Raw genomic sequence first — 57,671 nt, forward strand, 5'->3', positions numbered from 1 at the left:
GTGATATGTCAAAACTGGCCGATCGTGTCGTCGCCTCAAACAGTAACTTTCTTTTTTGGGGTCGCTTTGCCTTAGCAAATTTAGTTCGTACTAAATATGTTGCTTTTTTTGATGATGATATCTTGCCGCAACCACGTTGGTTTGAAAACTGTTTGGCTACCATAGCGTCCGGTCATGATGGGATTTTAGGTGGTTCTGGTGTTTTATTACCCATAGAAGGTGGTTACTCAAGTAAACATAAAGCCGGCTGGAACGGCAATCATTACAATAGCCCAGTGCAAGTTGACTTAGTAGGTCATGCCTGGTTTATGAATAAAGCCCATGTACAATATATGTGGCGCGAAGAGCCGGTATCCTGGGATAACGGCGAAGATATCCACTTAAGTTATATGGCGCTTAAATACGGCGGCATTAAAACGATAGTTCCGCCACATCCTGAAAACGATCAATCTCTTTGGAGCTGTCGCCCAGATTTTGGCAAGATTGTCGGTCGGCTAAATGTAGCCACTTACAAAACCAAAGATCATAAAAACACCCGCAGTGAAATTGTTAATAGTCATACGAAAGATGGTTGGCAGGTTGTTAAAAAGCATAGTGACTATTCTTTACCTAAAGAGAAAAATTTCACTGAATAATTACAGATATTTAATCATAAACTGCAAAATAATGAAAATTTTTCCCTAGTACGTTTTGGTGATGGCGAAATGGAAGTCATCAATGGTAAAGCCATTGATCTCTCTGAAAAGTGTAATGGTGAGCACAAGTACAATCCTAACAACGAAGAAGATGAGTGTTACCGGAAAATATTAGAGCAATCCTTATTGCATAAAAGCGATTCATACTTTGTTGGTTTACCTTGTCGCTGCTGCGTCGGCGATGCTCACTGTAATAATTTGCGCTCGCAATCAAATCAAAGTGACAGCCAACTTACCTGGGCCAACCTCTTCGTTAATGCAAATGACCCGGAATTCCTAGCAAGTACGGTTGCTATTTTAAAGGGCAAAACAATCAACATGGTTTGCCATGAAAAAGCTGACTTAGCGGGGCTACCTTTTGCAGTTAACGATAGTTTTAGAGTTGGAGCAAACGCATGGAGCCAAAACTACGATGCCATGCTCGCTGAAATGACTGTCTACATTGGAAACAATAACGCTGAAAACCAGGTGTTTATATTTTGCGCTGGTGTACTTAGTAATATGCTTATATTCCAGTTAAACAAGGCTTATCCACATAATACTTACCTTGATGTTGGCTCAGTGTTTGATGACCTGATGGGGTTAGGTCAAACAAGAAAGTACTTAAAAGGTAGTAAAAATCGCTTAAAACAAGTGTGTGTTTGGTAAGTAATATAACTAACAGCTCTAGGTTAGACAGCATTACCATAGCTTTAAATAAGGATATAACATGCTGGCTATTGACACTCCTAAGCCAAATGCGCTATTAATAGTACCTTGAATAGTTTTAACTTAAAAAGAATATTTATTAGCTTTTTGTGAATTTTTACACAAACACCAATAACGAAACCAAAATGACTAAATTGATTAAGCACATTAAGACTAACCTCCTGCTCGCACTCACCATGCGCGGCTAGGTTTTGTTGCTTCTTCAACAGTTTAAATATTAGAAACTAAGTAGAATTCATTAAAACCCGCGCTAACAATCGCGGGTTTTTTTATGTCCGCAGTTAATAGTGAAAATATTACCATAGACATCAGATTTTAAAGGACAAAAAACATGAGCAGCCCACAAGTTAACAATGATCAAGTCATTATTTTTGACACCACTTTACGTGATGGTGAACAAGCATTAAATGCTAGCCTATCCGTACATGAGAAATTACAAATTGCCTTAGCTATCGAACGTTTAGGTGTCGATATTATGGAAGTGGGCTTTCCCGTTTCATCCCCTGGTGATTTTGAATCGGTTCAGCAAATCGCCCGTGTGATAAAAAATGCTCGCGTTTGTGGTTTAGCGCGCGCCGTTGAAGCCGATATTGATGCCTGTGGTGAAGCATTAAAAGTTGCCGACCAATTTCGTATCCATACCTTTATTTCCACCTCTGATGTCCATGTAAAACAAAAATTACGCAAAGAGTTCGCCGATGTAGAAGCCATGGCGGTACATGCGATTAAACATGCAAGAAAATACACCGACGATGTCGAGTTTTCTTGTGAAGATGCTGGTCGTACACCTATTGATAATTTATGCCGCATGGTAGAGAGTGCCATCAAGGCAGGTGCGACCACAATAAATATTCCCGATACCGTTGGTTATACCCTACCCTTTGAATTCCAAGGCATTATCACTGACTTATTTAATCGGGTACCCAATATTGATCAAGCGATAATTTCTGTACATTGCCATAACGATCTAGGTTTAGCCGTTGCTAACTCAATGGCAGCGGTGCAAGCCGGTGCTAGACAAATCGAATGTACCATTAATGGTATTGGCGAGCGTGCCGGTAACTGCTCTTTAGAAGAAGTGGCGATGATCATGAAAACTCGCCAAGCTTTACTAGGTGTACACACCAATATCAATCATCAAGAAATTGCCCGCGTATCGAAGTTAGTCAGTACAGTATGTAATATGCCGGTGCAATTAAATAAAGCTATTGTTGGCGGTAATGCTTTTAGCCATTCCTCAGGTATTCATCAAGATGGCATGTTAAAAGCCAGTAATACTTACGAAATCATGACACCAGAAAGTGTCGGCATTGCTAAAACCAAATTGAACCTTACCTCTCGCAGCGGTCGTCATGTCATTAAACACCGTATGGCAAGCTTAGGTTACCAAGAGTCTGATTATGATATTGAGGAACTTTACCGTGACTTTATCGCGCTAGCGGATAAAAAAGGCCAAGTATTTGACGATGACTTAGAAGCGTTAGTCTTTAAGTTGCAGCAAAAAGATTTACAAGACTTTTACCAATTAGACACCATTAATGTGCAATGTGGTGACGGAGAATTTGCTACTGCCAGCATTAAACTTATCTCTGGCAGCAAGGAAGAAGGCGATGGCGGTAACAGCAAAGTACACTCAGCAACAGGTAATGGACCCGTTGATGCGCTTTATCAAGCCATTAAACAGAGTGTCGATATCGAATTTGAAGTCAGCGATTACAAAATATCAAACAAAGGCTCAGGTGAAGACGGCTTAGGCCAAGCCGATTTAGTCATTACCTGGCAAGGGAGAAATTTCCATGGTTACGGTTTAGAAACCGATGTTATTCAAGCCTCGGGACAAGCATTGATTCATGCACTAAACAGTATCCACCGAGCGATGACCATTGCCGAGTTAAAATCGGCAAAATAAACATTAAACAAGCGCGATTAAAATCCCGCCTACCGGTGAACACCTATGTAGGCGGGAATTTATTCGCGCTAAAACAAAATTACAATTTAAAAGGTTATAAACATGTCCAACATAGCAATTTTAGCCGGTGATGGTATCGGCCCAGAAGTCATGGTTGAAGCTAAAAAAGTACTAGCGGCTGTGGCAAGTAAGTTTGATTTTGAAATCCAAACTAAAGATTATGATATTGGTGGTGCCGCCATAGATAATCACGGTAATGCTCTACCAGATTCAACCATGGCAGGTTGTGAAGCGAGCGATGCCATATTATTCGGCAGTGTTGGCGGCCCTAAATGGGCAAACTTGCCACCAACTGAGCAACCTGAACGTTGTGCTTTATTAGGTTTACGTGGTCATTTCGATTTATTTTGTAATATGCGCCCAGCAACCTTACAGCCGTCACTATCATCGCTTTCAACATTACGCGCTGATATATCTTCGCAAGGTTTTGACATATTAGTTATTCGTGAACTAACCGGCGATATTTACTTTGCCGAGCCAAAAGGTCGTCGAGGCGAAGGTGAAGAAGAAACCGGTTTTGATTCTATGTTTTATTCACGCCGTGAAGTAAAACGCATTGCTCACCTTGCTTTTCAAGCAGCACAAAAGCGCAACAATAAAGTAACGTCCGTTGATAAAGCCAACGTATTAGCGACCAGTCAATTATGGCGCCAAGTGGTTGAAGAGGTTGCCGTAGATTATCCAGAAGTAGAGCTAGAGCACCTTTATGTTGATAACGCGGCCATGCAACTGGTACGTGATCCTAAGCAATTTGATGTCTTGCTCTGCCCTAATCTATTTGGTGATATTTTATCGGATATTTGCGCCATGATCACCGGCTCTATGGGTTTGTTACCCTCAGCCAGCTTAAATAGCAAAGGTTTTGGTATGTATGAACCTGCAGGCGGCAGTGCTCCTGATATTGCCGGTCTAGGCGTAGCAAACCCAATTGCGCAAATTCTCTCTGCGGCTTTAATGCTGCGTTATAGCTTAAATCAAGAGGCAGCAGCAAAAGCGATTGAAGCGGCAGTATCGAGTGCCCTAGATAATGGCATATTAACCGCTGACTTATTATCTACCGCTGACAAAGCCAAGGCAAAATCCACCAGTGAAGTGGGTGATTATATCTGCCAACAAATTATTTCCCAGAAAAAAGAGAGCGCATAAAATGACCATAACTAATCCACAAACCATGTATGAAAAATTATGGCAAAACCATTTAGTTGAAGACGCTAAAGGGCAAACACCCTTATTATATGTTGACCGTCATTTAATTCATGAGGTGACCTCACCACAAGCTTTTGCCAGTTTACGCTTGCATAATCGCCCTGTACGTCACCCTGAACGTACCATTGCTACTATGGATCATAATATTTCGACGCGATCCATTAAAATAGATGCTGCCGGTGAAGGCGCGGCCAACCAATTACGCGCGTTAGCAATAAACTGTAAAGACTTTGGTATCGAGCTGTTTGATATGGGTCACAAAAACCAAGGTATCGCCCACGTTATTGGGCCTGAGTTAGGTTTGACCTTACCCGGTACTATTATTGTTTGTGGTGATTCACATACCGCCACCCATGGTGCATTTGGTGCCCTTGCTTTTGGTATTGGCACTTCAGAAGTAGAACATGTTTTTGCTACGCAGACCTTACGTCAAAACAAAGCCAAAACCATGAAAATAGAAGTTAAAGGTCATGTCGGAGCCGGCATTAGTGCCAAAGATATTATCTTAGCCATTATCGGCAAAACCGGTAGTGCTGGCGCAACAGGTTATGTGGTTGAATACTGTGGAGAAGCTATCGAAGCGCTAAGTATGGAAGAGCGCATGACGGTGTGTAATATGAGCATAGAATTTGGCGCAAAAGCCGGTTTAATTGCCCCGGATCAAACCACGTTTGATTATGTAGAAGGTAAAGAATACGCGCCAAAAGGTGAGGTATTTAGCCAAGCAGTAGCAGATTGGAAAAACTTAAAATCAGATGCTGATGCAACATTCGATACGGTAATAACACTTACAGCAAAAGACATTAAAGCCCAAGTTACTTGGGGCACAAATCCAGGACAAGTTGTTAGTGTCGACGGTATTGTGCCTTCGCCGGACGATTTCAGCGATCCAACTGAAAAAGAGTCTTGCATCAAAGCGCTTAAGTATATGGACTTAACCCCTGGTACCAAGATGACAGATATACACGTGAACAAGGTCTTTATCGGCTCTTGTACTAACTCACGTATTGAAGATTTACGCGCCGCCGCCGGTGTTGTTCAGCAATATCAAGGTCAACAAGTGATAGAGGGCGTTGACGCCATTATAGTTCCTGGCTCTTACCGAGTGAAAGAACAAGCAGAAAGTGAAGGTTTAGATAAAATATTCACAGCTGCCGGCTTTGAATGGCGCTTACCCGGTTGCTCTATGTGTTTAGGTATGAACGATGACGTGCTAGAAGAAGGCGATCGTTGTGCCTCAACCAGTAATCGTAACTTTGAAGGTCGTCAAGGACGGGGTAGTCGTACTCATTTAGTCAGTCCTGAAATGGCCGCTGCGGCCGCAATTACTGGTCACTTTGTTGATCTAAATAGCCAGTAGTTTTGAGCAATAGTTAATAGTCATCTTCAAATTATCTGATCGAAGAGTCTCTTGTTTTTAAGATAAAAAACAATGGATTATCGATTAAAAGATCACGGAAATGACACTCAGTATTTGGCAGCTTGCTAACAATAGTAAGCTCTGCCTCAAAGAGGAATAGAAAATGGAAAAATTTAACACTCATACTGGTTTGGTTGTGCCATTAGATATCGCCAATGTCGATACCGATCAAATCATCCCAAAGCAATTTTTACAAAAAACTGAACGCGTAGGTTTTGGCGTGCATTTATTTCACGATAGCCGTTACCTTGATCATGCCGGCACGCAAGTTAACCCTGACTTTATTCTTAACAAAGTCGAATATAAAGGTGCTAGTATTTTATTAGCCCGTGAAAATTTCGGTTGTGGTTCAAGCCGAGAGCATGCACCTTGGGCACTGCAAGAATTTGGTTTTAAAGTAATTATCGCGCCAAGCTTTGCTGATATTTTTTACAGCAATTGTATCAACGTAGGCCTTTTACCGATTAAATTAAACGAAGCAGAAATTGAGCAGTTATTTCAACTGTCTACGGATGCTCAGCTAACTTTAAAAATAGATTTACCCAATAATGTGGTTACTTGTGGCGAACTGTCTTTTAAATTTAGCTTGAATGAATTTCAGCAATACAGTTTAGAAAATGGTGTCGATAGTGTCGGTTGGACTTTAGATAAACTTAATACCATCAAAGCCTTCGAAGCGAAAATGCCTGCTTGGCAGTAGCGTTAATCGCGACTTGATGAAATAACGACACTTAGTCGATATAAAAAGCCCAGTTAAGTAGCCCCTTAGCTGGGCTTTTTGAGCTTTACTACTCAACGATAAAGAGTAACAAGCTACCAGTTGGTTAACGCCGGTAAGCTAAATGTTTCACCTTGGAAAGAGAGAATAACCTGTTGTGGTAGTATTTTTTCAACCACTACGTTATCGCCAATATAGTCGCCTTCATAACGATCTTGACCATTCACCTTTACCCAACCATTGCCATCTGAGACATATATATGTTGTTCAAATGTCATGCTCGGTAAGGAATTTTTTAAGCTTTTTGGCATTTGAGCAAGCGATCTAACAGCAGCCCTTGAGTTATCACTGCTTTCAGCTAACTCAAAGGCATTACGCTTAGCTAATGAGCCGCTTACTGACTTATTATTTGCTAAATATTCCGCTTTGCCTTCATCATTCGTTTCATCAAGTGCCGCCTGAAAACGTGCTAATAAATCACTAGAGACACCGGCAACTTCCCTCATTTGATAGTCTTGATATTTATTATTTGCTAAGGTTTTCTTCTCTCCGCTCACTACGAGGATTTTGTCAGTGTTGTCCTTGTCGGTCATTGCCCCAGCAACTGGCTGTTCAATAGCCGCTACTTTCACGGTTTTACTTTCATCCGTAACCTTATTAGATTTCTTAGCCGTAATAACGTCGGTATTGCTTGCTGGATTGCTGACTGAATTTTTCAGGCTAGCATAAGGCAGGTCTGCGGAAGTATGTGCTACTTGTTTACTGGTATGCATTACAGCTTGTTTTTTACTATGTTCATCAACTTTTGTTAGCTCAGAGCTGTTTAGCTGAACTGGGTTGCTAGTTACTCGCTCCTGCACTGTCCTTACCATGACTTGGTGCAAAGGTTGCAGTGTTTGGCCCCACCAAAATCCCGCTAAAGCAAAAAAAGCAGCGACACTTACTGCCGTGGAAAACAGTAAAACCCCGTTATAATTTTTTTGTCCTGGCATACCACTTAGGTCGTCACCCAACGCCTGCTCTGCCGCCGCAATGACTGTTTTCTTATTAACAACACTGTCATTTTGGTTATAGGCCAGCATCAGTGCGCTATGACAAATGAGGTTGGTTAATCTAGGCACACCTTGTGATAGCTGATGAATTTTAGCTAAAGCAGCTTTGTCAAAAAGTGTTCTGGCACAATCTGCAACCGTCAATCGGTGTTTAATATACTGATCCAGCTCTAGTTTTGTTAACGGCATCAAATGATAGCGAGCAGTAATGCGTTGTGCTAATTGACGTAAGTCACGACGTTGTAATAGTTGCTGTAATTCCGGTTGTCCAATTAAAATCACCTGTAATAATTTTTTAGTATTGGTTTCTAAATTAGTTAATAAACGTAACTGCTCTAGTACTTGCGGTTGTAAATGCTGGGCTTCATCAATAATCAATAAGGTATTGATATCACTGTCATGATTTTTCAGCAGCTTTTCGGCAATTTTATCGGTTAAGTTTTTTAAACTGGCATCATTTTTTCGATAACGAATCTTTAATTCATCACATATAGTTGCTAGTAATTCTTGGCAGGATAAGGTTGGATTAAGAATAAAAGCAGCTTGGGTGTTTTCAGGTAATTGTTCCATTAAACAGCGACTAATGGTGGTTTTTCCTGTACCGACTTCTCCTGTTAATAACGCAAAACCTCCCGTTTCTCCTAAACCATAAGTTAAATGTGCTAAAGCCTCCCTATGCCTATCACTCATAAATAAATATTTAGGATCGGGGGAAATAGAAAAAGGTAATTCACTTAATGAGAAAAAATTGCGGTACATGGCATTTGCTGAGCAGGAAAATTAAGATACAAAATTAACCGCTTGTTTGTCGGATGTCAAAGAATAACAAAATTAGAGTAAATGCGTAACATTTAATTGCAAATCGTAACGATTACCATTACCGTATGGTCAATTGATTACTTATTATAATACTTATAAGGAAAATATGGTGTTAAAAACATCCCTCACCCTATTGGCACTCGTTATTGCCGGCCAAGCACACAGTCAAACGAATCAGCTTACTCCAACGAGCCAAGTCCAACAAAAGTCTAGCGAACAAGATATTGAGAGAATTATCGTTACCGGTAGTCGTATTGCAGAAAGCATAGATGAAGTTCCCGCTTCGATAACCATAATCACCCAAAAACAAATAGCGCAGCAGTTAAAAGTTTCTTCGGAAATTCAAAGTTTATTAGCTTACTTAGTGCCGGGCATGGCGCCAAGTACCGGCACATCAAGTAATTCAGGGCAAACTTTGCGAGGCAGAGCGCCCCTAGTGATGATTGATGGTGTGCCGCAGTCTACACCGTTACGTAATGGCTCATTAGGTATTAGAACTCTCGACGTTAGCGTTATTGAGCGTATTGAAGTGATTAAAGGTGCTACTTCAATTTATGGTAATGGCGCTGCTGGTGGTATTATTAATTACATCACTAAAAAAGCTAATAGTGATAAGGCTCTTAGCGGCCATGCCAGTATTTCAAGTCGCTTTAGTGCAGTAAAAACAGATGATTCAATCGGCCAGCGTTATGAAGGCGGCATCAATGGTGAAATAAATAACTTCAATTACGTCTTTAATGCCAGTTACGAAGAAAATGGATTACAGCGCGATGCTGACGGCGATATTTTAGGTCTAAAATACGGCCTTTCTGATGCGGTAATGCAAGATTACTTTGCCAAAGTGGGTTATCACTTTGACGATGAAAAATCTTTACAGTTCACTTATAATTTCTATCAATCTAAACAAGACGTAGCGTTAATCGACCAGGTTGGCAATGCCAATACCGGAGAAAAAACCCAAGCAATAGCAGTACCTGCTGGCAAGTCGGTATTAGGTGTGCCCCAAGGACCAAGCAACCATAATGTAATGCTTAAATATGTCGATGATGAGATCTTTGCGCAAACAGGATTGATGGTCGACCTCTACCGCCAAGAAGTAGAAAATATTTTCTTTTATTCGCCAACCTTGGCTAATCCTGATGCTGGTTACTCTGGCGGTCAATCGCTCATAAGATCGGAAAAAAAGGGCTTAAGGCTAACTTTCAATACTCGAGTTGATTTCAGTTTAGCTAATGGTGACTCAGTTGAAACCACTTTCATTTATGGTATCGATGCCCTCAATGATGTTACCTCTCAACCCATGGTAGATGGCAGAATTTGGGTGCCTGAAATGGATATGGAAAGTCTCGCCGGATTTTTGCAAACCAAGCTAATTTATAATGATGACCTTGTTATTAAATTTGGGGTCAGACAAGAAGATATTGATTTAACGGTTAATGATTACAGTACGCTCAAGTTATGTAAAAACGTTGACCAGTGTTCTGTACCCGTTAATGTCATTGGCGATACCTTAAACTATAAAGCCACTACTTATAATATTGGCGTTAAATATAATGCTCTGCCACTCTTTAGTCCTTTTATTAGCTACTCGCAAGGCGCAGATATTTCTGATACCGGCCGTTTGTTACGTACTGCGACAGTAACCGATATTGCACTTATTCGTACAGAAGCCTCTATTATTGATAATTATGAACTCGGTTTTAGCTCTGATTTAGAACAAGTTCATTTTGAGTTTGCCACGTATTTCAGTACTTCTGAGTTAGGTACAACCAATAAATTTGATGAAAAAACTGGTGTGCATATGCCGGTACGTGCACCGCAAGAAATATATGGTTATGAAGCGTTAATCAATTATGAAATCAACGACGCTTGGGCAGTGAATGCCACCTATAGCTGGGTTGAAGGTAAAAATACCGAAGACGATGTATTTTTAGGCGCAAAACAAATTAGTCCTCCTAAGGCGACAGTAAACCTAAACTGGCAGCCAAGTAATACTATCAGCCTAGCGTTAAATTACTTGTATGTTGGCGATCGTAAACGGTTTGAACCGGTTGATGGCAAGTATGTAGGCGATCAAGGGCCTATTGATAGCTATCAAATAGTGAACGTAAGTGGTAGCTATGATTTCGCCCAAGATTGGTCAACCTTTATCGGCGTGGAAAACTTATTTAATCAAGATTACTACCCAACAAAATCACAAGGTTATACCTATAATGGTTACAACATTAAAGGTCTAGGCACCACGGTTAATATTGGCGTTAACTATCAATTTTAATGAGCAATACTAGCAACAACTAAATAGCAAAAAGTTAGCACCAAGCAGCATTCAATGTTGCTTGGTGCTAACTGCCCCTCGCTGAATTTTTTGCTGCCTTATGATACACTTTAGTTAATATTCCCTTCATTTTGGTCGTACCTTGTTAAGCAACAACTCTGAAAGTAAAAGTAGCCCACTTAACACTTATTTAGTCGGTGGTGCGGTGCGCGACAAATTACTTAATCGTCCGATCAAAGACAAAGATTATTTAGTGGTTGGCAGCAGTGTTGAAGAAATGCTAAAGCTAGGTTACCAACAAGTAGGTAAAGACTTCCCTGTTTTTTTACACCCAAAAACAAAAGCAGAATATGCTCTCGCCCGTACAGAGCGAAAGCAAGGCCAAGGTTATACCGGCTTTAGTTGCTACTTCGCCCCCGATGTCACTATTGAACAAGATCTAAAACGTCGTGATCTAACAGTAAACGCCATGGCAATGACTGATAATGGTGAAATTATCGATCCCTATAATGGTCAAAAGGATCTTAACGATCGTATTCTACGCCATGTCAGTAACGCTTTTGTTGAAGACCCTTTACGGGTACTGCGCGTAGCACGTTTTGCTGCACGTTATCACAAATACGGTTTTACCATCGCCGATGAAACGCTTACCTTGATGCAAGAAATCAGTGCCAGTGGTGAGTTAAAAAGCTTAACCCCTGAACGTGTTTGGCAAGAAATGCAATTAAGCTTGGCCGATGGTGGTGCTAATGCTGACATTAATTCCGGTAACCCGGAAGTATTCTTTCAAGTACTCAAAGAATGCCATGCTCTAGAAGAATTATGGCCTGAACTGGCGGTTTTATGGGGCATTCCCAACCCTGCGCTTTGGCACCCGGAAATTTGTAGTGGCATACATACCATGATGGTATTACAGCAAGCAGTGTTACTTACCGATACCATGGCTGATAATAAAAAAGATCATAAAACCGCAATACGTTTTGCCGCCTTATGTCACGATTTAGGCAAAGGAGTTACCGAGACTCATTTATTACCTAGCCATAAAGGTCATGAAAAGTCAGGCTTACCACTCGTTGAGAAGATATGTCTGCAACTGAAAGTGCCTTCACACTACAAACAATTGGCGCTAAAAGTATGCGAATATCACTTACATTGTCATAAAGCCTTTGAGCTTAAAGCCAGTACCTTGTTGAAAATGTTTAATCAACTTGATATTTGGCGTAAACCGGAAGAGTTTGATTACTTTTTAATGGCTTGTAAGGCTGATTTTCTCGGCCGTTTAGGTTTTGAAAATCGCCCTTATCCACAAGAAAAATACTTACAAGCGGCAGTTAAAGCGGCGAGACAAGTAAGCGCCAAAGCTTTTGTTGAGCAAGGTTTGCAAGGCATCGCAATAAAAGAAGCGATGGCAAAAGCAAGGCTGAACGCTATCGTGACAGTTAAAGCTGACTGTGCGCATTTAAACCCTAACCCATAAAGTAGCACTCAGTCCTATCTACTAGGAACTATCTTGTTTGGAGCCTTGTTATTTAGCATGAAGACTAGCTTAATTATATTGTTCAGCTAGTCTTCACAGCAAACAACAATTTATTGCAAGACATTTACAAACGACTACAACTACCTACTGTCCTTTTAACTATCATCTTTACATCAAGTCCGTATCAGATTTTGGTACAACTTAGTAAAAAATAAAGGTGGTTAACATGACAATGCAAATAGCTTCTTCTGGTAACTTAACACCAACGTACAACATTCAACCTGTTTCTCCTGTCAGACCTCAAGGCGAGCCTCGTGCAGATTTAAGTGATATTTTAACGCCTGAACAAAAGAATACTGTGCAACAAGGTGTCGATGACAAAATTTCTGAGCAAGTTGAACAGGTAAAATCCAACGTTCAAACTGCTAAAGATATTGATTTGATGCAGTCATATTACCAGCAACAGCAAAAACTGTTTGATATCTACTTACAAACCAGTACCAAGGATAATATTGACAGTAACTCCACTCAAGTGAATCAAAGTAGTAGCGCGGTATCGGCATTAACCAATAGTTATGCTGAATTATATCAATTCCATCAAAAGGTCAAAGAGGGTGTAGGTGATTTTATTGAATATGAACCAGTCAAAATCCAGCCGATAAAAACAGTAGCCAATGTTAGTGCTAGTAATCAGCCATTAGCACTAAAACAAGTCGATGCTTACCATAGTTTAATAATGCCAACTAATGCTTCTTATTTATACCTAACTGCCTAGGAACTTAATAGCTAAGCTTGAGCCAGTCCTTAAGTATTAGCCGCTTAGATTTAGACTGATACTTAGACTTAAAACACTAGGCTTAATGCTTGAATGCTTTTAGCAAGTTCAATTCCAGCAATAAACATTGAGGTAGCCAAAGCCAAAGGGTTAGCGCAACCACATAAGCAAGATTCACCTCACAAAACAGTCCAAGTAAACTTGCCACATAGATTACTGCTCGATTACCGTATAACAGGTAATGCCGTTGCTTTTCAATTGTCATAATGTTCACCATTAATATGATGCGCAAACTTAGTTAAAACAGCCAGTGTTCGACATTATTTCTTATAACCTTTTATCGGCCAAGACTGATAAAAGGTTAGCCCTAATTAACCTTCGATACGCTTTTTTGACACTTATTCGTTTTAATTCGATCTATAGATTTCTATAGCTTTCTATAGCTTTCTATAAGAATAATGCATTTTTCAAGCCAATATTACGTCAAAAACTGAGTGAGAAAATCATTAGCTTTGTTTTAACTCGGGAGTATCGATAGTTCTAAAGGTGAGGTTTATTCGCGGTTCAAATACTTTTTTGGTCGGGGGTAATCGGTGTAACCAATGTTGTTGGGTAGTACCTTTCATCACTAACAAGCTACCGGGTTTCAGTTGCAGGGCAACAACTTGTTTCGAGAGTTTGTGTTTAAAGGCGAACTTTCGCTCTGCGCCAAAGCTCAAGGAAGCAATAGCGCCATTTTCTTTTAAATCTTTTTCACCATCACTGTGCCAAGCCATGCCCTCTTCACCTGAGTGATAGAGATTTAAAAGGCAAGAGTTATAGCTTTCATTGCTATGTTGTTCAACTAAGCTTTTTAGCGTTAATAATTCTTGGGTAAAAGCTATAGAGTGCTTAGTAATACCTGAGTAGGTATAGGCAAAAGGTTTACCATCAATTGTATCTGCGCACCAAGCGACTTTTCTTTTCGTTTCGATGAGTTTGCCAAATACCAAGGCTTGATCGCAGCGCCAAGCAATGGTGTTAAGTAACCGCTTAAAGTAGAAGTCGCTATCACTAAGCGGCATAATTTCGCCGTAATAATTAACCTCACCATCGTTAGGTAATATATTAAGCGGCTCATCGAGTAAGGTAGAAAATAAATCCATGATTAGATAAAGTAGCCTTAGTGCAGATTAATAGCTTTCGTTGAAAACTTATCTATTACCCCAAGGATTGGCAGGGCCTGAATTGGCCGAACGTTCACGGGTTTTCGTCGCTATTTTAATGCGTAACTCTTCCGCAGACTCAAGACTTAGCTCTTTTGGTGGTCTTTGCTCTAATCCTGATGGCACAATACGATCACGTGGTGGTAATTCAAAGTTGGCATCATCCGCTTTAGGTAGGCTGTTATATTGATACATATAAAAAGCTTCAACCTTTTCTTGCGCCCATGAGGTTTTCTTTAAAAACTTTAGGCTCGACTCAATACTGGCATTTTGCTTAAAACAATTTAAGTTCATATAAGCCGCTAAAATTTCAAAACCGTAATGATCAACTAAAGTCGTTAATACTATTTCAAGGCTAGTGCCATGTAGTGGGTTATTTTTATAAATATCTTTATTGATCATTATTATTCCTAAACAGCCTAAATTGGCAATTATGCTTTAACTTAACGGGTATGAATGAACTAATTATACCAGTTAAGCTAAAGCAAGTGGCAAAATAAAAAAGCCCCAGCTTACTTTATCAAGCAAAACCAGGGTCTTAATTTTCACACTTACCTGACTCATTTTTTGTCACTGAAGCTAGTAACTTAATGCTTAGCGAATGCTAATTACTTAGTGATACTCACTTAAGCATCGAGGTTATCAAGTGCTAATTTATAAGCGCATGAAACATAGTGATAACGCGAATTAAAGGTGTCGTCATCAATGGTAAAGCCAAAGTTATAGACTTTTCCTGCTGCAATTCTGCCACCGCCCGCTTTAATCAAGGCGTTAAAGTCTATAAAGATTGGCCGCACAATTACCGTAAGAACAGCAGTGAAGGTAAAATTACCGTTATTGATGTTAATAGAATAACTATTCTCGTCACCCTATGCCTTGCTTTAAGGCTTTTAATGCTTTTAATGCTCGCTGCGTGGGAATAAAGTTATTGGAATTGCTATTCACAGTGATTGACCGAGTAAATCCTTAGTTAATCTGGCTTTATAATACGAAAGCTTTATCATGGGCTAATAAACAATCGCTATAGGCTAACCGTATATGTTATCAACTTTTTTCAAAACAAAACCTGTGGTTGATGAATCAAGCAAAGAATGGATTTTTGATACTTTCTCTTGGTGTATGGAGCAACTTGATAGTGAATTTTTCAACGATAATAGTAAGCTGATCTTACCTAATAATACTTTTTACCCTGGTAGTTCAAGCAGTGTCGATGAAATGGCAGCAGCAATTTTTGCTAATACCACAAAATACGCTGGCATGACTGCATGGCCACTAAAGCTGGTAGCAGCAGAGACCTTCAGCCAAAAGCCCATGCCGCAGTTGTTTTTTCAATCATCACTACGTGGTGAAAACGCGATTATTACCGCTAAAAAACCCGCTGATGCAAGCTCTCATATCAGTTACAAAGTAGAAGGTGAGGAAGTGCTGTCAGACTTAGACATGGGCATAGATATTGCTTTTCACTCAAGTCAGCTTAACCAACCGCAAGATTTAATTGCCTATTTAGTACAAATACAAGCAGGTATTTTAGTTAATCAACATGGCAGGCTCCCTCCTGGGGGAAAAGAAGTATTGCAGCAAACCATTGATTTAGTCGCCTGTTTTATGGGCTTTGGTGTCATTTTTGCTAATACCGCTTACCAATTTAAAGGCGGTTGTGGCTCGTGTAATAACCGCAACCTTAACCGACAAGCAGCACTACCTGAACTAGAAACGGTTTATGCGTTGGCATTATTTTGTGTCATCAAAGGCATTGAGATTAAACAGGTCAAAAAAGAACTAAAGTCCCATCTCTATAAGCCATTTCGCCAAGCACACAAAGAAATCACCCTATATTTACAACAAACAACTAACCCTGAACATGCTTTGCTAACCGTAAATGTTAGCAAGTAATTAGTCTGTTAATAAGTTAAAGGTTTTAGAGAATGGCCAATATATTTAGTAATATTCCAGCAGAATTAGCCAATGAAATATTCGAAGATATCCTTATTACCAAAAAGCTAAGAATTGAACGTATAGTATCAAAGGGGCAAACCTCTCCAGATACGGGCTGGTACGATCAAAGTGATAATGAATGGCTTATTGTTTTATCGGGTTACGGGGTCATTGAATATATAAATGGTGCTAAGGTTACCCTTAAACAAGGTGATTACCTAAATATCAAAGCCCATGAGCAGCATCGAGTGATAGCAACATCATCGGATGAAGCGACAGTTTGGTTAGCTATATTCTATTAAGCTTGCTGCGTACCTCCTCGCTACACAATTTTAGTAAAGTATTATCAGCCGCTTGCAGGGGCATTGATATGACTATGAGGCAAGGCGGGTCTGATGAATTACGATAAGTTTAATAAGTTTTGTGGCTCTTTAGTAGCAACTAGCTATGTAAGGCAATGGGGCAACTCTCATGTATGGAAAGTTGATGGTAAAGTTTTTGCCATTGGTGGTTGGACCCAAGACAAACAAGCTGCGTTTACTTTTAAAACCTCAGTGTTAAATTTTGGCTTTTTAAGTGAGTCTGATGGTTATAAACCAGCCCCCTACTTTGCTAATCGCGGCATGAAATGGATACAACAATTCGACAGTAAAAAAGAAAAAGATGAAGACCTACAGTACTATCTCAGCGAGTCCCATCGCATAGTTTCACTCGGTTTAACAAAAACAAAACAAAAAGATCTTGGTTTAAATCAAGGCTAACGCTTTGATAAAGATGATAAAATATATTTTTTGGATTGGGCGACACTTTTTTGAACGACTTCCTAAATGTAAACGGATAAATATGTGATTGGCAAAGTGCTGAGGCGGTGATGCTTACTTGTCCTGAAATCCACTACTGATTCAACAAGAGCATAGCAACCGCGCTATGAAATTTATTTGCTTATCGGTTCTGTGCTATAACAAACTAATAACAAAAGACTAAATAACAGAAAATACGGCAGGCTCAGTTAATGATTTTAGCCAAGCATTTCAACCTGCTAATTTTACTAACTATTTTAAACTTCCTCTTTTGCCCATTAACCAGAGCTTTAATTCACAAAAGGAGTCTGTGGGTGTTTGAAAGTATTGCTATTCTTTCGGGATTAATTGCGACAATCTAGATTTTTATTGATGTTTATGTAGCAGGTCGATTTTATACTGGTTATGATCATGCTAAACAATTCTGTAGTGAATTAGCGGCTACTGTTAGTCCAACTACGGACACTATCCCTTTATATTTTCTCTTATTCTTAATGGCATCGGTTATGGCGGCGATATACTAGCTTTTCGCTATAGCTAAGTGTTTTTTCATTGATTTTAGTATGATTGAAACAAACAACATTTAACCTGCAATAAACAACAACCGATAGCGGTTGAGACAATTTTTTACTAGTATAGCCAGCTTATTCAAAGCCATAGATTAAAGTCCACGAATTTAAATTTTTTAAAATAACTGATTTTACCAGCCTGATATTTTAAACTGCAGGCCGTTATACCTATTGGAGAAGACCTTGAATATTCTACTGGTAAGTAGTAGCCAAAGAAATGACTCTAACAGTTTTGCCGTCGCAAAATATCTACAAACAAATATATTGAATGACATGCAAGGTGTTGAGTCTTCAATAGTAGATTTATCACGTTACCCTTTTTTATTAGACTATTACGGTATCGGTCGGGATGGGACAGGTGAAACTGGCACGGGTAGAGACGACTCAGCAGCATTGGCTGACAATAAAGATGACGTATTAACTCAGTTGTACGGCTGTGATGCTGTGGTGTTTATTGCGCCTGAATGGGGCGGTATGATCCCCCCGGCCCTCGTTAATTTATTATTGTTAACCGCCAATGGCTCGGCCAACGGTTTACCCCTAGGCCACAAACCCGCGTTTGCCATCGGTGTTTCAGCCTCGGGTGGTGGCAGTAATCCTATTTCGTTGCTAAAAGGTTATGCGGCAAAAAACAGTCACCTTACATGGATACCATTACATGCCATTGTGCAAAATGTTGATGATTTCTTAGCGCAAGAATGGGCTCCACAATTGAATAATAACTTATCGCAGGTGCAATCACGTTTATTGGTTGGTTTAAAGAGTTTAGTTATTTACGCAGAGCAATTAGCCGGTGTCAGAGAAGAGTTAGTAACACTGTCAAAAGTCCATCCTTTTGGCCAGTAACGTATCCAAGTGAATAGGGTAAGAAATAGAGTAAAACAATTATTTTTCCGCTGAAAACATGAAGGGTGTATTTTGAGACAGGCATTCGGCTATATATTTTTTGCCTTATCATTTGCAGTTTGGGCTATTATTGCGGCCTTGCCATTTATAGATATATCTAACAATGAAATAGCAGGCGCGACCACCTTACTGATTATTGCTGGTGAGCTATTCTTTCTCGCCGCCATCGCCTTATCAGGCAAAGCAGCGTGGCTGAAGGTAAAGGCTATTTTTAAGGCTAAGAACTAGCTTTACCGCGTTTTTCGTCAGGACGGCGCAATACCGTCCACTAAACCTACGCAACGCCCCCGCTGATGTAACTAAGCCAGTTTAGCTAATACTAATTACCTAATAGCAATGGCATCATCAGCGCTTCCACAAGACATTAATTAACGCGCCGAACATAATGAAAGTACCGCCCATGATAGTGGTGACCACCGGGACTTCACTAAAATACGCCCAACCGATAAAGACCGAAAACAGTACCTGCACGTAGGCATAAGCCGTGGCTTTATTAGCATCGGCGCAGTGTAGTGCTTTTGTTAGGCCGACCTGCCCTACTTGGGTGAATATGCCGATTAAAATCAGTAAACCTGTCGCCGCTAAAGTAGGCATAACAAAATCGTTACCCAAGAGAATAATTGAGATGGGCAAGGCGATCAGAGGGAAATAAAATATAATGACCGAGCTATCATCTGTTTTGGTCAGCTTTTTAATTATAATATATGCCACCGCACTGCCAAAAGCACCGAGTACCCCCGCGCCAATACTTAGCCATGGATATTGAAAGCCGCTGTCTATTTGCAAGTTTGGCTGCATCATAATAACTAAGCCAATCAAGCTCATAACGATGCAGGCTATGGTTGAGCGTTGGATGATTTCTTTCAAAAAAAATAATGCCAGAATAGCGGTAAACACTGGATGCAAATATTGTAATACCGTCGCTTCTGCCAAGGGCAAAGTTGTTACCGCATAATAAACAAACATTAGGGCAAACGTTCCCACAGTACCGCGGGCAATCAGCAGGGTTTTATTATTCCCCCACAAGGAGATCTTTTTACGCTTAATATCAGCGTAACTAATCATACCCGAGACTATGGCGCGTGCGGCAACAATTTCTAACACAGGAATACCTAAGCCACTGACTTCTTTTACACAGGCGGCCATTAAGGCGAAACCCAAAGCTGAGATCAACATATACCAAACACTTATTGGTACTGAATTTTTAATGGTGGTAAACATTTACTAGGGTACTCGAATAGGTAAGAGGCAGAGTTATACCAAACGGATAATTCGGTAAACGGGCGCTATTCTACCCCATGAAGGCTAAGAAAAAAGGCTTAAGGTTAATTAACCTTAAGCCTTTAATCGTATCTAATATACGAGTTAGCTCAAGTATTCGCTCACTCGCTTAATGTTTGCCTATAGCTAATAGCTATTACTGTATTCAACAGCGATGCGACGGCCGTAACCTTTGAATTGGTTCCTGTATGTTTGCCAAACCACTTCGTTATTCATTTGTGAGACCCGTGGTTGGTAATGTGCATTAAGGTAGTTATCAATACCCAAGGTAATGCGACCAAGGTCGGTGTTAAAAGTAGCAATTAGATCATCATGTTAGAACGCTAAGATAAAGTCATAATGATTTTTCAAGACAAGCCGCCCCGTAACTATATCTTTTAACAATACGGTTAGAACTTATTGATCTATTCATATTTATCTCTGTTTGAACAGCATACTTTTTCTTTATCTTTTCCTTGTTACGCCGCCAACTGCACGTTTTGCCTTTTTATTAACGGCTATTTAAACGTTATAAAAATGTAAATTTTGTAACAAAACACGGGCAATATAAGATATACAATATATCTAATATTGTATATGATGTTTTTCGCTACAAAGTTTGCCTGATTTATAGTCGTTTAATTTTTCAAACCTTTATTTGTAGCGAATTAACAAATAAAAAACAAGTCTTTGATATCCGAAACTTTTATAGTGAATTATCAACTTATGGATAAGATAAGTGTTGGCTATCAGATAAAAATATAATAATAACCAAGGATAGAAAATGAGTCTCATCAACAATAAAGTCATGAGTCTGTCTATGTTAATGGTGCTATGTGCATCACTAACGGCTATAGCAGGAAAGCAAACGTCGGATAATGGCCTTGCTAAAGAATTAAAAATAAAGGCAAGTAAACAGGCCTCGCCGGTGAAACCAAAAACGCTTGTTAAGGGCAATACCCTAGCAAAAAGTTTACTGAAAAGTCGTAATGTTCATCAGTCTCGCGTTAGTGCAGCAAATCAAGTTTGTGCCATTGATGAAAACGGTCAGGATTGGAGTAAATTACAAAAAAAATTAACTAAAGAGCTTAAACAATTTACCTTGTCAGCTAGCAAGACCCGTAGATCGTTATCAAGTAGATCTTTGGCAACTAGCCGTATGGCTAGAACCAGCACCTTAGCGGCAACTTCTGGTGTAGCCGACAATGGTGTAGCGGGACGTTATTATATTCCGGTAGTTTTTCATGTTTATGGAGCAGATTTCACCTGTGATGATGCCGCCCAAAGCTGCTTAACCGATGCAAAAATAGTTGATGCACTACAACGCCTTAATGAAGATTTTCAAGGCACCAATACCCAAGATGGCCCGATTGCTCCACAGTTTCAAGCTATTCGTGACAACTTAAATGTTGAGTTTGTTTTAGCTAAGAAATCTCCAACGGGTGCTGACACCACAGGTATTGTACGTTACGGGCGTGAGCAAGCAGGTTATGGTAATGGCGCTGGCGCTGATACGGCCATTGCAGGGGATGCTTGGGATAACTTTAAGTACATGAACGTTTATATTATGAACGACTTGTATGATGATGGTTCAACCAATAACTCAGGCGTTGCTTGGTATCCTGATGTAGCAATGAGCCAAGCCAACACCTCGCGCGTGGTTTATAACGGTTGGTATGTTGGTGATAATACCGATGAAAATTTCCGTTCGGTATTAACCCATGAGTTTGGCCATTGGTTGAATCTACCACATACCTTTGCCGATAATAGCTGTTCATTAGAAAACGAAACCTTTTGTGCTTTAACCGGCGATAGAAGCTGTGATACACCACAAATGTCGTTATCAACTGACATGTATGAAAACTCGAAAAACTGTCTTGGTCAGCCGACCAACACCGAAAACTTCATGCACTATACCAGCAATTATGCCATGTTTACTCAAGGGCAAGTAGCACGTATGACCGCTGCTTTACATGGCGACGCACGGGCAACACTTTGGTCCAATGACAACCTAATTGCTACCGGTTTAACAGCTTACACCAGCAATGCTGATCATCCGTGGGATGGTATTTCAGGTACGGATAATGGTCCAACGGGCGAGGTTATCGCTAGTTTTGATAACTTATCAGCAGAAATAGATGCCATCGATACTTTTGTCGTTGATGTGCCTGATGGCACTGAAGCTTTGGCATTTTACTTATCTGGCTATAGCCAAGATCCTGATATGTATGTATCTGTTGGTCAAGCTTCGACTCTACAAACGGATGGTTCTTGGCAAGCAGATTATATTTCATTCTTGTCTGCAGCTACGCCAGAGTTTATTGGTGTCTTAGGACCAAAAACAACGGATTCATATCACGCCACAGTACATGCTTTTAGCGCTTACGATAAAGCTAACTTGCAAATATTAGCGGTTGAAGATCCTTTATTAGCTAAGGGAAATAAACGCTACCATGTTATTAAGCAAGCCGGTTTATGGTCAGCTGCAGGTATAGCGCCGAAAAACTATCAATTTACTATCCCTGATAGCGCTGAAAAAGTAGTTGTCGTTTTTGCCGGTGCTTACGGCGGTGATCCAGACATGTATGTTAGCCGCAATAAAGCCGTTGATACTCAAGCTGCTGATTGTGCGCCATTTAGCGCCGCTAAATTAGCTGAGTATTGTGAATTTGACCAAGGTGGCACCTTTAATATCTTAATCGACCCCTTTGCTGAGTATTGGGATGGCGAATTGCATGTGTATTATGAAACAAGTGATGATAGCAATCAGCCACCTTTCGCCATTACAGCACCAACTTATCAAGCAATGCTTGACCATGAAGTACACTTTAACGGTGACTCTTCAACAGATGTAGATGGCAAACTTGTTAGCTACCTTTGGGATTTTGGTAACGGTGAAAGTAGCACTGAAATTAATCCAGTTTATGTTTATAACCAACTAGGTCAATACAACGCCAGCTTAACGGTTACTGATAACATGGGTATCAGTAGTACTACTAATACGGTTGTTAATATCACTTTATACAATCCAAACGATGCGGTGTTATGTGACGGTTGTAGTCGTGTTTATTTAACCGAAGAAATAGGTTTATCTGCGGCTAAAGGTAGTGAACCCCGTACTTATAAATTCAGTGTACCCACTGCTGCATCTCTGGTAGTGATTGAAATTGTTGCCGGTTCAAATGGAGATCCAGATTTACATGTGAGTCAAAACAAAGCGGTATCTATTGAATCCTTTACTTGTCGTCCTTGGGACGGTCCAGGTGCATTAGAAAGCTGTCAGTTCACAGAGGGTGGCATATTTAATGTCATGATTGACCCTTTTGATGCTTACAGTGACGTTACCTTTAAAGCGTATTACGACATTAGAGATGATGCCGACCATTCAATGCCTAACGAGTTGCCAATTGCGCAAGCAGGTGCAAGTTATACCGGTTTTACCGGCAATGCCTTAACGCTGAGTAGTGCCGGTTCAATGGATGAAGATGGTCACATTGTTAGCTACTTGTGGAACTTAGGTGACGGTAATACTAGTGACTTAGAAAATCCTCAGCATAACTATGCACAAGCGGGTCAATATAACATTAGCTTAACGGTTACCGATAACGATGGCGCAATGGCTACCGCTACAGCGACAGTTATTATTAACCCTGCGGGTGATATGGATGGCGACGGTGATGTTGACAGACTTGATATTCGCGCTTTTGGTTTAGCGCTTCGTCGTGGACAAGCGTTAGATGCATCATTTGACTTAAATGGTGACGGTATCATTAACTCTCGTGATGTTAGATTAATGAGAAGTTTATGTTCTTATGATCGCTGTAGCTCAATTGCACCACCACCACAACCACCAACAGCAGTTGCTACGGGCAATGATAACGTAGAGCAATTTAACTCTATAACCTTTAGTAGTGCCGGTTCAAATGATCAATACGGACGCATTGTGAGTTATTCATGGGATTTTGGTGACGGTGCAACAAGTAACCAAACCAACCCGAGCCATAGCTTTGAACAAGTAGGTAGCTTCAACGTAACACTGACCGTAACGGACAATGATGGTATGACAGCAACAGATACTATTGCCCTTAATGTAAATTACGGACCATTAGCTGATAGCTGTGCAGCTCAGCCAGCTTTTGTTGATGGCACGTTAGAAGCAGGCAGTGTTACTTGTTTAGGTGCAGACAGCAGCCAAAGCTTCTCAGTACCTGATATTAATAACCATCAAAGCATCGCGATTACTGTTGCCCATGGCACGGGTGATTTATCACTGTATTACCGTAATAGCGGCTGGGTAAACCTTAATAATGGCGGTTTTGATGCCTCTTCAACTGAAGCAAATAATCAAGCTTGTATCTACCTTGAGTTAACGCCAGAAATGGATTACTGGAGTTATATAGAGCTTACCGGTGCCAGCTCTGGCGCAACCATAGTGGTTGATTTTGATGTTCAGGGTTGTCGCCCTGCTCAATAAAACTCACATCTAAAAAATAAAAGAAGCCAGTCATGTGGCTGGCTTCTTTTTAAACAATGAATAAAATTTATTAATAACACTTCATAAAAATAACTATATAAAGGAAAAACCATGAAAAAATTTATTGCTATGCTTACTTTACTTATCGGCTTTAATGCTAATGCTGGCTTATTAACTATCGACTTTTCAGCTGATGAGGTTTCAGTAGGCGAATCAGTATTGGTTACTATTAGTGCTACTGATTTTGAAGAAAGCACATACTTTGGTTTTAACTTTAACTTTGATAACTCTGGGATGATTTACCAAGAAAGTTCATTAACTAGTGGTCTAGATTTAAGTATAGATACCCCTATGCTTGACGGCCTAGAAGTAGTGACTGAAGCTTTTGGCTTAAATTTCAATTTTTTATCGGATGACCCTTCAATATTTGCAGCAGGTAACTTTGTACTTGCTAGTTTTAATTTGATTGCTGATGCCACAGGCTCATTTGATTTCTCAATCTCAGATCTTTATGACGATTGGAGTTTTGTTGATCACACTGTCGCTTTTTCTGGTGCTGACTCAGTGAATGTGACTGCTGCTGTAGCGGTATCTGAGCCTAGTGCTGCATTTATGATGATGTTAGCTGGTTTTGCTTTAGTTAGCAGCCGTCGTAAAGCTAAGTAACTCATCACATATATAGCGAAGTAAACCGCTAAATAAACGCCTACAAAAGTAAAATAGTAATACATGGATGTATTTTTTCACCGAGAAAGTTGTTTTGGCAGCTTTCTCGGTTCATAGATGCTCCTACCTTGAAAACTATAAAACTCATATAAATCAATTAAAAATCAATTAAAAACAACAAAAATTGAAATAGGTCTTACAATGAAATTTTTACCTAAAAAGTCGCTACTTGCTAGCGCACTGTTACTGTCGATGAATATCGCCAATGTCCAAGCTGTAGAAATGTGTGGCGAGAAAACATTGCCACGTCAAGGCGAAGTTCCCGCTAACGAAATACACTGTATGACTGATTATGGTCATTACTTATATGTCGATGTTCCTTATGATAATAGCGATGTAACCATTACTACTTCGGGTGGTACTTTTACTGGCTCTGATGCTGATATTTCTCTTTATACAGGAACTTGGTGGGGTGACGGAACTATCGAAGCGACTAGCGCTAACCCTGATACCAACGATGAAAGTATTTCATTTGTATCACATGCTGGTAAACGTTACTTCCACATTGGCGGTAACATTCAACAAACCAGTATAATTATTAACATTAGCGGTGGTGATATTCCAGAGCCGCCACCACCTATGGGGGAATATAATAATGATTACCCTACAAGTACTGCTATTAGCGTACCTGCAGCACTTATTACGGCTAAAGCCCAGTATGGCGCTAGCATTAGTGAAATATTAGCCTCTGATTATAGTGGTTTTAAAGACATTGCCGGCGCTGTGAACGACCCAATCACTGATGTTTCACAAGCTATTCATTATCTTGCTGAAGCAGATGATTTAGCCGATCCGGACCTTAACCAGTTATTATACTTTTTAGCCACTTATAAATATTATGCTGAGCAAATGACGGACTCAGAAGCACAAGCGTTAAGCACTGCATTATTAGCGGTTACCCAAATGACCGGTTTTGTCAGTCCTGCCGGTAGCGTAATACAAGAAGGTTATGCTTATGCATTAACAAACTTAGAACGCTACTCGGGCGCAGCATTTTATAAAGATCAATTACCGCATTTATTAGGCCTTATTCAATACTATTCATTACAAAGTAACCCATTCGCTATCAGCAATGCTGGTGATACCACTATGGCATTAATGGGCGCTATTGCTTCTGCCGCCTATTATGGTGATGCTCCAGTTAAAGCCACGTATAACGAGAATATGTTAGATGTATTATCTGTTATGCGCTCATTTATATTTATAGGTGAAACTTCACTTGATATGCGCTGGTCTGCTGAAGATGACAGAAAATGGATAATGCCTCATTCGTTTAATGCCATGGGTAAAATTTCCACTATTGCTACCGATGAAGCTAAAGCCCGTTTTGACAGTACTATTCTAGAAGCTCACGGTAAAGTTACTGGTGATATTTCACAAGAAACAGCAAGCATTATTGTGACTAAGAATTATCTAGATAACGCTGGCCGTAGTTGTGAAGAAGGCGATGCCTTATTTGGTAGCTGTATTGTGCCACCTAAAGTAGCAGATATTTTAACGGTAAATCATGCTTGTACTGATAACATTACTATACGTGCACAAAGCTCAATCAGCCCAGCAACGCTTGCACAATCATGTGCAGATATGGCACTACAAGAAAGCGAATTTCATGCCTTCTTTAATACTGCCGGCATTCCCGTAACTGGCGATTTAAATGAACACATCGAAGTAGTTGCTTTTGCTAGCCCTGAAGATTATGAAAAATATGCTGGCGAATTTTTTGGTATCAGTACTGATAACGGCGGTATGTATTTAGAAGGCACACCAACAGCTCAAGGTAACCAAGCTCGTTTTATTGCCATGCAATGCCCTGATTCTTGGCTTGGTGGCTCATGCCAGTACATTGATCAAATATATAACCTAAGACATGAATTTACTCATTATCTTGACGGTCGTTATATTAAAGCCGGCTCTTATGGTAATTTTGATTATGCCGTGGCTTGGGCAGAAGGCATGGCTGAGTACATGGCTATGGGTAATGAACATCCCCGTACCCTAGCGACTTTACAAGGTGAAACCATTCCTCCTTTATATAACATCGTATTTATGGATTATGAGTACGATGACTTATATCAATGGGGCTATTTTGCCATGCGTTATTTAGGTGAACAGCATAAAGACGATTTAAACCTTATCGTTGCCGCCTTACAATCAGGCAATAACAATGCTTATGTTGCTACACTTAAAGAGGTAGTACTGCGCACAGCTTCAGGATTTGAAACTTTTGTACTAGCAAACTCTGAAACAGTGGCGCCAATCGCTGCACAAATGCCGGCAGCTGATACCATTGGCAGCTGTGACTTAGTCCAGCAATATCCGCGTTATTATGATGCCAGTAAAACTAACTTTACCTTTACTAACACCACAGATACGCCAGTTTCACTATTCTGGGTAAATAGTACTACCGGTAAAACTAACTTTGGCAAAAACTATAAAACCTTAAACCATGGTGATACTTACACATCAGCCAGTTGGACGGTAGGCGATCGCATGATGTTAAGCGATAACAACATGAATTGTTTGGGTGTTGCGGTAATGGCAGCAGATGACAATACTTTCACCATTACAGCTGATTTAGTGAAAGATGTTATTGTTGATGAAATCCCTGAATTAAACCAAATGGGCAGTTGTGACTTAGCACTACCTCATTTGATCATGGATGAATCACATCAATTCACTATTACCAATACCTCTGATACACCGGTACGCTTATTTAGAATTGATAATACCACAGGTGAAATTATTACTACCAGTGGTGCCAATGACTTTACCCACGGCTATGGCATATTAGCGCCTGGGGCAAGTTATAGTAACGATGTTTGGTATGGTGACCGTCGCTTAATGGTGACTGACAGCAATTTAAATTGCTTAAGTATAGGTGTATTAAATAATGCGGTAAGTAGCTTTACGGTTGATGAAACCATTGTTGCTAAAGCCGCTACACCAGAGGTTATTCCAGCAGCAAATGTTATTGGTAGCTGTGCGTTACAAGCGCCTCATTTGGTTGGTCCATTTGAAAGTGATTTCTCTTTTGTTAATAACAGCGATCACACTGTGCGAGTTTATCGTGTTGATAATGTTACTGGTGAGCTAAGTGAGAGCTTTGGTTTTACCACACTAGCAAAAGGTGAGACTTACGACAGTATCGCTACTTGGAAATGGTTTGGTAACCGTCGTGCCGCTATTACTGATGAAAGTGGACATTGTGCTGGTGTGGCTGTGATGACAGAAGAAGATACTAGTAACGATTATGAAATTACTAATGTGCTTTTTGAACCCAATGTACCTGATGTTGTCATTGGCGATATGGACAACGATGGCGATGTTGACAGAATTGACATCAGAGCGTTTGGTTTAGCACTTCGCCGTGGTGAAGATCTCCATATATCATTTGATTTAAATGCAGATGGCGTTATCAATTCACGCGATGTGAGATTAATGAGAGGCATTTGTACTTACGATCGTTGTAGTGAAAACCCAACACCGGAGTAATAGGTGAGATGGTAGCAATGTTAGCTAATTAGATATAAATAAACATTGCTACTGTTTTACTATTAAGTATTTATTGTTAAACATTTACCTTTAAAAATTTAACGGTAAATTACGGTTATAAAAAAGTGGCTATTGTTAGCCACTTTTTTCATTATCTACTTACAGTTAATTTATTTCTCGATATTTAGTTCGATAAATTTAATCAGCTAAACTCGCCAACTTATCACGAATGGCTTGATACCTTTGTTGCTCACAGATAGCAAATCCTGATAATTGTCTTACTTTATTACGACCAAATAATGGCACTGTCATGCCAGCAAAAAAGCGACAGTAACTCTCTAAAGATAAAGGTTGTTTTATTTTACCGCTAAGACGCTCAGCTAATTCAGTCATACCCTGTTTTAATGTTTCATCACTCGGCCATGGCGTATTTTCTTGAGAGCGCTTAAGCACCGCCACTTGCCCACGACAAACACTACAATGCCCACATTGTGGCACTGTGCCTGATTCACCAGAGTCATCCGTATCTAGGCGCTTACTGTCAAAAAAATCATCATCAAAATAACGGGCAAGATTTACCGTTAAGCAAGTATCAAGTTGAAAAAAACGCACTAAGGCGGCGATGCGTTTTATTTCTTTTTCTTCATTATCTTTAAAGTAATCACTTAAGGTTTGGCACAAGCTAGGATCCGCTAACTCATCAAGGTTTATTTTAAATACTTCCGTCATGCCTTTAGTTTCCAGTACTATCAGTTGCTGCTCTTGCAAGTACTCAAGGGCAGCAATGACCCTATTACGCTCAATACTTTTATCTTGTAATAAGCGATCAAAATTTAAACTGCCCCAGACTTTCTTAAACTCGGTGGCGTTAAAAATACGCTGGAGAAAATCTTTGCGTTGCTCATTAAAACTATTAAGTATTTCATCTTTCGGCTTTAACAACTTAATTTTAAAATCAGCGAAATAGGCGTACAGTGGCTCAATCACGCCAGCTAACTCTAACTGAACCAGTAAAGTTTTTAACGGCAACTGCTTAATATTGACAGCATTAGATAATTGTAAAATCTGCAATTCCCACTTACTGTCATAAGCAGTCGTTATTACTTCATCTTTGATGCTGTTTAGTAGCATTTCAATACCGGCATACTCTGGGGTATCACCATAAACAAAATTTTCTACCGTATTTAAACCATCAAGGTTTGCTAAGGTAAAACATTGCGCAGGCGTGCCATCACGCCCTGCTCGGCCTATTTCTTGGCTATAATTTTCAATGGATTTAGGTAAGTCATAATGAATAACAAAACGGATATCACTTTTATCTATGCCCATACCAAAGGCAATGGTAGCGACAATCACTTGAATTTTACCCGCCATAAAATCTTGTTGAATCTGACTGCGAGTATCACTATCAAAACCCGCATGATAAGCACAGGCATTTATGCCTTGTTGCGATAAATATTGCGCAACCTTTTCAGCACTGTGTTGCAAAGTAACATAAACAATACCTGCGCCTTGTTGCTGAGCACTTTGTTGAGCGATAATCTGCGCTAAACAAGCGTTTTTATCGACTGAGCTGACGGGCACTACGCTTAAATCAAGATTGGCGCGGTAAAAGCCCGTTTGCACAATATGTTCATCTCGAATAGCAAACTTAGCGGCCATATCCATTTTCACTTTACGCGTAGCCGTAGCGGTAAGTAACAATACCAAAGGAATTTTTAATGCTTGGCAGTAGCTCGGTAGTTTTAAATAATCGGGTCTAAAGTTATGACCCCACTCTGAAATACAATGTGCTTCATCAACCACCAACATAGACACAGGTACGGACTCAATAAACTGTCTAAATCTTTCGTTTTTAAAACGCTCGACTGATACCATCAAGACTTTAATATCACCATCACGCACCCCTGCCATCACGGTTTGTGCTTCATTGCCTTTTAGAGTCGAATCAATGCTTGCTGCCTTAATGCCTTTGCTCGCAAGAAAGGCCAGTTGATCTTTCATCAAGGCTAATAACGGGGATACCACTAAGGTTAAATGTGGCAAATGCAACGCCGTTAATTGATAACACAAGGACTTACCTGAGCCAGTCGGAAAAATAGCTAAAGAAGATTGACCATTTAATAATTGCGCAATGGTCTGTTCTTGTCCTGGGCGAAAGCCATCAAAGCCAAAGATTTTTTTGAGTGATGGCGCTAATTCGCTAATTTGTCTGACTTGCTGAGTCATTGCTGGCGCTTGCTGGCCGAATGTAGGGTTGGTCATGGGTATTATCACATTAAAGGTAGTCACTTATTCATCTGTTCATCATACCTTGCATCAACTAAAAATACTTAGTTCAGCCCATTTAAAATAATCAAACCAGTCTTTATGTCGATTCAAAGGCAAATAATGTCAGTTCAAAGAAAGTAGACCGACATGCCCCTGCTAACGCGCTAAATTAATCCCATCAAGACAAAAGTGCTGCAACGATATAGCACAGAATAATAAATAAAATATAAGGGATTAACAAATGAAAAAATCATCACTGACCATGACCAGTCTATTGGCTGGCCTTAGCTGTATTAGTAGCCTAAGTGTTCAAGCCATCGACTTACGTATTGACAATGTTCGCTTATACCAAGCGGAGCAAAGCGCTTTTAGTCAGCCAAGTACCTTGTATATTGAAGATGGCAAGATTATTGAAATAACCTCCAGTAAAGCTAAAAGCAAAACCGCAGATAAGATTGTTGATGCACATAATAACTTCGCCCTACCCGGCTTTATTGATTTACATGTACATCTTGGCGCATCAGGCAGCAACTACGGTAAAGAGTTTCAATACTTACCGGTGGAATCTCATTTTAATTCAAACCTGTATTTAGGTGTCACCAGTATTGTCGACTTGTTTTCCTTTGATAGTACCCTTAACGAGGCCAGCCAATTAATCGCTAAACAGATCTCGCCAAACTTATTTTACGCCGGCGTCTTATTTACCAACCCTGGTGGCCATGGCACTCAGTTTGGTGGTAGTGCCTTAGAAGTCACTAATTTTGCGGCTATTGATGGTTTATGGCAACAACATATGGCACGCAAGCCTCATCTAACCAAAGCGGTTATTGAAACCTTCGGCGGTCATGGATCATCACTGACTGATAGCCAACTAACCGAAATTGGCCGACGTTCAAAAGCGGCTGGACTGCCTTACTTTGTCCATGTATCTACCTTAGTCGATGGCAAAAGAGCAATTAAAGCTGGAGCAACCGCTTTAGCCCATGGCATATTTACTGAAGCAGTAGATGATGAATTTATTAATTTAATGGTTAAACACAAGGTAGCTTACATACCAACACTCGCTGTAACTCAAAATCACAGTGCCGAATATAAACATCAGCAAGTTAGCAGTAACAAAACTTTGTTAGCGACAGTGCCAGATAAACTGCAACATTGTTTATTTGATAAAGTAGCAAAACCATCAAAATGGCAAAATATCATTTGGCAAAAACGGCAAGTTGCTTTTCAAAATATTCGAATACTTGCCCAAGCCGGTATTATCATTGGTACAGGCTCTGATGCAGGCAACCCTTATACTTTACATGGCAGCGGTCTGCATAATGAACTACAAGCGCTGAGTCAATCTGGCTTAACGAATGCACAAGTAATAAATGCAGCGACCATAGATGCGGCCAAAATAATTAATGCAGCAGAGCTAGGCCAATTGAAAGTAGGATTTCAAGCAAGTTTTATTTTACTCGCACAAAACCCGCTTAACGACATTAGCCAGTTAAGTAATATCCAAGCAGTGTATAAATCAGGGATAAAAATTGATAGAAAAGATCTGATTGCCAAAAATAAAAAGCTAATACCACATGGTGAACAGTGTAACGTCGCTACAACCATTGCCAGTACAGCGAAAAAAACTATTGATGACTTTAGTGGCGAAATTCAGTGGCAGGCGATAAGCGATACCATGATGGGCGGTCAATCAACCGCAAAACTAGCGCAGCAAGATAATATGCTATCTATAGATACTCAATTAGGTAAACCCGCTGGTTTTGGTGCTTGGGCCGGTATGCAGGTTATGTTTGATACGCCCATTGACGCTTCTCAATATAAGGGCGTGAAAATAACTTACCAAGGATCTAAAGTTCCCTTTGGCATTTCTGTTTATCATAGCGAAGTACAAGACTGGGACCATTTTTCTGCCACACTACAGCCAAGTGATAGCTGGACAACAGTAGAAGTGCCATTTAATCAGTTGCAGCAATTTGGTTTTGGCAGCCAGAAAAATTGGTCGGCAAAAAGCTTAGCGGGTTTGAGTTTAGTGTGGCGTACTACGCCAGGGCAGCAATTGCCTAGTAACAAAAACACCTTACAAATAAGTAATATAAGTTATTTTTAATTTGTTAAGCTAGCGTTAAAATTCAACTCGTAAATAGATTAACGCTAGCTCAATTGTTTTAGTAGAACTAAAACACTGCCTAGTGATCAAATGACTAGGCAATATCCCCCAATAAAATCGAGTATACAATGTTAAGCCAGCCCTTTTTTAAATACAGTTTTTTTACCTTACTCGCCGTTGATCTTATGTATACTGCTGGCTTGATTATTTCGGGCCTATCAACGATTTCTCTCGATACCTTACTCGCGACCACAATCTGGTTTGTCAGTTTTTATTGGTTACCTGTTTGGGCGGCGGCTTATGTAATTTTTAAACTTAGATATCGAAGTATTGAAAATGCCTTGATTGAATGGATCATCACGGTAATGATGATGAGCATAGGTATACTCATTACGGAAAAATTTCTAAAAATAAGCTTTGGTGATTCATTTTCTTTGGGTAACTTCTTAGTTTTAGGTGGCGTAGTTTGGGGCACGCCTATCTACTTTATTAGCCGATATATTGAAAGCAGAGGCAAGATAACACAGGAAAAACAAGCCAGAAAACAAGCTCAGCTACAGGCCTTAAGGTATCAACTCAACCCGCACTTTATGTTCAATAGTTTAAATACCATTTCAGCTTATATTCATTCAAACCCAGATTTAGCTGATGAAGTATTACATGAATTGGCTGATATCCTTCGTTATTCATTAGATACCGGCGAAAAAAACAGTGTATCTCTCCAACAAGAAATTGCCATTATTGACAAATATTTGAATATAGAAAAAGCGCGTTTTGGCGACCGACTTATCGTTAACTTTGATATTCCAGCAGAGCTGTTAAATACCCAAGTTCCGCCGCTAATTTTACAGCCTATAGTTGAAAATTCGGTCAAGCATAATGCTCAACAAAACGAACTGGTAATCACCATTAAAGTAGAAAAAATCGCTAAAAACAAAGATGAAATATTAAGAATATCGATCAGTGATAACGGCTCTGGTTTTAGTGAAGCTGTGTTAACTAAAGGCTATGGTAAGGGCATTGGTATGAAAAACTTGCAACTGCGCATGCAACAACTGCCGCGAGGTAAAGTCAGTTTAAGCAATGGCACTAATGACAAGGACTCTGCAGACAACACAGGTGCGACGGTACTGGTGGAGATGGCGCTATGAATAAGTTAACGGGCAAGGAAATACCAGATAAAATGCGCGTTATTTTTGCTGACGATGAAAAACCAGCCAGAGATAAACTCGCCCATCAGTTAAGTCTTATTGCAGATATTGACGTGGTCGGTTTTGCCACCACAGGCAAGGAAGCTGTCGCGCTAATTAATACCCAAAAACCTGATTTAGTGTTACTGGATATTCAAATGCCTGAAATTAGCGGCATGGAGTTATTAAGTTTACTTGATTATAAACCACTGATCATTTTTACCACTGCTTATGATCAATTTGCCATCCAAGCCTTTGAACAGTCATCTACTGATTACCTGTTAAAGCCCTTCCCTCTGGGACGGTTAAAAGCGGCTATAGATAAAGCAAAAAAACAGTTTTTGGCCGGCTTAACGATAGAGAGAACCCAACAAGAACAGCACTATATACTCAATAATAACGCACCGATTAAACGCTTGGTCAGTAAAAATGGTGAGCGCATGACCATATTATCACCAAGTGACTTACTCTTTATCAAATCGTCTCAAGGTAATTGCTTAGCTTGGGATGGTAAAGAGCATCATTACTTATCAGAAAAACTCGACTGCTTAGAGCAATCATTAGCGTCAGCAGACTTCGTACGTATTCATCGAAGTTACCTAATTAATATCGATAAAATTAAAGAGATTCAACGTTGGTTTAATGGCAAATTAATGGTGATCATGAATGATGAGGATAAAACAGAACTCAGCACCAGTCGCGCTGGTGCTGATAAGTTAAAGCAGTTATTAAGTTTATAACCTAGCGTTGATAAAGAGCCTTAAGTACCACAAAAAGTATGATAGTTTTCATCTCCATCACTGGGTGCATCTTGATAATTGTGAGTATCATCTAATTGTGTATAAGGTTGCTGTAATACCGCTAGAAAGTTATTTAAGTCTGATAAGTCACCATTTTTTTGATAAGAAGCTTGGCTAGTCGCTAGAATAGCTTCAACATGATGATTTCTTGGGATAACTAACGGATTAGTTTTTGCCATCAAATCTTTAGCGCCACTAACATCGGCGGAAATTCTGATATACCAACGCTTTAACCATTGTTGCCACTTGTCTTGCGCTTGCCCAGCTTCATCAGCGCTTGCTTGAGCACTTTGGCCCTTTGCTGGGCTCTTTACTTGCGTAATGACCTTATTCACCTCTTCCTGGCTTAAGTTCTCGGCTAAGGTAACAAAAGACTGACTGTAATCTAATTTCTTCTCGGCCATGATCCCTAGAAAATCATTGATCAATTCATGATCTGTGTCTTCCAACTCAGCGATGCCTAACTTGTTCGCCATCATGATAAAATAACCTTGCTTAAAGTCATCGGTAAACTGCTGCAACAAGGGCGCTAACTTAGCTGAGGCAATGTCCTCATCTTCATCAATCAGCGGTAATAAACAATCGGCAAGACGCGCCATATTCCAGTGCATTATTTTACTTTGGTTACCAAAAGCATAACGCGCATTTCTATCAATAGAGCTAAACACTGTATCGCTGTGATAATGGTTCATCATCGCACAAGGACCGTAATCAATGGTTTCCCCTGAAATGGCGGTATTATCAGTATTCATCACGCCATGAATAAAACCAACCCGTAACCATGATACAACCAAGGTAACTTGTTTGGCGATTACCGCCGCAAAGAAATCAACTATTTGCTCGCCAGATAGTGCTTCACCTTCAACGCCTTTAAGCTGGGGAAAGTGGCGTTCAATGGCATAACTGGTCAGTTTTTTTAAGGAATCAATATCATTACGAGCAGAAAAATATTGAAAAGTACCAACACGAATATGACTAGTGGCAATACGAGTAACCACGGCGCCAGGTAATGCTTGCTCTCGATAAACCGCTTCACCGGTAGCTACTACGGCTAAACAGCGTGTGGTGGGTACACCTAAGGCGAACATCGCCTCACTCATTATATATTCACGTAGTGCTGGTCCTAGCGCGCAACGGCCATCACCTTGTCGAGAAAAGAAACTTGTACCTGAGCCTTTTAATTGTACATCCCAATACTGACCTTGCTTATCGCTAAGATCACCTAATAAGTGCGCACGACCATCACCTAATTGTGGATTAAAATGACCAAACTGGTGACCTGAATAAGCTTGGGCGATGGGCTCAGATCCCGAAAACAGTTTATTACCCGAAAAGTATTGCGCTATTGCAGCACTGTCTTTTTCAGCAGAAAAATCAATGGATAACTCATTCGCTAAGTCTTGATTCCATAATAACAATGAGGGTTTAGCCACGGGCGTTGGTAGGGATTGTTGTGAAAAGGCTGGTCCAAGTGCCGAGTAACTATTCGTTAGATTTAAGGGCATTTATTTCTCATCAGTGGGTGGCAATATTTTTATAAAATTGTACGCTATTTATTGTTGTTTTTCTGCAGCAACCACTGAAATTTCTACTAGTAAGGCTGCTCTAGCCATTTTAGCAGCAACACAAGCGCGTGCTGGTGCATGCCCTTCTGGTAGCCAAGCATCCCATACCGCGTTCATATCAGCAAAGTAACTCATGTCTTTAACATAGATGGTCGCTGATAAGATGTGCTCTTTGTCACTACCTGCTTGTATTAACAAGGCATCAACCTTATCCAGCATGGTTTGTGTTTGTTCGGTAATGTCTTTACTGGCATCGGCCGCCACTTGGCCACATAAATAAATAGTACCCTTATGTTTAACAATCCTACTCATTCTTTGTTTAGTTTCTAGTCTTTCAATCATGGTGTGTTTTCCAAAGTTTTTATTAATAGGCTAATTTCAAGTATTGCGGGGTAAACAAGTAAGACGCGGTAAACCCATCCATGGGCGCTCTACATAATCATCCCTGATTATGAAGCTTACTTTTATCACCTCAACAAAACTTAAAATTTTCTCATACCTGATGTAGCAGCAGTTTACTAAAATAAATCAAAAATAAAACCCCAGTGTTTTTCAACAATGAGGTTCTATAAAAAATTGAGCATTAGAATTTAGATGTTAGACGATGGAAAATCAGTCAAATTCTAGGAGAATGCACGGAGCTGACGTTAGTCAGTGAGTACCTTCGACAACGAAGTTGTTTGATTTAACGAGTCTAACATTAAATTATTCCCACTCTATGGTAGCTGGTGGTTTACCTGAGATATCGTAAACTACGCGAGATATGCCATCAACTTCGTTAATAATACGGTTAGACACTAACCCTAAGAAATCATAGGGTAAATGTGACCAACGAGCGGTCATAAAGTCAATAGTTTCCACACAACGTAAGCTTACTACCCAATCGTATTTACGCTGATCGCCCATTACGCCTACTGAACGTACTGGTAAGAATACGGTAAAGGCTTGGCTTACTTTTTTGTATAAGTCGTGCTTGTGAAGCTCTTCAATGAAGATAGCATCAGCGCGACGTAATATGTCACAATATTCTTTTTTCACTGCACCTAAAATACGTACACCTAAACCAGGTCCAGGGAACGGATGACGATAAAGCATGTCGTACGGTAAACCTAGCTCTAAACCTATTTTCCGTACTTCATCTTTAAATAATTCACGTAAAGGCTCAACTAAGCCCATTTCCATATGCTCAGGTAAACCACCGACGTTATGATGAGACTTAATGACATGGGCTTTACCGGTAGCAGAAGCCGCTGATTCAATAACATCTGGGTAAATAGTGCCTTGTGCTAACCATTTGGCGTTGTTAAGCTTTTTAGATTCTTCTTCAAAAACTTCAACAAAAACGTTACCAATGATCTTACGTTTTTTCTCTGGATCACTTTCACCGGCTAAACGATCTAAGAACCTGTCTTCAGCCTTAACATGCACAATTTTCAAGCCGAAATGATCACCAAACATATCCATCACTTGCTGACCTTCGTCTAAACGAAGTAAACCATTATCAACAAATACACACGTTAGCTTATCGCCAATAGCGCGTTGTAATAACATGGCCACAACCGATGAATCAACACCACCTGAAAGGCCTAAGATAACTTCGTCATCACCCACTTGCGCTTTCATTTTAGCAATAGCATCATCAATGATTGACGCTGAGGTCCATAATTTTTCACACTGACAAATATCAACAACAAAGTTTTCTAAAATACGTAAACCTTGTTTAGTATGAGTAACTTCTGGATGGAATTGCACACCGTAGAATTTTTTATTCTCATTGGCCATTGCGCCATAAGCACAACTTGCCGTTTTTGCAACCGTAACAAAACCGTCTGGAAGACTTGAGACCTTATCGCCGTGGCTCATCCAAACATCGAGTAAGGCATTACCGTTATCACCCACGCTATCTTCAACTTTGTTGAATAACGCAGACTGAGTAACGAGCTCAACCGCAGCATAACCAAATTCTTTATGGTCAGAGCTTTCAACACCACCACCAAGTTGCTCGGCCATGGTTTGCATGCCGTAACAAATACCTAAGACTGGCACACCCGCATTAAATACATATTCAGGTGCTCGTGGTGAATTAGCTTCCGTTACTGACTCTGGGCCACCAGCAAGGATAATGCCGGTTGGGTTAAAGCCTTTAATTTGCTCTTCGGTAACATCCCAAGCCCAAAGCTCACAAAAAACGCCAATTTCACGGACGCGACGGGCAATAAGCTGAGTGTATTGAGAGCCAAAATCTAATATTAGTATGCGGTGATCATGAATGTCTTTGCTCATGGTTGTTTTCCTACTGTTAACGCTCGTCATGAACAAACCTTTAGCTCGTTCATTTAGGGCGGTGTATATTAAGTAAAAAGCTGAGTATCTCTTTTTAGATATACTCAGCCTATTTGAATTTTTTTTGATGATAAATTCCGTCATCATCAATTATCTTTTACTAGCAACCTCACGTTGAGAGTATTTTAGTTCTAGTTCAAGGCGCTAGCGCGGAGCTGACGCTAGTCAGTGACCACTTGCAACGCTGAAATTGAGCTAAAATAACTCAACCAAGTTTACTACCCCGTTCTATAGTTGGGGGCTTCTTTGGTGATGGTCACGTCATGTACATGTGACTCACCCATACCTGCTGAAGTGATTTTCATAAACTCAGGCTTGGTACGCATGGTTTCAATATCTTTACAGCCAGTTAAGCCCATTGATGAACGTAAACCACCCATTTGCTGATGAATAATAGCTGCCACTGGCCCTTTATAAGCCACGCGACCTTCAATACCTTCTGGTACTAATTTATCTGCTTCACCTTCAGCTTTTTGGAAGTATCGATCACTTGAGCCATCTTTTTGCGCCATTGCACCTAAAGAGCCCATACCGCGGTAAGATTTATAGTAACGACCTTGATAAAGTTCAACTTCACCGGGAGCTTCTTCCGAGCCGGCAAACATGCTGCCAACCATAACGCAGTGCGCGCCAGCAACAAGTGCTTTAGCAATATCGCCGGAGAAACGAATGCCGCCATCAGCAATCACTGGAATACCGGTACCTTTCAAGCCTTCAACTGCATTTGAAATGGCCGTTAATTGTGGTACACCAACACCCGTGACAATACGCGTGGTACAAATTGATCCTGGGCCAATGCCAACTTTAACAGCATCAACACCGGCATCAGCCATAGCTTTTGCACCCGATGCAGTTGCGACATTACCGGCAATAATTTGTAAGTCAGGGTATTTATTACGTGCTTCTCTAACTCTATCTAATACACCTTGTGAATGACCATGTGACGTATCAATTAATAAAACATCGACACCGGCAGCAACTAAAGCATCTATACGCTCATCGGTACCTGCGCCAACACCAACAGCAGCACCAACACGTAAACGACCTAGCTCGTCTTTACAAGCGTCTGGCTTATCTTCAGCTTTTTGGTAATCTTTCGCAGTAATAAGACCCACTAACTTAAAAGCATCATCAACCACTAAGATTTTCTCAATACGGTTACTGTGCATTAAACCTAAAATTTGTTCGCGTGCTGCGCCTTCTTTTACTGTCACTAACTTTGCTTTTACTGTCATTAGTGACGATACCGGTTTGCTTAAATCCGTTTCAAAACGTAAATCACGACCGGTAATGATACCAACTAAGTTGTTATCATTATCAACAACCGGGAAACCGGAGAAGCCTAAGTCATCGACTTTGTGCATGACTTGTTCAATAGTAAAGTTACTATTTACCGTAACAGGATCAGAAACGATACCGCTTTCATACTTCTTCACTTGAGAAACATTTTGCGCTTGTTCGGCAATGGTCATGTTTTTATGAATAAAACCTAAACCACCTTCTTGCGCTAACGTGATCGCCAGACGCGCTTCTGTCACTGTGTCCATAGACGCAGAAATCATAGGTATGTTTAAATTAATTTTACGGGTTAATTTAGTTTTTAAATCAGCCGTGTGTGGGAGTACTTTTGAATGGGCAGGTATAAGTAACACATCATCAAAAGTTAAAGCTTCTTGGGCAATTCTTAGCATCGCAACATCTCTCTAAAAAGGTTGGTTAGGGAGTGAATATTGCGGCAGAATTTTAACCGTTTTCTTGTTTTAGGTAAACCTATTTTTTTAAACTTTTATCAAGTCACAATAAATCATCGAAAAAAAAGTACCGGAATATATCTTTTAGAAGAATATAATTTGAATTATTAGCCTCTTAGCTAATTATTGACAGATGTGTCAACTTATTTAACATAGCGAGTAAAAATATAAAATTTATTTGAAAGCATAACTACTTGGATAAATATGGCTGCTACCTTTGCAATGATGAGTTCGATATTATTTTATTAGACTTGATATACTCGTTAGCTATCCGCCTAAAACACGACTATTACCTCTGCATTATGAGCCAACAGCATATTTTACAAATCAGTGAATTAACTAAAAAAGTACGTTTTATACTGGAAAGTGAACTAAATACGGTGTGGTTAACCGGTGAAGTATCTAACTTTATCGCCGCCAGCTCAGGTCATTGGTATTTATCATTGAAAGACGCAAAGTCACAAGTGAAATGCGCCATGTTTAAGGGCAGTAATAGACGAGTTCGATTAAGTAATGGTGCCACACCTAAGAATGGCCAACAAGTCTTAGTGCGCGCTAAAGTATCTTTATATGAGCCGCGTGGAGACTTCCAGTTAATTATTGAACATATGGAAGATGCAGGTACCGGTATCTTGCGTCAGCAGTTTGAACAATTAAAAAACAAACTGAACGCCCAAGGTTTATTTGACCTAAGCCATAAAAAAGAAATACCTGCACATATCAACTGTGTTGGCATTATCACCTCGCCAACGGGCGCAGCGGTGAAAGATATTTTAACGGTACTCAAACGTCGTAATCCCAATATCAAAGCGATTATCTACCCAGCCTTAGTGCAAGGAGAATATGCGCAAGCCGACATTTGTCATGCCATTGAGACGGCCAATAGCCGCCAAGAATGTGATGTCCTCATTGTTGGTCGAGGTGGTGGCTCTTTAGAAGATTTATGGCCCTTTAATGAAGAAAGTGTCGTGCGGGCCATTTATCAAAGTGCTCTGCCGGTAATTAGCGCCGTCGGCCATGAAATTGATAGCACGCTAAGTGACTATGTTGCTGATTTACGAGCCGCCACCCCCTCTGCTGCCGCTGAGTTAGTATCAAGCGATAGTAATGAGTTGCTTAACCATGTAGTTATGCTTAAACAGCGGTTAATTAAAGCCCTACAAGGGACACTAGCGCATTTAGGCAATGAAAAAAGTTATTTACAGCACAGGTTATCGCAAGTACACCCCGAGCAACAGTTACAATTACAGCAACAAAAAGCCGATGAGTTGGCGTTACGTTTAAAGCAAGCGATGAAACGTAATATTGTCCAGCTACAAGGTAAACCAGCTCAACTTAGCCAACGATTATTACAGCAATCACCCACAAAGGTGATTCAATTACAGCAACAACAAGTCAGCCTAAATAAGCAAAGAATTAGCCAAGCTATGCAAAACACTTTACAGCATAAAAGTGAACGCTTTGTGCATTTACTTGAGCAATTACAACTTGTCAGCCCGCTAGCGACGATAGCACGGGGCTACAGTGTCACGCGCAATAAAAACAATGCCGTTATTACTAAGGTTGCTCAGGTGAGTAAGGGTGAAGAAATAAGCGTGCAGTTAAGCGATGGCCATATTAATGCTAGGGTAATCTAAGCTTTGTCAGTTAATCTGAAGTCTAGATAAGTTAAGGCAAGCTAGGTTAGTGATCTTATGCTAGCCCTTGATAAAGCAATTCAATGACTTGTTGTTTACTCACTTGGTTGAATTTAACACCAAAAGATACGCCATCAATTTGTTGTTTAATATTGCAAATAGTGGCGTTGAGTTTAAGGTTAATTTCCCCTTCGCCCATTACCACGACAATCTCGATTATTTTATCTTCGGCCAACAACAACTTTTCGCCATTAATAATATCTAGCTGACCACCATCAACTGATATGTTGGTCATGGTCGTTTGCCAGTAAACACCATCTATTTTTACTTTCGCGTGAATATGAGTATCGATACGCACAGAGGAACGTAATTGCTGTAAGGTGACCTTATTAGGGATATCTAACACCATAATACGTGAGGGTATTTGCAAAGTTTGTCTAATACTACTAATAAAAGCAATCGCGGCACCATCGCGACCTTCAATAAGACCACGCACGGTGATCACAGTACCTTGACAAATATATTGAGAAAATGCGCCTAGCTTGCTTGCATCAGGAAATTCAATGAGTACATATTTTTTAGGCGAGTAACCAATATAAAAAGTATGGAACTTTCTTTTTTGACCAGCAGGGGTTGCTATATCAATAGTGATAGCTGCACCCGCTTTTAAAAAAGCTAAGTGACGAGCAGAGGGTTTAGTTGCATCGGTTAGAATTACTTTTCCAGCCATATTTTCAATAAAATTAAGTGTGAAGTGTAGCTGATACCTTAATTAAATCAGCTAAAAATTGCAACTTACTGTTGGCACAGTAAGTTGCGACAAATCTTAATCTTTCTTATAACCCTGCGTTAAACGAGCAATTTTCTTTTGCTGGGTATAGGTCAATTTTTTCTTACCGGCAAAGGGATTCAAGGTGTCTTTAAACTGAACTCTAATCGGGGTGCCCATCATTTTTAACGACTTACGATAGTAATTCATTAAATAACGTTTATAAGACATGGGTAATTTCTTCGCCAAGTTTCCATGAATGATAATGATAGGTGGGTTATAACCACCCGCATGGGCATATTTAAGTTTAATTCGACGGCCTTGGTGCATGGGTGGTTGATGATCAAAAGTCGCCATATCGAGTATTTTAGTAACCATAGCAGTAGAGATACGCTTAGTTGCTGAAACAAACGCTTCTTCCACTGACTCATATAAGTGACCAACACCTGTGCCATGCAATGCTGAGATGAAGTGTATACGGGCAAAATCAATAAAGCCTAAACGTCGGTCTAACTCAGTCTTAATACGATTTTTTTGATGCTCTGCCAAACCATCCCATTTATTTACGACTAAAACTAATGAGCGCCCTGCTTCGAGAATAAAACCTAATAAGCTTAAATCTTGATCGCTAATGCCATCTTGAGCATCAATGAGAAGTAAACAAACATTAGCGTCTTCAATGGCACGTAAGGTTTTAATGACAGAATATTTTTCGACGACATCGGTGACGTTTTTACGACGTCGAATACCGGCTGTATCAATTAAGGTGTACTCTCGACCGTTATGTTCCATGGGAATATAAACGCTGTCACGAGTAGTCCCGGGCATATCAAAAACAACAACACGCTCTTCACCCAAAATACGGTTAATAAGGGTTGATTTACCCACATTAGGGCGACCAATAATAGCGAGTTTTATTTTATCATTTTCTTTTGGCTCATCTTCAATCTTTTTAGCCAGTTGTTCTGCAGTTAGTTCTGCCTCTTCTTCTTCAGCAAACTCATCATCCTCTTCACCTTCTACTTTAGGCTGAACTGGGTTAGCTAGGGCTTCAATATGAGGTGTTAGTGCCAGTGTTAATAGTTGCGTAACTCCACGACCGTGTGCTGCAGCAATTTGGTAAACATGTTCACCTAAACCTAAAGAGTAAAATTCGGCTACGGCTGAATCACCATCAATGCCATCGATTTTATTGGCCACTAAGAATACTTTTTTATCTTGCTTACGCAAGTATTCGGCAATACCATGATCGGCAGCGGTTAAGCCTTCTCGAGCATCGACCAAAAAGAGTACCGCATCGGCTTCTTCAATAGCCACCAATGACTGCTCGGCCATAAGAACATCAATACCTTTTTCATCACCATTGATACCACCGGTATCAATAACAATAAATGGATGTTCTTCTACTACAGCTTTACCATATTGGCGATCGCGAGTAAGACCTGGGTAATCAGCGACAAGTGCATCACGACTACGGGTTAAACGGTTAAATAACGTTGATTTTCCGACATTAGGACGGCCAACAAGAGCAACTACAGGAAGCATGAGCACCTCAAAAAATTCACCATACAAGTAAGTCATGCATGGTTTACAAACAAATAAAAACTAAATATCACTAATAAGTAAGTGTCTTAGCTTACTGAGCTAAAAATGATATGACTAAAAATGATACTGCTAAAAACAAGTAACGGCTCCTGATGCACTTAGCATAGGAGCCGTTAGTATACCAAATCAAATAGTTTTATTCTCACTGAGTAAAAAACAAAACTAATTTAATTGGTATTAATTTTAGTGGCTTTATTCGAAAATAAAGCCACTAAAAAAGTGCGACTTATTGCGCCTCACTGACAATGATTGGTGTAATGATAGCTTGTAAGTCACCATCACGAGATTGGCTATACAAGATATCATCAACCACTGTTGGTGTTGAATGTATACCACTGCCATCAACTTTATGGCGAGAAACAATTTCACCAGTTTCTTGATCAAGCCAATGTAAGTAACCTTCAAAATCACCAACAACAATGTATTTATCCACAACAACTGGCCCCGTAACACTACGGTTTGTTAACTCCATATTACTCCAGCGTTCAATACCATTAATACGGTTAAGGGCATAAACGTGACCACTAGTATTAGTAATAAAAATGTCATTACGATAAACAGCAATTTGTCTAAATGATGAATATTGGCGTTTCCATAAAATGCGCCCTGATTTTAATTCAATAGCAACAAGGTTGCCACGAGCAGAGATAACATAAATTTTGTCACCAAAAACCACCGGCGCTGAGTCAACATCAATAACTCGCTGTAATTCAGTGGAACCGGTTGCTTCACCAACTTCTGTAGTCCAGCCTGCTTGGCCTTTCTCAAGTATGTAAACGGAAAGTTCACCCTTGCCTGAGCCAATCAAGACACCACCAGAGGCGATTACCGGCGTGCTAATACCGCGCAGTGTAAGTGCTGGAACATCTTGCTCAACTTTCCACAGTTCTTCCCCCGTATTGGCGTTAAAAGCTTTAATTAAGCCTGAAGCAGAGTTAACCACTAAGATACCTGAATCTAAGGCTGGTGGAGTGAGCACTTCACCCCGTATTTTTGCTTGCCAAACCAGCTCACCCGTTTCTGCATCTAAGGCGAAAACTTCACCGTTTTCAGTACCCAAAAATATTTTATTAAGCCCGGCTGTCGGACCACCAGCAACTAAAGCCGAAACTCGGCTATCCCAAAAACTGCGTTCGTTATTAAGGTCACTTAAGTCAACTTGCCAAGCTTTTTTACCACTGTCTTTATCAAAGGCAATAACGTCACCCATACGACTTGCGCTATAGACTTTGTTATAAGCAACAATAGGTTTTATCCGGGAAAAATAATCATCAACACCATCACCAACGCTACGTTCCCATAATACTTCCACATCAAAAACATTATCTAACGCTGAGAGTTCTGCCACCTTGGTACTAGGGTCTTCATCATCATTTGAAGAACAAGCAAATAAACCTGCAGACAACAAGACAATGGCCAGTGCTTTTTTAACACTCAGGCCCTTAAAAAATTTACTATCAAAATAACGCATAGTCTGCCTTTTAACTAAAATAAAGGATTGTGAAAATAACGGAATAAGTTACTTACCTTCAGGCTCGGCAACGACGAGTTTAGTCGTTGGCAAAGTAGTTACTTGGGCTAAATCATCTAATTTAATTTGTAAACTTGGGCTAGTCGCTATACCGTTAGCCGCAAGAGCCGCTTGATAGGCATTACGAGCAAGATCTTTTTTACCTTGTTGTAAATACGCATCACCTTTAATTTCTTCAATAGCGGCGGTAAATGATGCCGGTAAGTTGTTATTTAACGTGGTAAAGGCTTGCGAATATTGCTCAAGTTGCACTTGAACTCGTGCTAAACGTAAACTGGCAATCGCTTTAATACCATCCGTTGGCGCTGACGCTATCGCAGTGATTAGTTGTTTTTCAACTTGAGTCCAATCTTTATGGGTCGCTGACTCTTTTGCTAGCGCCAATGCCGTTAAAGAGACATAGCTATTGTTACCATGTTCACTGATAAATTTTTCAGCATTAGCCGTAAAAGCGGCAACGTCTTTACCGCTTTGCTCTATAAGCGTTTGATAGCTATCAGATACGGCAAGCTCTTGTTCAAGTTTATTATCTAGATAAAAGTTAAAACCGATAAAACCAGCAAAACCTAAGGCAATACCAGCCATAATAGTATTACCATTTTTTTGCCAGTAACCTTTAATGGCTTCTACTTGTTGTTCTTCCGTTTGATAAATTTCCACTACTTCACCCTGGCTTAAAGCCCTTAAATTAATTCAGTTAACAAGCTCGAAATTTGGTTGAATTCCACGCTTTGCTGTTCTTTTTGACCGCGCAAGTATTTCACCATAATTTTCTGTTGAGCAATTTCATCATCACCCAATATTAACGCGATTTGTGCGCCGGACTTATCGGCACGTTTTAATTGTTTCTTCATATTGCCACCACCACAGTGACACTGCAATCTAATATCAGGTACTTGATCACGCCATTGTTCCGCTAATTTGTTTGCTATCACTTGCGCGTCATCACCTAAGATCACCACATAAGCATCAACTTGCGGGCGAGTATTAGTGACTTTATCTAACTCTGTTAGCATTAAAATTATGCGTTCAATACCTAAGGCAAAACCAAAAGCCGGCGTTGCTTTACCACCAAGTTGTTCAACTAAACCATCATAGCGGCCACCCGCACAAATAGTACCTTGGGCGCCTAAAGTTGTAGTAACCCATTCAAATACGGTGCGATTATAATAATCCAAACCACGTACTAGACGCTCATTTAATACATAATTAATACCCGCAGCATCTAAACGAGCACAAAGGCTAGTAAAATGCGCTTGCGTTTCTTCACCAAAATGATCGGATAGCTTAGGCGCATTAGTGAGTGCTTGTTGAACTTGTGGGTTTTTACTGTCTAATACTCTTAACGGATTGGTGTGCATACGACGTTTAGAGTCTTCATCAAGTAAATGCTCATGTTCAACTAAATAAGCAATCAATGCCACGCGGTAATTTGCTCGTTCATCGTTTGAACCTAACGAATTCAACTCTAGTGTGACAAACTCATTGATGCCAAGTTCCTTCCATATTCGCGCAGTCAGCAAAATAATTTCAGCATCTATATCAGCAGTCGCTATACCAAAGGCTTCTAGGCCAAATTGATGGAATTGGCGATAGCGACCTTTTTGTGGTCTTTCGTGGCGAAACATTGGCCCCATATACCAAAGACGTTGCTCTTGGTTATACAATAAGCCATGTTGAACACCCGCGCGGACACAACTCGCCGTGCCTTCTGGGCGCAGCGTTAAGCTATCACCGTTAAGATCATCAAAGGTGTACATTTCTTTTTCAACAATGTCGGTGACTTCACCGATACCACGTTTAAATAATGCAGTTGACTCAACAATTGGCATGCGAATTTCAGCAAAACCATAATTACTGGCAACGCGGCGTAGTACCGCTTCAACCATTTGCCAAATATGAGTTTCACTTGGGAGGCAATCATTCATGCCACGAATTGCTTGTAGAGCCTTTTGTTTAGCCACTGAGGGGTCTCTCTTTCTTATAATTTTATAATGCTAAAGACTGGCCATGAAAGGCAAAATCTTTAGCATTACGTTGAATAAATCATTAAACTGTTAAGTGCGGTGTTAACTGCTGTGTTAAATTTACGCAGCGCGCAGTATACCTAATAACAGAGCGCTAATAAACCAATGCGAATAAAGGCTCAACAATTAAGTATTTATGCTTTAGCTTCGGGTAAAATTACGGGTTATTATCAGACGTTAATCGACTGACTTAAAGTCGATTTTATTCTTTTCATCTTGGCGTTCACTTATCGCGTGTGCTTTGGCACGGATACGCTGCTCCAGTTGATCAACAAGATTATTATTATCAAAACGTTCTTTTTGACGTATGCCATCTAAATAAAAGCCACTTTTTTTACTACTGCCGGTTAAGCCTAAGTCTGACACCATAGCTTCCCCCGGACCATTAACAATACAGCCAATGATAGAGACATCCATCGGCGTCATAATATCTTCAATACGCTGCTCTAATGCATTGACCGTTGCCACCACATCAAACTCTTGCCGAGAACAACTTGGGCAAGCAATCAAGTTAATACCGCGACTGCGTAATTTCAGCGACTTTAAAATATCAAAGCCCACTTTTATTTCTTCAATCGGATCGGCGGCAAGAGAGATACGTATAGTATCACCAATGCCTTGTGCTAATAATATGCCCAAACCAACGGATGATTTTACCGAACCAGAACGTAAACCACCAGCTTCTGTGATGCCCAGGTGTAATGGGTTATCAATTTGCTTGGCCAGTAACTTATAAGACTCAACGGCAAGGAAGACATCAGACGCTTTAACGCTGACTTTGAACTCATGAAAATTTAATTTATCGAGAATATCGACATGACGCATAGCCGACTCTAACAAAGCTTCAGCGGTTGGTTCAGTATACTTTTCTTGAATATCTTTCTCTAAGGAGCCGCCATTAACGCCAATGCGAATGGGAATGTTGTAATTTCGAGCACACTCAACCACACTACGTACTCTATCAATCCGGCCGATATTACCTGGATTGATACGTAAACAGTCGGCGCCGTACTCAGCAACTTTTAGCGCGATACGATAATCAAAGTGAATATCAGCGACTAAAGGCACATTCACTTGTTTTTTAATGGCACGAAACGCTTCAGCAGCATCCATTGTCGGTACACTTACCCGTACTATATCGGCACCAACAGCTTCCAGCGCCTTTATTTGCGCCACGGTCGCGTCAACATCTGTGGTCGAGGTATTGGTCATTGATTGCACAGTAATAGGGGCATCGCCGCCAACCGGAACATTACCGACCATAATTTGGCGCGAGACACGACGTATAATTGGAGATTCTTTAAACATAATTTTTCTTTATATAAAGGGTAGTAACTTAACTCAACAGTAAGTACTAATAACTATTCAACAGTACCTATTTAGCAATACCTATTTAGCAATACCTATTTTAATATGGCCTACTCAACAATGATGGGTAAATTAAATTTAGCAATATTTCCAACAGCAAACGCAGACATGTCTACGGGCTGGCCATTAAAGACAATACTGGTTAACTCAGGTTTACCGACGGTAATACGCAGTGGCGCCTTACCTTGAATAGTCATCACATAACCTGACTTTTTAACACCCCAAGCAATCCGCTCACCGTTAGCATCATAAATATTTACCCAGCAATCACCCTTAAAAGTAAACACTGCGGTACTTATCTCTGGCTCCTGGGATTGTGACACGTCACTTGCTGCTATTACTGCCGATGAAAGCTGAGTATCTTTAGCAATAACAGGCTCACTCTCAGGCTTCGACACTAGTTCAACTTTGCTGTTATTGGCAATGGCTTGAACTTGGCTATTAACTAAAGCGGGTCGTTCACTTAAAGGGTTAAGCACAATCGCTGCATTTTCTCGCTCTTCGCTAGTATTTTCCAGGTTAACGGCTAAAGGCTTTGCGCTAACATTGGAAGCACCAGCCGCTTGCTGGTCACTGTCTTGCTGCCACCATAAAACGGTCAAACCGATTAATACAGCCACGATAAGATAGCTTAACCACATAACACGACTATGCTCAGCTTGCTTCGTGGTTTCATTAGAAAAACTCAACATTTCACTACGTTGAATATTAGCCGCATCAAGTGCATCATAACTGGCCAAGACATCCTCTACGTCAACGGCGACTAATTTAGCATAATTAACCAGGTAACCTCGGGTGAAAGTAACCGGTATTAAAGGGTCAAAGATATCGTGTTCCATATCGTTAACCAGAGCTACCTTAAAGTTCAGCTTACTGGTGATATATTCTTGTGAGAGTGATAACGTTTTTCGAGCGTCGCGCAACATAGCTCCTGGGCTCACCATTTCCATATTTTTACTTAGCTCGGTGGTTTTGTCGCTAATTTTATCGGTGACTTGTTCGGTAATATCACCTTGTTGTTCTTTATCTGGTTTTCCAGTCGGGGTTACATCATTAATCATTAATATTATTCACTGTTAGAGGGGCAACCACATAGAGCTTATCGCCTGCCTGGATTTTGTTTTTTTCAGAGATATGATTCCACTGCCGTAATGCTTTTAACTTAACGTTATATTTCAGCGATATATTGTAAAGATTTTCACCTAGAATCACGGTGTGCAAAACATTTTTAGCATCAACTGAGGTTATCTGAGCGACGACATTCGTTACTTCTTTAGTTATTACTGGTTCAGGCGTTACCGATGCAGCTGTTATAACCTCGGCGGCAAGTTGTTGAGGTAACGTTTCAGGTAAAGGCACATCACGTGTCGCTGGTATAGGTTTAGTTGAAGTAGGTTCAATGGTATCTAATAGCGATTGTTCAACTACTGGCACGGCTTTACTGACCGCTGTCATTTGCTCAGTGTTAGCTACGTGAGTTTGACTGACCGGCGTGCTAGCCGCTGCTACCGTTGCCACTACTGTAGTAGAGAGCAAAGCACTTCCTGAGCCAAGTGCGGCAAGTTGTGGCATCATAGTCTCTGCAGGTGCAACAGCAGTCGTAGCTGTCATTACTCTCGTAGGTACTTGCGCCGCCTCTACTAGGGCATTACTATTTTTAGTTAAACTAGCTGTTTTAACACTTGTGGTATAAGGCGAGTCGCCTACTTTTCTAGGCGAAAGTTTTACTACTCGTTTATTGCTAGTGGGGAATAACTGAGGATATTTTCCTTTCTGGCTAACTTTATACTTTCTCGCTAAATCATCCGCTTCAATAAAGTCCAAGTTATTGAGTAGATATTGCTTAGCCTCCCACGATTGCGGATACATTTTCACTAGCATATTGGCGTAATTACTTGCGGTACGCCGCTGACCTAACTTGCTATATAATTTATAAGCGAGTGCAAATGAGTCGGCCGTAAAGCGCTGGGTATGACGTTCAAATTTTTGTAAAAATCGCTTAGCTTCTGGGTAGTTTTCCATGGCATATTGTAACCGTACCATTTGTAATAAGCTTTTTGTTCTATTTGGACTATGTAATATAGCTTTATGAAAATACCTTTCAGCTTTTTCAAAGTCATTAATTTGTAAATAACAGGAGGCAATATTTTCATAACTTTGCGAGACCAAGATGTAACTCGGCACAGCAATCGCTTTTAAAAATTGAACTTCAGCAGCATCAACTTTACCTTGTCGACATAAAAACACCCCATAGTTATTTAGAGTATCCGCACTGTCGGCTTTGATAGCTAAAGCTTGTTCGAACGACGCAATGGCGAGCTTACTTTCACCTACTGTTTCATAGTAGTGAGCGAAGGCAGTATGTACTTGTACTAAGTCTGGAGAGAATCTTTTCGCTTTGTCTAAATTGAACTTAGCTTGAGACATGTTGCCCATTCTTAGGTAACCTAAACCTAAAGAAATACGAGTTGCCGCCATTTCATCTCGATTAGCTTTGTTTCTTACAATGGGCTCATTATTTTCAAAACTTTGGGTAACACAACCACTTAACAGCGACATTGAAACCACAGTCAAAATTGTCGGGAGAATATATTTAGCCATAGCTTTATCCATAATATGCAAAGTGTTGAACGCCTCTTATTGTCAGAGAAAGGTCACTAACTTAGTGACCATTTTAAAATAGCTTAAATAGCCAATAACATCGTTGTTTTCAATGCCAGCAGCCAGCTATTGCTCAAGCAAGCGCTTGGCGCTTGAATATTTGCCTTCATTGCTGCTGGTACAGTGGCAACGGTAAGTTTAATGAATGAAGTTGCTACTATTTTTCACTAAAAACAATACCCTAATGCTTAGACTACTTTGATAGAGATAGTGTCAGCTTTAGCCTGATCTTTCAATGAACTTATTTCAGCATTTTTTGCGCTGTTTTTAGCACTAAGAAAAGCACTTCGCTTAGTTCTATCTAATACATCACCGGCAAGCTGACCGCAAGCGGCATCAATATCACCACCACGTGTACGTCTAGTAATTACCGTTAAGCCATAACTTTGCAATACTTTATCAAAACGGTCGATTCGAGAGTTACTTGAGCGCTTATAAGGTGAGCCTGGGTATGGGTTAAAAGGGATCAAGTTAATTTTACTCGGCAAGCCTTTTAAAACATGAGCCAGTTCGTGTGCTTGATCAGTACTGTCATTAACATGATCCATCATGACATATTCAATCGTTACTTGTTTGTTTGCTTTTGAGCCATCAATATATCGTCCAGCTGCGGCAAGAAAATCTTCCAAGGGGTATTTCTTATTGATTGGCACTAATTCATCACGTAACTTATTATTTGGCGCATGAATGGAGATAGCTAAAGCACAATCAATTTTTTCTTTAAGCATGTCTAACGCCGGAACTACACCGGAAGTACTGACCGTCACTCGACGCTTGGACAGACCATAGCCTAAATCGTTCAACATGGTATCCAGTGCCGGGATTAAATTTTTCATATTTAATAGCGGCTCTCCCATACCCATCATAACAATGTTGGTAATAGGGCGAGTACCGGTAATGCGTGTTGCGCCAATATCATTGGCAACACGCCATACTTGGCCAATAATTTCAGCCACAGTTAAATTGCGATTGAAGCCTTGCTGGGCGGTAGCACAGAAGGTGCACTCTAATGCACAACCAACTTGAGAGGAGACACACAAGGTGGCACGACCATTTTCAGGGATCCATACGGTTTCAATTTCTTGGCCGCCTTCAAGTCTTAATGAATATTTAATAGTACCGTCAACCGACACTTGTTTTTCAGAAATTTCAGGTGCCGTTATTACACAATTACGCTGTAGTTTTTCCCGTAACTTCTTATTAATGTTAGTCATTAATTCAAAGTCACTGTAACCAAAGTGATAAATCCATTTCATCATTTGATCGGCCCTGAATGGTTTTTCGCCAATAGACTCAAAGTATTCACGCATACCTTTATGATCAAAATTAAGTAGGTTTATTTTACCGCTTACATCACTCATACAAAAAACTCTCAATAACTAACATCAAACTACGGCTAACAGTAGTCTAAAGAACAAGGCGCGAATTGTACGCTTTTTAAGCAACAATCGCAATTTTACTGGCTTATTTTACTGCGAATTATTATCCGCTTAAAATAACAAAAGGATTTTACTAATTACTCAGTAAAATCCTTTGTATTCGCTGCAATTAATGTTGCATTAACAGCTCGCTAATTTGTTCAAAATTATGGCGCTAGCACTACGTGTGCACTTGCGACAAAAAGATTGCACAAAGCAGTAACTGTTAAGCAATATTAACGAGTGCGAGCACAAATTTCGTCGTCTGAGAAGAAATAAGCAATTTCACGTGCCGCGGATTCTACCGCGTCAGAGCCGTGAGCAGCATTTTCGTCGATGCTATCAGCAAGGTCAGCACGGATAGTGCCAGCAAGTGCTTCAGCAGGGTTAGTAGCACCCATGATTTCACGGTTTTTAAGAACAGCGTTTTCGCCTTCTAAAACTTGAACCATAACAGGACCTGAAGTCATAAACTCAACTAAAGCACCAAAGAAAGGACGCTCACTATGTTCAGCATAGAAACCTTCGGCTTTTTCTTTGCTTAAGTGAATCATTTTAGCAGCAACGATTTTTAAACCAGCAGTTTCAAAACGGTTGTAGATTTGACCGATGAAGTTTTTAGCAACTGCGTCTGGTTTTACGATAGAAAAAGTACGTTCGATAGCCATGATAAGCCCTCTTAATTTAATTTAAGTTAAGTTGAAAATTTAAATGTCTCTTTAGCCATTGGTAAAACGGCTAAAAATTTGCGCGCATTATAGACGAAAAAACAGCAAAAAACTAATGATATCGTGTCAACAACATCATTAGTTTATTTAGTGGCTCTCAATTGAAAGTACTTTGTTAGCTAGAGGCCTTACGCACTGGTTCGACGATAGTGGCGGTAAACAGGTTTCCAGAAGTTACGCTCTATTTTAGCGCGCAATTCATCATCACTCATTGCCAACGCTAGGTTTTCTTTAAAAGCAACTTTAGCAATAGCAAAAGCGATGTCTTTGCTTAATTGGGCAATGGCTGTTAGCGGTGGTAATAGCTCATCAGACTCTTTATTAGCCAGTGGAGAAGCCGCGGCTAACTTTTCGCTAGCAACTTTCAGCATATCATCAGTTATGCGAGTAATACCTACTGAAACAACCGCTAAACCAATACCAGGGAAGATGTAACCATTATTACACTGGGCAATAGGGTACGTTTTACCTTGATATTCAACTGGCTCAAATGGACTACCTGTAGCAATAATCACTTGCCCTTTTGTCCAATTAATCACTTGGCTAGGGGTAGCCTCCACTTGACGAGAAGGGTTACTTAGCGGAAAGATAATTGGCAACTCGCAATGAGATTTCATCGCGGTAATCACCTCTTCAGTAAATAACCCCGCTTGACCAGAAACACCAATAAGAATATCAGGTTTTCCGCCGTGCATTACTTCAACAAGCGTGGCAAAATCCCCTTTAATATCCCAGCTAGCAATGTCGTCAGTGCTTTGCACGAGTTTTTCTTGGAAATCACGAAGGTCTTTCATACCTTGAGTTAACAAACCAAATCTATCCACCATATACACTTGGCTTCGGGCTTGTTTAGCTGAAATACCTTCAGACACCATCTGACTGATAATTTGTTCAGCAATACCACAACCCGCAGAGCCAGCACCAACAAAAGCCACGCTCAGCTCGGATAATTTAGTGCCTTTACTGCGACAGGCAGCAAGTAAAGTGCCAACAGTTACCGAAGCGGTTCCTTGGATATCATCATTAAAACAACAAATTCTATTACGGTATTTTTGTAATAATGGCATGGCATTGGCTTGAGCAAAATCTTCAAACTGCAGTAGAACCTGTGGCCAGCGGCGTTTAATAGCGCTAATAAATAACTCTAAAAACTCATCATATGAATCTTGATCGATACGCCTATGTCGTGCGCCCATATACATAGGATCGTCTAATAATTTCTGATTATTAGTACCGACATCAAGCATCACAGGTAAAGTATAGGCTGGGCTAATACCACCACAAGCGGTATAAAGTGATAACTTACCAATGGGAATGCCCATACCACCAATGCCTTGGTCGCCTAAACCTAAGATACGTTCACCGTCGGTAACAACAATGACTTTAACTTTGTTTTTAGTGGCATTACGTAAAATATCATCAATATTAAATCTATCTTCGTAAGAAATAAATAAGCCACGCGAGCTACGATAGATATCCGAAAACTGCTCACAAGCATCGCCTACCGTCGGGGTATAAATGATAGGCATCATTTCGGTTAAATGACTTTGTACTAACTTAAAAAATAGGGTCTCATTATTATCATGAATAGCACGTAAATAGATGTGCTTATTAATGTCACTATTAAAGCAGCGGTATTGACGATACGCCCGCTCAGCTTGTTCGTCAATCGTTTCATATCGTGGTGGCAATAAGCCCGTTAAGTTGAAACTACCGCGCTCTTCTTTGCTAAAGGCACTGCCTTTATTAAGTAGAGGGGTTTCTAATAATGAAGGTCCCGCATAATGGATATAAAGTGGGCGTTTGGATTGGGGCATTTGACTGACTGCTTATATGTTTGTGAATAATGGAAATCAGCCAAAAGTATAGATGATATTACCCCGACTGAAAAGCAAGACAATGCTTGAATTTGTTAAAAAAGAGCGCTATTTATCGAAATATATTGGTAATAAATTTTAAAAAGATATTTTGATGCTACTCTGTGAAAAATCAGTTACTTTTTTGTGGTGAAAGTACAGGCTTTACCTTCAGGAGACTATTACTTCAGGACATTATTATTTAGGACTAACAATCATTGCAGGTTAATCCATTCGCCTTAACCAAGCATTAATCAATCTCGGCTATCCAAGCCAGTTGAATGGCTTCAAGTACCCGTTCGCCGCAATGTTTTGGATCATCTTCAAAACGATCTAATGCCAGCACCCATAGTCTTAATTCGGTAAAGTGTAATTTGAAGGGATCAACATCAACATGTTGATCCATTAGATCAAGAGCGATCTCTTGAGAATCACTCCATAGTAGCCCATTTGCCATGATATTACCCCCATACTTAACTGCATGATTTTAAGGACTTAGCTAGCCACTAAAATAACAATTGAAAGAAAAATAAATCTATAAGTAACATTAGTATAAGCCAGATGAATAGCAACCTAGCCTTTCGACAAAAAGGACAATCGGTATGCCACCATTTTTTAAAACTCTTCATTATTAATCTACTCGTAAAACACCGCGCTATTATATCTCAACAAAATGATATCAACAGAACTTTTAAAAGATAATACCAAGATCCCTCGGCGAAAGTATTTGTCCTTATTCAATGTTAACTTGGTCACAACAAGAAATAAAATGCTAATATTACATAAATATTTAGTTTTATATTCTCTATAAATACCCAGGTGACCAAATGGATTCGTTCGACAAGCATATCCTTAGTATTTTACAAAAAGACTGTACCCTTTCAACCAGAGACATTGCCGAGCGAGTGGGTCTATCAACTACCCCCTGTTGGCGCAGAATTCAAGCAATGGAAAAATCAGGTGTTATTAAAGGCCGTGTTGCTTTAGCCGATCCTGAAAAATTAAATGTTGGCCTGTCTATTTTTGTTATGGTAAAAACCAATCAACATAACCCTGCTTGGTTAGCAAAATTTGCCCAAGTTGCGCAAGATTTCCCCGAAATTGTCGAGTTCTATCGTATGAGTGGCGATGTTGATTATTTGCTGCGTGTAGTTGTGCCCGATATGAAAGCTTACGATCGCTTTTATAAGGAGTTGATTACCAAGGTAGACTTTTCTGATATTAGCTCGAGCTTTGCGATGGAAGAAATTAAATATACCACTGCCCTACCGGTAGATTATATTTAGGCACACTTTCTAAATGGTTCTGTTGTAGTTTAGTGTTGCTGAGTAAAAAAGCGAGACGCGTTAACCCATCCATGGGGCTCTACACAAGCATCCATGCTTGTGAAACTCGCCTTTATCACTTCAGCAATACTTAATATAAAATCATAGGGGTATAATGTAGACCACTGTATTATGGAACAGAGCCGTCTAAATAGAAATCGAATAAAAGTAGAGTTTTTTAATAAGTTTTTATCAAAAAACCACCGTTACCTTGAGCTAACTGTGGTTTTTTTAC

Annotated in this window: 45 protein-coding genes and 1 pseudogene (1 of these 46 only partly in view); 24 read left to right on the forward strand and 22 right to left on the reverse strand. The window is 40.1% G+C overall.

Going from position 1 to position 57,671, the window contains the following annotated elements; genetic code table 11:
* The 6 genes from ASU03_RS14330 to leuD form a co-directional block, all read left to right on the forward strand.
* Positions 1-635: the 3' portion of a glycosyltransferase family A protein gene (locus tag ASU03_RS14330; protein WP_057832479.1), read on the forward strand. The gene continues 307 nt to the left of window position 1, outside the view; the window shows 635 of its 942 coding nt (coding positions 308-942); the start codon falls outside the window, past its left edge; its stop codon occupies positions 633-635.
* Positions 636-704: 69 nt separating this feature from the next.
* Complete coding sequence (locus ASU03_RS14335; protein ID WP_057832480.1) at positions 705-1,343, forward strand: hypothetical protein; 639 nt, start codon at positions 705-707, stop codon at positions 1,341-1,343.
* Positions 1,344-1,734: 391 nt separating this feature from the next.
* Complete coding sequence (gene leuA, locus ASU03_RS14340) at positions 1,735-3,312, forward strand: 2-isopropylmalate synthase (protein ID WP_057832481.1); 1,578 nt, start codon at positions 1,735-1,737, stop codon at positions 3,310-3,312.
* 102 nt (positions 3,313-3,414) lie between these two features.
* Entirely contained in the window at positions 3,415-4,518 is a 1,104-nt protein-coding gene (gene leuB / locus ASU03_RS14345; protein ID WP_057832482.1) for a 3-isopropylmalate dehydrogenase, read from the forward strand.
* 1 nt (position 4,519) lies between these two features.
* Positions 4,520-5,938 carry a 3-isopropylmalate dehydratase large subunit gene (gene leuC / locus ASU03_RS14350; protein WP_057832483.1) on the forward strand — a complete coding sequence of 473 codons (1,419 nt, stop codon included), beginning with the start codon at positions 4,520-4,522 and terminating at the stop codon, positions 5,936-5,938.
* 163 nt (positions 5,939-6,101) lie between these two features.
* Positions 6,102-6,698, forward strand: a complete 597-nt coding sequence (leuD, locus tag ASU03_RS14355; RefSeq protein ID WP_057832484.1) for a 3-isopropylmalate dehydratase small subunit — start codon at positions 6,102-6,104, stop codon at positions 6,696-6,698.
* Between the two features lie 113 nt (positions 6,699-6,811).
* Here leuD and ASU03_RS14360 read toward each other — a convergent pair whose 3' ends face one another.
* Entirely contained in the window at positions 6,812-8,527 is a 1,716-nt protein-coding gene (locus ASU03_RS14360) for an AAA family ATPase (protein WP_057832485.1), read from the reverse strand.
* A gap of 169 nt (positions 8,528-8,696) precedes the next feature.
* Here ASU03_RS14360 and ASU03_RS14365 point away from each other — a divergent pair, with 169 nt between their 5' ends.
* The 4 genes from ASU03_RS14365 (at position 8,697) to ASU03_RS20815 (ending at position 13,381) form a co-directional block, all read left to right on the forward strand.
* The gene (locus ASU03_RS14365; RefSeq protein WP_057832952.1) at positions 8,697-10,862 is read left to right on the forward strand and encodes a TonB-dependent receptor; all 2,166 of its coding nucleotides are present in this window, start codon (positions 8,697-8,699) and stop codon (positions 10,860-10,862) included.
* A gap of 142 nt (positions 10,863-11,004) precedes the next feature.
* Positions 11,005-12,339 (forward strand): multifunctional CCA addition/repair protein, encoded by a 1,335-nt coding sequence (locus ASU03_RS14370; protein ID WP_057832486.1) that lies wholly within the window; start codon positions 11,005-11,007, stop codon positions 12,337-12,339.
* A gap of 226 nt (positions 12,340-12,565) precedes the next feature.
* Positions 12,566-13,114, forward strand: coding sequence for a hypothetical protein (locus ASU03_RS14375; RefSeq protein ID WP_057832487.1), 549 nt, complete (start codon positions 12,566-12,568; stop codon positions 13,112-13,114).
* Between the two features lie 93 nt (positions 13,115-13,207).
* The gene (locus tag ASU03_RS20815; RefSeq protein ID WP_157465919.1) at positions 13,208-13,381 is read left to right on the forward strand and encodes a hypothetical protein; all 174 of its coding nucleotides are present in this window, start codon (positions 13,208-13,210) and stop codon (positions 13,379-13,381) included.
* A 239-nt stretch (positions 13,382-13,620) separates the two neighbouring features.
* Here the strand turns inward: ASU03_RS20815 and ASU03_RS14380 are convergent, their stop codons facing one another.
* From ASU03_RS14380 to ASU03_RS20820, 3 genes are all read right to left on the reverse strand, one after another.
* Complete coding sequence (locus ASU03_RS14380) at positions 13,621-14,259, reverse strand: alpha-ketoglutarate-dependent dioxygenase AlkB family protein (RefSeq protein ID WP_057832488.1); 639 nt, start codon at positions 14,257-14,259, stop codon at positions 13,621-13,623.
* A 48-nt stretch (positions 14,260-14,307) separates the two neighbouring features.
* On the reverse strand, positions 14,308-14,721 hold the full coding sequence (locus tag ASU03_RS14385; RefSeq protein ID WP_057832489.1) for a VF530 family DNA-binding protein: 414 nt from the start codon (positions 14,719-14,721) through the stop codon (positions 14,308-14,310).
* 224 nt (positions 14,722-14,945) lie between these two features.
* Complete coding sequence (locus ASU03_RS20820; protein WP_157465920.1) at positions 14,946-15,116, reverse strand: hypothetical protein; 171 nt, start codon at positions 15,114-15,116, stop codon at positions 14,946-14,948.
* A gap of 241 nt (positions 15,117-15,357) precedes the next feature.
* Here ASU03_RS20820 and ASU03_RS14390 point away from each other — a divergent pair, with 241 nt between their 5' ends.
* The 6 genes and pseudogenes from ASU03_RS14390 to ASU03_RS14410 all read left to right on the forward strand — a co-directional run bounded on the left by ASU03_RS14390 (position 15,358) and on the right by ASU03_RS14410 (position 18,757).
* Positions 15,358-16,212, forward strand: coding sequence for a hypothetical protein (locus ASU03_RS14390; RefSeq protein WP_057832490.1), 855 nt, complete (start codon positions 15,358-15,360; stop codon positions 16,210-16,212).
* A 32-nt stretch (positions 16,213-16,244) separates the two neighbouring features.
* Positions 16,245-16,556, forward strand: a complete 312-nt coding sequence (locus ASU03_RS14395) for a cupin domain-containing protein (RefSeq protein ID WP_057832491.1) — start codon at positions 16,245-16,247, stop codon at positions 16,554-16,556.
* A 93-nt stretch (positions 16,557-16,649) separates the two neighbouring features.
* Positions 16,650-17,015, forward strand: coding sequence for an MmcQ/YjbR family DNA-binding protein (locus tag ASU03_RS14400; RefSeq protein ID WP_057832492.1), 366 nt, complete (start codon positions 16,650-16,652; stop codon positions 17,013-17,015).
* Between the two features lie 401 nt (positions 17,016-17,416).
* Positions 17,417-17,530, forward strand: a pseudogene (locus ASU03_RS21550) (DUF998 domain-containing protein); the annotation flags it as partial.
* Positions 17,531-17,806: 276 nt separating this feature from the next.
* Positions 17,807-18,469: an NAD(P)H-dependent oxidoreductase gene (locus ASU03_RS14405; RefSeq protein WP_057832493.1), complete on the forward strand. Its 663-nt coding sequence runs from the start codon at positions 17,807-17,809 to the stop codon at positions 18,467-18,469.
* 72 nt (positions 18,470-18,541) lie between these two features.
* Positions 18,542-18,757, forward strand: a complete 216-nt coding sequence (locus ASU03_RS14410; RefSeq protein WP_057832494.1) for a transporter suffix domain-containing protein — start codon at positions 18,542-18,544, stop codon at positions 18,755-18,757.
* A 117-nt stretch (positions 18,758-18,874) separates the two neighbouring features.
* Here ASU03_RS14410 and ASU03_RS14415 read toward each other — a convergent pair whose 3' ends face one another.
* Positions 18,875-19,750: a DMT family transporter gene (locus tag ASU03_RS14415; RefSeq protein WP_082627295.1), complete on the reverse strand. Its 876-nt coding sequence runs from the start codon at positions 19,748-19,750 to the stop codon at positions 18,875-18,877.
* 823 nt (positions 19,751-20,573) lie between these two features.
* Here ASU03_RS14415 and ASU03_RS14420 point away from each other — a divergent pair.
* The 3 genes from ASU03_RS14420 to ASU03_RS14430 all read left to right on the forward strand — a co-directional run bounded on the left by ASU03_RS14420 (position 20,574) and on the right by ASU03_RS14430 (position 28,481).
* A complete protein-coding gene (locus ASU03_RS14420; RefSeq protein WP_057832495.1) occupies positions 20,574-24,263 on the forward strand; it encodes a PKD domain-containing protein in 3,690 nt (1,229 codons plus the stop codon).
* A 111-nt stretch (positions 24,264-24,374) separates the two neighbouring features.
* On the forward strand, positions 24,375-24,929 hold the full coding sequence (locus ASU03_RS14425) for a hypothetical protein (RefSeq protein WP_057832496.1): 555 nt from the start codon (positions 24,375-24,377) through the stop codon (positions 24,927-24,929).
* A gap of 201 nt (positions 24,930-25,130) precedes the next feature.
* The gene (locus ASU03_RS14430) at positions 25,131-28,481 is read left to right on the forward strand and encodes a collagenase (RefSeq protein WP_057832497.1); all 3,351 of its coding nucleotides are present in this window, start codon (positions 25,131-25,133) and stop codon (positions 28,479-28,481) included.
* Between the two features lie 198 nt (positions 28,482-28,679).
* Here the strand turns inward: ASU03_RS14430 and ASU03_RS14435 are convergent, their stop codons facing one another.
* Positions 28,680-30,710, reverse strand: coding sequence for a RecQ family ATP-dependent DNA helicase (locus ASU03_RS14435; RefSeq protein WP_057832954.1), 2,031 nt, complete (start codon positions 30,708-30,710; stop codon positions 28,680-28,682).
* A 283-nt stretch (positions 30,711-30,993) separates the two neighbouring features.
* Here ASU03_RS14435 and ASU03_RS14440 point away from each other — a divergent pair, with 283 nt between their 5' ends.
* From ASU03_RS14440 to ASU03_RS14450, 3 genes are all read left to right on the forward strand, one after another.
* Positions 30,994-32,862, forward strand: a complete 1,869-nt coding sequence (locus tag ASU03_RS14440) for a CIA30 family protein (protein WP_057832498.1) — start codon at positions 30,994-30,996, stop codon at positions 32,860-32,862.
* Positions 32,863-32,990: 128 nt separating this feature from the next.
* Positions 32,991-34,013 carry a sensor histidine kinase gene (locus ASU03_RS14445; RefSeq protein ID WP_057832499.1) on the forward strand — a complete coding sequence of 341 codons (1,023 nt, stop codon included), beginning with the start codon at positions 32,991-32,993 and terminating at the stop codon, positions 34,011-34,013.
* On the forward strand, positions 34,010-34,792 hold the full coding sequence (locus tag ASU03_RS14450) for a LytR/AlgR family response regulator transcription factor (RefSeq protein WP_057832500.1): 783 nt from the start codon (positions 34,010-34,012) through the stop codon (positions 34,790-34,792). The genes ASU03_RS14445 and ASU03_RS14450 overlap by 4 nt, the downstream gene beginning before the upstream one ends.
* Before the next feature lie 20 nt (positions 34,793-34,812).
* Here the strand turns inward: ASU03_RS14450 and ASU03_RS14455 are convergent, their stop codons facing one another.
* From ASU03_RS14455 to guaB, 4 genes are all read right to left on the reverse strand, one after another.
* Complete coding sequence (locus ASU03_RS14455) at positions 34,813-36,357, reverse strand: protein adenylyltransferase SelO (protein WP_057832501.1); 1,545 nt, start codon at positions 36,355-36,357, stop codon at positions 34,813-34,815.
* Positions 36,358-36,405: 48 nt separating this feature from the next.
* Positions 36,406-36,759 (reverse strand): RidA family protein, encoded by a 354-nt coding sequence (locus tag ASU03_RS14460; RefSeq protein ID WP_057832502.1) that lies wholly within the window; start codon positions 36,757-36,759, stop codon positions 36,406-36,408.
* A gap of 363 nt (positions 36,760-37,122) precedes the next feature.
* Positions 37,123-38,700, reverse strand: coding sequence for a glutamine-hydrolyzing GMP synthase (gene guaA, locus ASU03_RS14465; RefSeq protein ID WP_057832503.1), 1,578 nt, complete (start codon positions 38,698-38,700; stop codon positions 37,123-37,125).
* Positions 38,701-38,978: 278 nt separating this feature from the next.
* Complete coding sequence (gene guaB / locus ASU03_RS14470; protein ID WP_057832504.1) at positions 38,979-40,451, reverse strand: IMP dehydrogenase; 1,473 nt, start codon at positions 40,449-40,451, stop codon at positions 38,979-38,981.
* Between the two features lie 362 nt (positions 40,452-40,813).
* Here guaB and xseA point away from each other — a divergent pair, with 362 nt between their 5' ends.
* On the forward strand, positions 40,814-42,148 hold the full coding sequence (xseA, locus tag ASU03_RS14475) for an exodeoxyribonuclease VII large subunit (protein WP_057832505.1): 1,335 nt from the start codon (positions 40,814-40,816) through the stop codon (positions 42,146-42,148).
* A gap of 55 nt (positions 42,149-42,203) precedes the next feature.
* Here xseA and ASU03_RS14480 read toward each other — a convergent pair whose 3' ends face one another.
* The 12 genes from ASU03_RS14480 to iscX all read right to left on the reverse strand — a co-directional run bounded on the left by ASU03_RS14480 (position 42,204) and on the right by iscX (position 56,568).
* Complete coding sequence (locus ASU03_RS14480) at positions 42,204-42,878, reverse strand: PilZ domain-containing protein (protein WP_057832506.1); 675 nt, start codon at positions 42,876-42,878, stop codon at positions 42,204-42,206.
* Between the two features lie 96 nt (positions 42,879-42,974).
* Positions 42,975-44,462 (reverse strand): ribosome biogenesis GTPase Der, encoded by a 1,488-nt coding sequence (gene der / locus ASU03_RS14485; RefSeq protein WP_057832955.1) that lies wholly within the window; start codon positions 44,460-44,462, stop codon positions 42,975-42,977.
* Positions 44,463-44,748: 286 nt separating this feature from the next.
* The gene (gene bamB / locus ASU03_RS14490) at positions 44,749-45,993 is read right to left on the reverse strand and encodes an outer membrane protein assembly factor BamB (protein ID WP_057832507.1); all 1,245 of its coding nucleotides are present in this window, start codon (positions 45,991-45,993) and stop codon (positions 44,749-44,751) included.
* 48 nt (positions 45,994-46,041) lie between these two features.
* On the reverse strand, positions 46,042-46,713 hold the full coding sequence (locus ASU03_RS14495) for a YfgM family protein (protein ID WP_057832508.1): 672 nt from the start codon (positions 46,711-46,713) through the stop codon (positions 46,042-46,044).
* Positions 46,714-46,736: 23 nt separating this feature from the next.
* On the reverse strand, positions 46,737-48,017 hold the full coding sequence (hisS, locus tag ASU03_RS14500; RefSeq protein ID WP_057832509.1) for a histidine--tRNA ligase: 1,281 nt from the start codon (positions 48,015-48,017) through the stop codon (positions 46,737-46,739).
* A 240-nt stretch (positions 48,018-48,257) separates the two neighbouring features.
* Positions 48,258-49,388: a flavodoxin-dependent (E)-4-hydroxy-3-methylbut-2-enyl-diphosphate synthase gene (ispG, locus tag ASU03_RS14505; protein ID WP_057832510.1), complete on the reverse strand. Its 1,131-nt coding sequence runs from the start codon at positions 49,386-49,388 to the stop codon at positions 48,258-48,260.
* A 110-nt stretch (positions 49,389-49,498) separates the two neighbouring features.
* Positions 49,499-50,509: a RodZ domain-containing protein gene (locus ASU03_RS14510; protein ID WP_057832511.1), complete on the reverse strand. Its 1,011-nt coding sequence runs from the start codon at positions 50,507-50,509 to the stop codon at positions 49,499-49,501.
* Complete coding sequence (gene pilW, locus ASU03_RS14515) at positions 50,502-52,049, reverse strand: type IV pilus biogenesis/stability protein PilW (RefSeq protein ID WP_231731594.1); 1,548 nt, start codon at positions 52,047-52,049, stop codon at positions 50,502-50,504. The genes ASU03_RS14510 and pilW overlap by 8 nt, the downstream gene beginning before the upstream one ends.
* A gap of 248 nt (positions 52,050-52,297) precedes the next feature.
* On the reverse strand, positions 52,298-53,470 hold the full coding sequence (locus ASU03_RS14520; protein ID WP_057832513.1) for a bifunctional tRNA (adenosine(37)-C2)-methyltransferase TrmG/ribosomal RNA large subunit methyltransferase RlmN: 1,173 nt from the start codon (positions 53,468-53,470) through the stop codon (positions 52,298-52,300).
* A 293-nt stretch (positions 53,471-53,763) separates the two neighbouring features.
* Positions 53,764-54,195 carry a nucleoside-diphosphate kinase gene (gene ndk, locus ASU03_RS14525; protein ID WP_057832514.1) on the reverse strand — a complete coding sequence of 144 codons (432 nt, stop codon included), beginning with the start codon at positions 54,193-54,195 and terminating at the stop codon, positions 53,764-53,766.
* 188 nt (positions 54,196-54,383) lie between these two features.
* Positions 54,384-56,072: an NAD-dependent malic enzyme gene (locus ASU03_RS14530; RefSeq protein ID WP_057832515.1), complete on the reverse strand. Its 1,689-nt coding sequence runs from the start codon at positions 56,070-56,072 to the stop codon at positions 54,384-54,386.
* A gap of 289 nt (positions 56,073-56,361) precedes the next feature.
* Entirely contained in the window at positions 56,362-56,568 is a 207-nt protein-coding gene (iscX, locus tag ASU03_RS14535; protein WP_057832516.1) for a Fe-S cluster assembly protein IscX, read from the reverse strand.
* A gap of 370 nt (positions 56,569-56,938) precedes the next feature.
* On the opposite strand from iscX, the gene ASU03_RS14540 reads away from it, so the two are divergent.
* The gene (locus ASU03_RS14540) at positions 56,939-57,397 is read left to right on the forward strand and encodes an Lrp/AsnC family transcriptional regulator (protein WP_057832517.1); all 459 of its coding nucleotides are present in this window, start codon (positions 56,939-56,941) and stop codon (positions 57,395-57,397) included.
* Positions 57,398-57,671 lie beyond the last annotated feature (274 nt).

This window comes from Colwellia sp. TT2012, from assembly GCF_001440345.1.
Classification (GTDB): Bacteria; Pseudomonadota; Gammaproteobacteria; order Enterobacterales; family Alteromonadaceae; genus Colwellia.

What these genes read in the sequence shown, in the direction of transcription:
- ASU03_RS14455 (WP_057832501.1), bottom strand. Translation starts at nt 36,357, where the DNA reads ATGCCCTTAAATCTAACGAATAGTTACTCGGCACTTGGACCAGCCTTT.
- leuD (WP_057832484.1), top strand. Translation starts at nt 6,102, where the DNA reads ATGGAAAAATTTAACACTCATACTGGTTTGGTTGTGCCATTAGATATC.
- ndk (WP_057832514.1), bottom strand. Translation starts at nt 54,195, where the DNA reads ATGGCTATCGAACGTACTTTTTCTATCGTAAAACCAGACGCAGTTGCT.
- ASU03_RS14520 (WP_057832513.1), bottom strand. Translation starts at nt 53,470, where the DNA reads ATGAGTGATGTAAGCGGTAAAATAAACCTACTTAATTTTGATCATAAA.
- ASU03_RS14435 (WP_057832954.1), bottom strand. Translation starts at nt 30,710, where the DNA reads ATGACTCAGCAAGTCAGACAAATTAGCGAATTAGCGCCATCACTCAAA.
- ASU03_RS14425 (WP_057832496.1), top strand. Translation starts at nt 24,375, where the DNA reads ATGAAAAAATTTATTGCTATGCTTACTTTACTTATCGGCTTTAATGCT.
- ASU03_RS14415 (WP_082627295.1), bottom strand. Translation starts at nt 19,750, where the DNA reads ATGTTTACCACCATTAAAAATTCAGTACCAATAAGTGTTTGGTATATG.
- ASU03_RS14510 (WP_057832511.1), bottom strand. Translation starts at nt 50,509, where the DNA reads ATGATTAATGATGTAACCCCGACTGGAAAACCAGATAAAGAACAACAA.
- ASU03_RS14440 (WP_057832498.1), top strand. Translation starts at nt 30,994, where the DNA reads ATGAAAAAATCATCACTGACCATGACCAGTCTATTGGCTGGCCTTAGC.
- leuC (WP_057832483.1), top strand. Translation starts at nt 4,520, where the DNA reads ATGACCATAACTAATCCACAAACCATGTATGAAAAATTATGGCAAAAC.
- ASU03_RS14360 (WP_057832485.1), bottom strand. Translation starts at nt 8,527, where the DNA reads ATGTACCGCAATTTTTTCTCATTAAGTGAATTACCTTTTTCTATTTCC.
- ASU03_RS14380 (WP_057832488.1), bottom strand. Translation starts at nt 14,259, where the DNA reads ATGGATTTATTTTCTACCTTACTCGATGAGCCGCTTAATATATTACCT.
- guaB (WP_057832504.1), bottom strand. Translation starts at nt 40,451, where the DNA reads ATGCTAAGAATTGCCCAAGAAGCTTTAACTTTTGATGATGTGTTACTT.
- ASU03_RS14400 (WP_057832492.1), top strand. Translation starts at nt 16,650, where the DNA reads ATGAATTACGATAAGTTTAATAAGTTTTGTGGCTCTTTAGTAGCAACT.
- leuA (WP_057832481.1), top strand. Translation starts at nt 1,735, where the DNA reads ATGAGCAGCCCACAAGTTAACAATGATCAAGTCATTATTTTTGACACC.
- ASU03_RS14540 (WP_057832517.1), top strand. Translation starts at nt 56,939, where the DNA reads ATGGATTCGTTCGACAAGCATATCCTTAGTATTTTACAAAAAGACTGT.
- ASU03_RS14420 (WP_057832495.1), top strand. Translation starts at nt 20,574, where the DNA reads ATGAGTCTCATCAACAATAAAGTCATGAGTCTGTCTATGTTAATGGTG.
- ASU03_RS14480 (WP_057832506.1), bottom strand. Translation starts at nt 42,878, where the DNA reads ATGGCTGGAAAAGTAATTCTAACCGATGCAACTAAACCCTCTGCTCGT.
- guaA (WP_057832503.1), bottom strand. Translation starts at nt 38,700, where the DNA reads ATGAGCAAAGACATTCATGATCACCGCATACTAATATTAGATTTTGGC.
- bamB (WP_057832507.1), bottom strand. Translation starts at nt 45,993, where the DNA reads ATGCGTTATTTTGATAGTAAATTTTTTAAGGGCCTGAGTGTTAAAAAA.
- ASU03_RS14450 (WP_057832500.1), top strand. Translation starts at nt 34,010, where the DNA reads ATGAATAAGTTAACGGGCAAGGAAATACCAGATAAAATGCGCGTTATT.
- ASU03_RS14530 (WP_057832515.1), bottom strand. Translation starts at nt 56,072, where the DNA reads ATGCCCCAATCCAAACGCCCACTTTATATCCATTATGCGGGACCTTCA.
- ASU03_RS14375 (WP_057832487.1), top strand. Translation starts at nt 12,566, where the DNA reads ATGACAATGCAAATAGCTTCTTCTGGTAACTTAACACCAACGTACAAC.
- ispG (WP_057832510.1), bottom strand. Translation starts at nt 49,388, where the DNA reads ATGTTTAAAGAATCTCCAATTATACGTCGTGTCTCGCGCCAAATTATG.
- ASU03_RS14395 (WP_057832491.1), top strand. Translation starts at nt 16,245, where the DNA reads ATGGCCAATATATTTAGTAATATTCCAGCAGAATTAGCCAATGAAATA.
- ASU03_RS14430 (WP_057832497.1), top strand. Translation starts at nt 25,131, where the DNA reads ATGAAATTTTTACCTAAAAAGTCGCTACTTGCTAGCGCACTGTTACTG.
- ASU03_RS20815 (WP_157465919.1), top strand. Translation starts at nt 13,208, where the DNA reads ATGCTTTTAGCAAGTTCAATTCCAGCAATAAACATTGAGGTAGCCAAA.
- xseA (WP_057832505.1), top strand. Translation starts at nt 40,814, where the DNA reads ATGAGCCAACAGCATATTTTACAAATCAGTGAATTAACTAAAAAAGTA.
- der (WP_057832955.1), bottom strand. Translation starts at nt 44,462, where the DNA reads ATGCTTCCTGTAGTTGCTCTTGTTGGCCGTCCTAATGTCGGAAAATCA.
- pilW (WP_231731594.1), bottom strand. Translation starts at nt 52,049, where the DNA reads ATGGCTAAATATATTCTCCCGACAATTTTGACTGTGGTTTCAATGTCG.
- iscX (WP_057832516.1), bottom strand. Translation starts at nt 56,568, where the DNA reads ATGGCAAATGGGCTACTATGGAGTGATTCTCAAGAGATCGCTCTTGAT.
- leuB (WP_057832482.1), top strand. Translation starts at nt 3,415, where the DNA reads ATGTCCAACATAGCAATTTTAGCCGGTGATGGTATCGGCCCAGAAGTC.
- ASU03_RS14445 (WP_057832499.1), top strand. Translation starts at nt 32,991, where the DNA reads ATGTTAAGCCAGCCCTTTTTTAAATACAGTTTTTTTACCTTACTCGCC.
- ASU03_RS14385 (WP_057832489.1), bottom strand. Translation starts at nt 14,721, where the DNA reads ATGATCAATAAAGATATTTATAAAAATAACCCACTACATGGCACTAGC.
- ASU03_RS14390 (WP_057832490.1), top strand. Translation starts at nt 15,358, where the DNA reads ATGTTATCAACTTTTTTCAAAACAAAACCTGTGGTTGATGAATCAAGC.
- ASU03_RS14460 (WP_057832502.1), bottom strand. Translation starts at nt 36,759, where the DNA reads ATGATTGAAAGACTAGAAACTAAACAAAGAATGAGTAGGATTGTTAAA.
- ASU03_RS14335 (WP_057832480.1), top strand. Translation starts at nt 705, where the DNA reads ATGGAAGTCATCAATGGTAAAGCCATTGATCTCTCTGAAAAGTGTAAT.